The organism is Gemmiger sp., from assembly GCF_057431175.1.
Map to the genome: position 1 here is coordinate 1 of NZ_DBMDDV010000018.1, position 57,671 is coordinate 57,671.

Sequence of the window (57,671 nt, forward strand, 5' to 3'; positions counted from 1 at the left end):
AAATGCTCGATAATACACAAAGTATTATCTGCGCTTTTGGCTTAGCAGCTGCCGCACCTCGCTCGCCGTATCGGCACTTAGAATTATGCGGTATTGCCCTAACTTATTACATCAATCAAGCAAAGCGGGTATCCAAACGGATGCCCGCTTTGTTCATTATACCGTAGGGGCGGGCTTCAAGTCCGCCCATGGGGACATTTGCCACACCTTTTCCCTGCTCTTTCCAGACCGGGTATTCTATGCCCGTGGCGTGGCGGTGTCAGGCATCGGCTTCCGGGCATTCCTCTGGTGCCTTTTTCATATCCGGTGCGGTCTCGCCGCCGGGTAGCTTCTGGCCGAAGGACGGCACAAAGAAATATTTGCGGATGATGAAAATCAGCGCGATGGCACCGACGCTGACGAGGTTCTGCACGGCGTCCTCGTGGCCGACAATCATATGGCGGGCGATGGCGTAAAGCAGCACTTCCAGCACGCTGCCGGGGCTGTGCTTTGCCAGCATCTTGATGAATTCGATGCCGATAACGATGTCCAGCGCACGTTCCAAGAACGTATGTACCTCTATGCTTTCCGCGTCGGTCAAAAGACCCGGCATCAGCTCCACCAGCGGGACGATGCTGAGCAGCAGGGCCACCAGCACAATGCCGGAGAGCACAACCTCCAAAATACCAGCGGCCTCGGCGATCTGATCGCGGAAAACGCGCTTGAACCATTCCTCCCTGCCGTGCAGGGCGCGGCGTGTCAGGCGTCGTCTGGGTTCACTCATAACTTTCTCCTTTTTGTGCTATTTTTATTATCATAGCATATTTTGCCCCGATATACCAGCATAATTATACAGGCCGTTTTAAAGTATGACAATCACCTTCAAAACTCCATCAAAAGCGACAAAAAGCACCGGTCAAAACCGGACGGCATAGTTTTTTGGCTGAAATGTCCGCCGGACGCTTGCAATTTCTTTTCCCAGAGTTTACACTGGTTTCACAGGGCATCATCTTACTTTTATATTAAAGGGGGATCTTCCGTGGCAAACGCAATGCAGCGTCTTGGTTTTCACGTGGGTGTTCTGTACCGTCATACTCTTTTCACATCAAAACCGCAGCGCAGTGTATCCTAACGGGGCACTGCGCTGTTTTGCTTCGTAAAGGAGGTTTCTAAACGCATGAAAAAAGTAGCGATCATCATGGGTTCCGACAGTGATTGGCCGGTGGTCAAATCCGCCTGCACGGTACTGAAGGATTTCGGCGTGCCTTATGAGGCACACATTCTTTCCGCCCACCGCACGCCGGAGGCTGCCGCCGCGTTTGCCAAGTCTGCCCGCGCCAACGGGTACGGCGTGATTTTGTGCGCTGCCGGTATGGCCGCACACCTGGCCGGTGCCTTTGCCGCCAACACCACCCTGCCGGTCGTCGGCATCCCGATGAAGGGCGGCGCGATGGACGGCCTGGACGCATTGCTTGCCACTGTGCAGATGCCCAGCGGTTTCCCGGTCGCCACCGTGGCGCTGAACGGTGCCAAGAACGCCGCCTACCTGGCCGTGGCGATCCTGGCTGTTGCCGACGACGAGCTGGCGGAAAAGCTCGATAAATTCCGCGCCGACACCGCCGCCGCGATTGCCAAGAAGGACGCCGCCATTGCCGCCGAGGCTGCGGCGCTGTAACACTTGCATACCAACCACAACCATATTATAATAAAGTAAAAGGAGCGTTTCTCATGAATTACGAAGTTAAAGAGCAACTGTACGAAGGCAAGGCCAAGCAGGTTTTCGCTACCAATGACCCCGAAATCGTCATGGTCCACTACAAGGACGACGCCACCGCAGGCGACGGCGAGAAGAAGGGTACCATCCGCGACAAGGGCATCGTCAATAATAAACTGTCCAACGCTCTGATGCAGAAGCTGGAGAAAGAGGGCATCCCCACCCATTACGTTAAGGAAGTCAACGACCGTGATACTTTCGTCAAGAAGGTAGACATCGTCCCGCTGGAAGTCATCATCCGCAATGTCGCCGCCGGTCATTTCAGCCTGCGCATGGGCGTACCCGAGGGCAAGGTGTTCAAGACCCCCATCCTCGAGTACAGCTACAAGAACGACGACCTGCATGACCCGTTCATCAACCACTACTACGCCCTGGCCCTCGACCTGGCTACCCAGGAAGAGCTGGACACCATCGCCAAATACGCCTTCAAGGTCAACGAAGTGCTGAAGAAGATCATGCTGGACGCCAACATCCGTCTGGTCGACTTCAAGCTCGAGTTTGGCCGCCTGTCCGACGGCACCATCATCCTGGCTGACGAAATCAGCCCTGACACCTGCCGTTTCTGGGATGCCACCACCGGCGCACACCTGGATAAGGATCTGTTCCGCCGCAACATGGGCGGCGAGGCCGATGCCTACCAGGAAGTCATGAAGCGGCTGCTGGGCTGATTTTCCGACAATTCGGGTGACGCGTAGGGCGGTATCTGCCGCGGGGCGTCGGGGACGCCGCCCTCTACAACATACAAACGGAGCAAAACATGAGCGAATTTTCCCAATACACTGAAGCCCTGCACGAGGAGTGCGGCGTGTTCGGTATGTATGACAAAACCGGCGAGACTGATATGGTCAGCGCCGTGTACAGTGCGCTGTACGCCTTGCAGCACCGCGGCCAGGAGAGCTGCGGCATTGCCCTGAACGTAGACGGCGTTTTGTCCGGCCACCGCGATCTGGGCCTTGTCAGCGAGGTTTTCACCAAGCGCGTGCTGGAAGAACTCCCCCGTGGTGCCAAGATGGCTACCGGCCATGTGCGCTATGCCACTGCCGGTCAGCGCAGCCGTTCCAACGCGCAGCCGATGGTCCTGCATCACTGCAAGGGTGCTATGGCGGTCTGCCACAACGGCAACCTGGTCAATGCGCCCAAACTGCGCCGCAAGCTGGAAATGAGCGGTTCTATCTTTCACGGCACATCGGACACCGAGGTCATTGCCTATCTGCTGACCCAGAACCGGCTGCTGACCCCCAACATTGAGATGGCTGTCAGCCGCACGATGGACGACATTGAGGGCGCGTACTCCCTCGTCATCATGACCCACACCAAGCTGATTGCGGCGCGTGACCCCAACGGTTTCCGCCCGCTCTGCATCGGTGAACTGCCTGACGGCAACGGCTGGGCCTTTGCCAGCGAGAGCTGCGCACTGGACGCTGTGGGCGCGAAGTTCGTCCGCGATGTTCAGCCCGGCGAGATCGTCATTGCCGACCACAACGGCCTGCGTTCCATCGTGGATCATTGCGGCACCGCGCCCCACACGATGTGCGTGTTTGAGTACATCTACTTTGCCCGCCCGGATTCCATCATCGAGGGCACCTGCGTCCACGAGGCCCGCCTGCAGGCTGGCCGTTTCTTGGCACAGGAGCACCCGGTCGAGGCTGATGTTGTCATCGGTGCACCGGACTCCGGCCTGGACGCCGCGCTGGGTTACGCCCAGGAGAGCGGCATCCCCTACGGCGTTGGCTTCATCAAAAACAAATACGTCGGCCGTACCTTCATTCAGGGCAGCCAAGCCCAGCGCGAGAGCAGCGTGCGCATCAAGCTGAATGCCATTTCGTCCACGGTCAAAGGCAAGCGGGTCGTCCTCGTCGATGACTCCATCGTGCGCGGCACCACCAGCGCCCGCACTATCCGCCTGCTGCGCGAAGCCGGGGCCGCCGAGGTACACTACCGCATCAGCGCCCCGCCGTTTGTCCACCCCTGCTACTTCGGCACCGACATTCCCGACGAGAAAGATTTGATTGCCACCGGCCATACCGTGGAGGAAATCAACAAGATGGTCGGTTCCGATACGCTGGGATACCTGAGCGTCGAGCATGTCCAGCAGCTGGCCATCCACAGCAAGTGCGGCTTCTGCACCGGCTGCTTTACCGGCAAATACCCGGTCACCCCGCCCACCGAGACCATGGATATCGTCTACGACAAGCCATTGAGCGTGTCGAACCCGAATAAGAAATTGTGAGGATTTCAAGATGGAAAAAAGCTATTCTGCCAGCTATGCTGCGGCCGGTGTAGATATCACCGCCGGTTACCGCTCTGTGGAGCTGATGAAACAGTACGTGGCCCGCACAATGACCGAGAACTGTATCGGCGGTTTGGGCGGCTTCGGCGGCCTGTTTGAGCTGGACTGCACCGGCATGGAGCATCCTGTTCTGATTTCCGGCACCGACGGCGTCGGCACCAAGCTGCGTATCGCCATGCTGCTGGACAAGCACGACACCATCGGCATCGACTGCGTTGCCATGTGCGTCAATGACGTGATCTGTGCAGGCGCGAAGCCACTGGTTTTCCTTGACTACATTGCCTGCGGCAAGAATATTCCCGAGAAGATTGCCGAGATCGTCAAGGGCGTGGCCGAGGGCTGCGTGCAGGCGGGCTGCTCCCTGGTGGGCGGCGAGACTGCCGAGCACCCCGGCATGATGCCCGAGGATGAGTATGACCTGGCAGGCTTCACTGTCGGCGTGGTGGACAAGGCCAAGATTTTGGACAACTCCACGATGCAGCCGGGCGACGTCATTATTGCGCTGCCCTCCACCGGTGTGCATTCTAACGGTTTCTCGCTGGTTCGCAAGATTTTCGACATTGACAACAACCCCGATGTGCTGAAAAAGACCTTTGACGGCATGGATAAGCCCCTTGGCGAGGCCCTGCTGGCCCCCACCCGCATCTATGTCAAGCCCGTTCTGGCCGTTATGGACGAAATCACGGTCAAGGGAGTTTCCCACATCACCGGTGGCGGCTTCTACGAAAACATTCCCCGCAGCCTGAAGAAGGGCTGCGCCGCCCGCATTGCCAAGGCCGATGTACGCACCCCTGCCCTGTTCGACGTGATGCAGCGTGAGGGCGGCATCTCCGAGCACGATATGTTCAACACCTTCAACATGGGCGTTGGCATGGTGCTGACCGTCGCGCCCGAGGACGCCGACAAGGCCCTCGAGATTTTAAAAGCCCACGGCGAGGACGCCTACCGTCTGGGCACCATCGTCGAGGGTGACGGGGTCGTGCTGGTATGAAGCGTGTAGCAGTTCTGGTCTCCGGCGGCGGCACAAATTTACAGGCCCTACTGGAAAGCGAGCAGCGCGGCGAGAACCCCAACGGTAAAATCGTCCTGGTCGTCGCCAGCAAGCCTGGCGTCTATGCACTGGAGCGCGCCGCGAACTTCGGCGTGGAATCCGCCGTCGTCAGCCGCAGGGACTACGCCAGCAGCGCCGATTTTGACGCCGCCCTGCTGGGCGTTTTACAGGCCCATGACATTGATGTGGTCGTGCTGGCAGGCTTCTTGAGCGTGCTGGGTGAGCGTGTCATTGCGGCCTACCGCAATAAGATCATCAATGTTCATCCGAGCCTGATTCCCAGCTTCTGCGGTCCCGGTTTCTATGGGCTGAAAGTGCATGAGGCAGCGCTGGCCCGGGGCGTCAAGCTGACCGGCGCGACTGTGCATCTGGTCAATGAGGAATGTGACGGCGGGCCGATTCTGCTGCAAAAGGCCGTGGCCGTTCAGCCCGGCGACACCCCCGAGACTTTGCAGAAGCGCGTCATGGTGGAGGCTGAGTGGCAGTTATTGCCCAAGGCACTGGCCATGGTGTGCAGCGACGAGGTATAAATTATGAAAAAGAACCTTTACAAATATCTTGCCGGGAATGAGTACCCGGGCCGCGGCATTGTGCTGGGGCAGAGTCCCGACGGCAGCAAGGTGTTCGTCGCCTACTGGATCATGGGCCGCAGCGCCAACAGCCGCAACCGCGTGTTTGAGCCCATCGAGGGCGGCATCCGCACGGTGGCCGCTGACCCTGCCAAGCTGGAAGATCCGCACCTGATTATTTACAACGCCGTGCTGACCCTGCGGGAGACCACCGTTGTGACCAACGGCGACCAGACCGACACGATTGCCCAGTTCATGAACGGCAACCTCTTCCCTGGGTACAGCTTCGAGGCGGCCCTTGCCACCCGCACCTACGAAGACGATGCGCCGAACTTCACCCCGCGCATCTCCGGTGTCGTAGATATGCGCCGCGGCGGCTACAAGCTGTCCATCGTCAAATCCAACGAGGGCAACGCTGACAGCGTACAGCGCCAGACCTATGACTACCCGCAGCCCGTCGCCGGTGAGGGCCATTTCATCAGCACCTACGTCAAGAACGGTGCCCCCATCCCGAGCTTTGCGGGCGAGCCGCTGCGCGTCGCCATCGACACGAACGACGCCGACAAGTTCGCTGAGAAGCTGTGGGGATCCTTGAACGAGGACAACAAGGTCAGCCTGTTTGTGCGCAGCATTGAGCTGGAGACCGGCACCTACGAGGATCTTATTCTGAACAAATACACCGCTGTGGAGGGTTAATATGAACGAATTTCAGCTGAAATACGGCACGAACCCCAACCAGAAGCCCGCCCGCATCTACATGGCGGACGGTTCCGACCTGCCGGTACAGATTTTGAATGGCCGCCCGGGGTACATCAACTTCCTGGATGCCTTCAACTCCTGGCAGCTCGTGCGCGATTTGAAGAAGGCGCTGGGTCAGCCCGCTGCCGCCAGCTTCAAGCATGTCTCCCCCGCCGGTGCGGCCATCGGCCTGCCGCTGGATGACACGCTGCGTGCCATGTACCACATTGCCCCCGAGACCGAGCTTTCCCCACTGGCCTGTGCCTACGCCCGCGCCCGCGGCGCGGACCGTATGTCCAGCTTTGGTGACTGGATCGCGCTGTCTGACGTCTGCGATCTGAGCACTGCAAAGCTGATTCAGCATGAAGTCTCCGACGGCATCATTGCCCCCGGCTACGACGCTGACGCGCTGGAAGTGCTGAAGGGCAAGAAGAAGGGCAACTACGCCATCGTCCAGATCGACGCTGACTACGAGCCGCAGCCACTGGAGACCCGCACCGTGTTCGGCGTGACCTTTGAACAGGGCCGCCAGGATCTGGATATCTCCAACGAGACGATGCTGCAGAATATCGTGACCGAGAACCAGTTCATCAGTGACGAGCAGCGCCGTGATCTGGTCATCAGTTTGATTGTGCTGAAATACACCCAATCCAACAGTGTTTGCTACGTGCAGGACGGCCAGACCATCGGCGTCGGCGCGGGCCAGCAGAGCCGCGTGCATTGCACCCGCCTGGCAGGCCAGAAGGCCGACAACTGGCAGCTGCGCCATATGCCGAAAGTATTGGCCCTGCCCTTCCGCGACGATGTGGCAAAGCCCAACCGCGACAATGCCATTGACGTGTACATCGGCGACACGCCGGAGGATGTCATCGGTGATGATGTCTGGGCCGAGACCTTCACCGAGCAGCCCGCCCCGCTGACTGCCGAGGAAAAGCGCACCTGGCTGGACGCCGTGACCGGCGTTTCCCTGGGCAGCGACGCGTTCTTCCCCTTCGGCGACAACATTGAGCGCGCCCGCCGCAGCGGCGTGACCGCCATTGTGCAGCCGGGCGGCTCCATCCGCGACCAGCAGGTCATCGACACCTGCAACAAGTACGGCATTGCGATGGCGTTCTGCGGCATCCGCTTGTTCCATCACTAAGCAATATTCAACGCGCCTGCGGCGTATTTTGCGTCGTGGGCAGTTGGTGTTTTACAGGAGGTTCCTCATGAAAATTCTGGTCGTTGGCGGCGGCGGGCGTGAGCACGCCATCATCCGTGCGCTGAAAAAAAGCCCCCGCTGCACTGAGATCTGGTGCGCACCCGGCAACGGCGGCATCAGCTACGATGCCACCTGCAAGGCCATCCCTGCCACCGATGTGGACGCGATGGTCAAGTTTGCGAAAGAAGAAGCCTTCGATTATGTAGTCGTCGCCCAGGATGACCCGCTGGCCCTGGGCATGGTCGATGCACTGGCTGCTGTCGGCATCCCGGCTTTCGGCCCCGACAAGGCTGCGGCCCGCATTGAGGCCAGCAAGGTGTTCAGCAAAGACCTGATGAAGAAATACGGCATTCCTACAGCGAAATATGAGACGTTCGACGATCCCGAAAAGGTCATGGACTACATCAAGGCCGAGGGCAAGTACCCGGTCGTTATCAAAGCGGATGGCCTGGCGCTGGGCAAGGGCGTTCTGATCTGCCAGAATGAGCAGGAGGCCGCCGACGGTGTCAAGGAGATCATGCTGGACAAAAAGTTCGGCGCGTCCGGCAACCATGTGGTTGTGGAAGAGTTCTTGACCGGCCCCGAGGTCAGCGTACTGTCCTTCTGTGACGGCAAGACCGTGAAGCCGATGGTGTCCAGCATGGACCACAAGCGTGCGTTGGATCACGATGAGGGCCTGAACACAGGCGGCATGGGCACGGTGGCCCCGAACCCCTACTACACGCCGGAAATCGCCGAGCGCTGCATGAAGGAGATTTTCCTGCCGACGGTCGCCGCCATGCAGGCCGAGGGCTGCCCCTTCAAGGGGTGCCTCTACTTTGGCCTGATGCTGACGCCCGACGGCCCCAAGGTCATCGAGTACAACTGCCGCTTCGGCGACCCCGAGACCCAGGTCGTGCTGCCCCTGCTGGAAAGCGACCTGCTGACCGTGATGGAATCGACGACCAACGGCACGCTGGATACGACCGAGGTCAAGTTCCGCGACGGTGCGGCGGCCTGTGTGATTCTGGCCAGCGGCGGGTATCCCCTTTCTTATGAGAAGGGCAAGGAAATTTCCGGCCTGGCTGCGGGCCAGCTTGACGCTGCGGACGTGACGGTGTATCATGCAGGTACGGCCATCAAAGACGGTAAGCTCGTCACCAACGGTGGCCGCGTGCTGGGCGTGACCGCCACGGCCAACACCCTGCCTGACGCGCTGAAAAAGGCCTATGCCGCAACCGAAAACATCCATTTTGACAAGCTGCACAAGCGCAGTGATATTGGCGCAAGAGCGCTGGCGGCGATGGAGTAACGGAGGAAATACAATGGTATATCGCATTTATGTTGAGAAAAAGCCCGGCTTCGACGGTGAAGCCCAAGGGCTGCTGCATGAGCTGGTCGATTTGGTCGGTATCCGGAACCTGACCGGCCTGCGCCTTTTGAACCGCTACGACGTCGAGGGCATCGACAATGTGCTGTTCCAGCAGGCCATCCCCACTGTGTTCAGTGAGCCGCCGGTGGATGTGACCTACGACGCACTGCCCGACGCCAAGACCGTGTTTGCCGTTGAGTACCTGCCCGGTCAGTTTGACCAGCGCGCCGACTCCGCCAGCGAGTGCATCCAGCTGTTGAGCCAGGGCGAGCGCCCCGCTGTGCGTTCTGCCCGCGTCTATCTGCTGGACGGCGAGCTGACTGCCGATGATCTGGCCGCTATTAAAAAGTACGTCATCAACCCGGTGGAGGCCCGCGAGGCCAGCCTTGACGAGCGCAGCACCTTGAAGATGGAGTTTGCCATCCCCACCGAGGTCGAGACGCTGACCAGCTTTACCGCCCTGGATGACGATGCACTGGAAGCCTTCCGCAATGAGAAGGGCCTTGCCATGGACCACGCGGATATCGTATTCTGCCAGAACTACTTTAAGTCCGAGCACCGCGACCCGACCATCACCGAGATTCGCCTCATCGACACCTATTGGTCCGACCACTGCCGCCACACGACGTTCGGCACGATTCTCGACGATGTGAAGATCGACGACGAGCTGGTACAGGCCGCGTTCGACCGTTACTTGGCTCTGCGTGCCGAGACCGGCCGCGACAAGAAGAACCGCACCCTGATGGACTGCGCGACGATTGGTGCCAAGGCCCTGAAGCAGCGCGGCATTCTGAAGAACCTCGACGAGAGCGAGGAAATCAACGCCTGCACGGTCAAAATCAAGTGCGATGTGGACGGCGAGCAGCAGGATTGGCTGTTCCTGTTCAAGAACGAGACCCACAACCACCCCACCGAAATTGAGCCTTTCGGTGGTGCGGCGACCTGCATCGGCGGTGCCATCCGCGACCCGCTGTCCGGCCGCAGTTATGTTTACCAGGCCATGCGTGTGACCGGTGCAGCTGACCCGCTGAAGCCTGTTTCCGAGACGATGCCCGGCAAGCTGCCCCAGCGCAAGCTGGTCACCACCGCTGCCGCCGGCTATTCCAGCTACGGCAACCAGATTGGCCTTGCCACCGGTCAGGTAGCCGAGCTGTACCACCCCGGCTACGCCGCCAAGCGCATGGAGATTGGCGCGGTCGTGGGCGCAACGCCCGCCAGCCATGTACGCCGTGAGGAACCCGCCCCCGGTGACGTGGTCATCCTGCTGGGCGGCCGCACGGGCCGTGACGGCGTCGGCGGCGCAACGGGTTCTTCCAAGGCGCACAAACTGACGAGCCTGGAAACCTGCGGTGCCGAGGTGCAGAAGGGCAACGCGCCCATTGAGCGCAAACTGCAGCGCCTGTTCCGCCGCGAGGATGCCTGCCGCCTCATTAAGCGCTGCAACGACTTCGGCGCGGGCGGTGTGTCTGTCGCCATCGGCGAACTGGCTGACGGTCTGCATATTGACCTGAACAAAGTCACCCGCAAGTATGAGGGCCTGGACGGCACCGAGTTGGCAATTTCCGAGAGTCAGGAGCGCATGGCCGTGGCCGTGGCTGCTGAGGATGCCGAGACCTTTATGAAGTACGCCGCCGAGGAAAACCTCGAGGCGACCATCGTTGCCACCGTCACCGAGGAAAAACGGATGCGTGAGGTATGGAACGGCAAGACCATTGTTGACCTGTCCCGCGAGTTCCTGAACTCTAACGGTGCCGAGCGCCACGCCAACGCCCACATCCTGCCCGGCCATGTCTGGCAGCCCCAGTTTGCCGGTGTGAGCTTTGAAGAAAAAATGGAGTCTATGGTCAGTGACCTGAACGTTTGCAGCCAGAAGGGCCTGGGCGAGCGCTTCGACTCCACCATCGGCGCAGCCACCGTGCTGATGCCTTACGGCGGCAAGTACCAGCTGACCCCGACCATGGCCATGGCCGCCAAGCTGCCTGTGGACGGCGAGACAACGACCTGCTCCGGCATGGCGTGGGGCTTCAACCCCTACCTGACCGAGGCCGACCCCTACCGCGGTGCCTACCTGGCCGTGGTGGAGAGCGTGACCAAGCTGGTCTGCGCGGGCTTCCACCATGAGGATATGTACCTGACCTTCCAGGAATATTTTGAGCACATGAACGACAAGCCTGAGCGCTGGGGCAAGCCGCTGGCCGCCCTGCTGGGCGCACTGGATGCCCAGATGGGCCTGGGAATTGCATCCATCGGTGGTAAGGACTCCATGTCCGGCAGCTTTGAGGGGCTGGACGTGCCCCCGACGCTGGTCAGCTTTGCAACGGCCATCGGCAACACCCGCGACGTGCAGAGCCCCGAGTTCAAGAAAGCCAACAGCTCGATCGTCATCTTGCGCCCCAACTACAAGAACGGTCTGCCCGAGATCGGCAGTCTGGTTGCCATTTACAAGACCGTCGAACAGATGATCGACGAGGGCAAGGTGCTGGCCGCTGCGACGCCGGGTTACGGCGGCGTGGCCGAGGCGCTGTTCAAAATGTGCGTCGGCAACCATGTCGGCCTGCAGCTATCCAACGATATCGACCTGAACGGCCTGTTCAAGCCTGCCTACGGCGCGGTCATCCTGGAACTGCTGGATGCCTCCGCCGGTGAGTTCCTGGGCTTTACCACCGTGGACTACACGCTGGAAGCCGAGGGCAAGCACATCGACCTGGCCCGCCTGCAGGAGCTGTGGGAGCAGAAGCTCGAGCCTGTGTTCCCCTACCGCAAGGCCGGTGAATTTGTACCCGCACTGGAGCATGACTGCCCTGCCAACAAGCGTGTGGCCCCCGCTGTGCGCCTGGCGACGCCGCGGGTCATCATCCCGGTGTTCCCCGGCACGAACTGCGAATACGACACGGCCCGCGCCTTCCGCCGTGCCGGCGGTGATCCGCACATTCTGGTTTTGAAGAACCTCTCCCCCGCTGACGTGGCCGAGAGCTGCGAGGCGCTGGTGAAGGAGCTTGACCAGGCGCAGATTTTGATGCTGCCGGGCGGTTTCTCCGGCGGCGACGAGCCGGACGGCTCCGCAAAGTTCATTGCTTCCTTCTTCCGCAACCCGGCGGTGGCCGACGCCGTCAACCGTCTGCTGAACCAGCGTGACGGCCTGGCCCTGGGCATCTGCAACGGTTTCCAGGCGCTCATCAAGCTGGGCCTGGTGCCCTACGGCGAGATCCGTCCCATCACGGCGGACGACCCGACGCTGACCTTCAACACAATTCACCGCCACCAGTCCATGCTGGTCCGCACCCGCGTTGCCAGCAACAAGAGCCCCTGGCTGAGCCGCTGCGATATCAACGACGAGCATCTGATCGCCATCAGCCACGGCGAGGGCCGCTTTGTCTGCAACGAGACGCTGCTGAACCAGCTGATCGACAACGGCCAGATTGCAACGCAGTATGTGGACCTGACCTGCCGTCCGACGATGGATATGCGCTACAATCCCAACGGTTCTGTGCTGGCCATTGAGGGCATCACCAGCCCAGACGGCCGTGTCTTTGGCAAGATGGGCCACAGTGAGCGCAGCGGCGAGCAGTTGTACAAGAACGTCACCGGCGACAAATACCAGCCAATCTTTGAGGGCGGTGTGAATTACTTTAAGCTGTAAGAAAGTAGAGGACTTTTCCCATGGCACAACATGACCGTTATATTTCCCCTTTCTCCACCCGCTATGCTTCGGACGAGATGCAGTATATCTTCTCCGACGACAACAAGTTCCGCACTTGGCGCAAGCTTTGGATCGCGCTTGCCAAGGCTGAACAGAAACAGGGCCTGGCAATCACCGATGAGCAGCTTGCCGAGTTGGAAGCCCACAAGGACGACATCAACTACGAGGATGCCATCGCCCGCGAGAAGCTGGTGCGCCACGACGTTATGAGCCATGTCTACGCCTATGGCCTGCAGTGCCCCAAAGCAAAGGGCATCATCCATCTGGGCGCGACCAGCTGCTATGTCGGCGACAACACCGATGTTATCGTCATGCGCGAGGCTTTGCAGCTGGTGCGCAAGAAGATCATCGGCGTGCTGGCAAACCTAGCTAAGTTCGCCGACGAGTACAAGTCTATGCCCTGCCTGGCCTACACCCACTGCCAGCCCGCGCAGCTGACCACCGTCGGCAAGCGTGCCACACTCTGGATGAACGAGCTGTACATGGATCTGGAAGCCATCGACTACCAGATTTCCCAGCTGGCGCTGCGCGGCGTCAAGGGCACCACCGGCACCCAGGCCAGCTTTATGGAGCTGTTCAACGGCGACTCCGCCAAGATCAAGGCCGTTGAGGCCGACGTCTGCGCCCAGATGGGCTTTACCAAGGTCGTGCCGGTCTGCGGCCAGACGTACAGCCGCAAGGTGGACTACAACGTCCTGTCCGCCGTGGCGGGTCTGGGCCAGTCTGCCATGAAGATGGCGACCGACATCCGCCTGCTGGCAAACTTCAAGGAAATGGAGGAGCCGTTCGAGAAGAATCAGATTGGTTCCTCGGCCATGCCCTACAAGCGCAACCCCATGCGCTGTGAGCGCATCTGCGCCTTAAGCCGCTACCTGATGGTGGATGTGCTGAACCCCGCCATGACCGCTGGTACCCAGTGGTTTGAGCGCACGCTGGACGACTCTGCCAACAAGCGCATTGCGATGGCGGAGGGTTTCCTGGCTGCTGACGCAATTCTGAACATTTTGCTGAATGTCTCTGACGGTCTCGTCGTCTACCCGAAGGTTGTCCGCGCCCGTGTCATGGCCGAGCTGCCCTTCATGGCCAGCGAGAACATCATGATGAAGGCTGTCAAGAAGGGCGGCGATCGTCAGGAGCTGCACGAGCGCCTGCGCGAGCACGCCGTGTCTGCTGCCGCCGTCGTCAAGCAGGAGGGCAAGCCCAACGACATGATTGCCCGCGTCGAGGCTGACCCCGCCTTCGGCCTGACCCGCGAGGAAATTGAGGCTGAGCTGTCCCCCGAGGCCTTCACCGGCCGCAGCAGCGAACAGGTCACCGAGTTCCTGCGCGACGTCATCCAGCCTGTGCTGGACGCCAATAAAGAGGACTTGGGCCAGCATGTAGAGCTGAGCGTCTGATTTATTGCATCGTAAATTGTAGGGGCGAATGTTTGCATCCGCCCGCAGGTCGATGACAAGCATCGACCCCTACAGAACAGCAAAATACCCGTATTGTCTTACTAAAGGCAATACGGGTATTTTTTATGCAATTGTATCGGCGGACGTCAGGCCGGATTCCAACACATCCGCCATAAACGCGCTGTGGTCAGCGTAATCGCCGGTGGGCACAAGGGTGATGTCGTAATAGGTGATCGGCATGTCATTGCTTTCCAGCACCTGCTTGAGGGTGTGCAGGACGGTTTGCATGTCCGCCTCGGTAGGCTTGCCATCGCACAGCACTTGTGCGCACAGGCGGCTGGGCACCTTTTGCAGCAGGGCTTTGTCAAAGGCAGCATCCAGCGGCAGATCATCCACATAGTTAGCCGGGGTCATGCCGTCCTGCTCGGTATAGCAAAGGTCGATCTCTACCGTGTTGCCCTTTGCGCCGTAGACAGATGCAAAGTTTAATTCCGGGGCCTGCACGGTCAGATACGCGGCTGCCTGCTGGGCGGCTTCATCCCCCAGGCGGTAGGCGGTGGTCCAGCGGTGGTCTACATAGAACACATGGTCTGGCTCAAGCTCCTTACCCCGGATTTCATCATCAGTCAGCAGCCAGAACCGCGTCTGCACCGCAAAGTTTGTATCACGGCTCTGGTCAGACTGAACGTATACCACATAGTGGAAGAACTGTCCATCAGCGGCGGTGCGCTGGTCCCAGTGAAATGTTTCCTCCGGATATAGCTTTTCCGCATATCGAATGGCCCGATGTATAGCCCACTGTTGGCTGAGCGGGTCACCGTTGATGGCGTCAAAGGCCAGCAGCAGCGCGAGAATCAGCAGCAGGGCTGCTGTCAGCGCAAAGCGGCGCATGGTTTTCGTTCTTTTAGCCTTTGTTTTCATGGGTACTCTCCTTTGCATAGTGCAGCAGCCAGCCGATCAGCCAGCCAACGCCGCCCAAACCGACGTACAAAATGCAGCCGGACACCAAATTTGCCAAGAAATTACCAGGTGCGAACGATTCCAGCAAGGCCATCTGCTTTATGATAGCATCCAGCACCGCCAGCCCCAGCGTGAACAGCAGCAGCGGCTTTCCCATGCCGATGTCACGGTAGGTCAGAACACTCCAGACTAGCGGCAAAAACAGAATGACCCAATTCGCGCTGCCTGTATACCCCAGGGCTATGCCCACTGCAATGCCTACAAAGGCCAGCAGCAACAGGTGGATGCTGTAACGGCGGCGCAGCCGCTTGAGTATTTTGGTATCGTCGGGGGTTTGCAGTTCCGGCGCTGCGGGCGGCTCTGTCCCCTGCCACAGGGCCTGACAGGCCGGACAGACGGCAATGTGGGCGCGGACAAGCTGCTCACTTTCCGGACTGGCGATTCCGTCCTGCACCAATGGCATCAAGTCCCGGCAGACCGCACAGGGGATTTTTGCGTTTTCAGCAAGTTTCTTCACAGGTCATAACCCTCCTTCGTCAAAATTTCCTTCAGCCAGCTGCGGGTGCGGTGTTCGATGACGCGGGCCGAGCTTTCACTGATATGCAGCTGTACCGCGATTTCCGCATAGGTATAGCCCTCCGCGCGCAGCTGCATAATGCGGCGAGCGCGGTCGTCTTTCTGCTGCAGCAGTTCACAGACCCGCTGCCATTGCAGGCGTGTGTCGGTATGCTCGGTCAGGGTATCCTCGACCAGGTAGTTTTCCAGCAGGTCATCTGCGCTGACGTCGGGGCGGCGCTTACGCAGACTTTCCAGCCAGATGTTGCGGGCAATGCCGAACAGCCATGTTTTGACAGCGCAGTCGCCGCGGTAGGTGGGTAGCCGCCGCATGGCACGCAGGAAGGTCTCGCTCAGTATGTCCTCAGCCTCGGTTGGGTCGTGTGTCAAGTGGCAGAGGTATCGGTACAGGTCCGTACGGTATAGCGTATACAGTTCTTCCAGTTCCGGCAGCGGCATGGCCTGCTCTCCTTTCCTCTGTGCTCTCACTCTATAAGTGATGATTTTGCCCCAAACGTTACAGCAACTACAAAAAAGCCCCGACTTTTGTCGGGGCGCTGGTTTATTCTGCTGTGTTAGCCAGGGTTTCCTCTTCCTCCGGTTCCGGCGTGGTGGTAGGTCCGGGGGTGGGGGTCGGGGCGGGTTCGTCGGGGGCAAAGTAGGCGCGGATGTCGCCGTTGGACTGCTGGGTCGAGATATCCAGCACACCCTTATCGCTGGCGGCCAGGCCCTTTTCGGGGTCGGCCAGTGCGGCAGCAGCCAGGCGCAGTTTATAGGCAAGATTCGTCTCGCTGCCCAACTTGACCTGCACACGGTTCTGGTAGGTGAACTCGATATCGCTCAAATCCTGCACACTAATGGCTGTGGTGCCGTCAAACAGGTTGTACGTCTGCAAGCCGTCCAGTATTTCGGTCAAGGTCTGCATGGCCGACGCCTGCAATCCTGCCGTCTCGGCGGTGGCCTGTTCGCCCCCAAGCAACGAGTTATAGCTTTCCGGCGTGATGTTCTGGCCGACAGTTGGGGCAAAATCTGTGGGCAGCGCGATGGAGAGCAAAATCAGGCCGTCGGGCTGGTTGACGTCGGTGCGCAGGATCTTGAGGGAATCGCTCAGCACCATCCAGCCGCCGGAGTACATACAGGCGAATCGCTCCACGGCGGGCTGCACCTTGACCACGACAGTAGCAGGCATCTGGACCTCAACCTGCACCTGCTCAAGGTACGGAAACTGCTGGGCCAGCTGGCGGGTCTTTTCTGCGGTGGAGAAGCCGAAAAGATTCGAGTTCTTCTCGATATTCAGCGCGTTGATAAGCTCGTCCGAGGTGTAGATGCCGGTGTCGGCGGGGGTGGTGCGGTCGAAGTTTTCGACCCGGAAAAAGGCCACTTTAAACAGCAGGTTAAGCGAGACGAAAGCCCCTACGGCCAGTACGGCCAGCACCGCCATGATACTCATGGCACGGCGGCGGTTGCGTTTTCGGATGATTTCTGCCTGGGTTACGCGGCGCTGGCGTTTGGGCGCGGCGGGGTCGTACCCGGCTTTTTGCGGGTTGATCTGCTGGGTGGGGCGCTGGCTGCGCGGCGAGGATTTTTTCGGCGGCTGTTGGCGTGGGGTGCCCGGTTTTTCCAGCCCCATACGGCTGCCCATGCTGCGTTTGGGAGCTTGCGAATAGGAGCCGCTCACGGATTTTTGCCTGCGGCTGCGCTGGTTTCGATCCATGGGCGGCTCCTTTCCAATACATTTTTATAGGTGCGTGCCGGCTGCCCTATGGGGCAGTGGCGGCTACGGGGCGTCGAGGATGCCGCCCCCTGCGGCTGTTATGATTTTACCAGCTCCAGCAATTTTTCCGTAATCATATCCAGGCTGTGGGGGTTGCCTAATGTCTTGGCGTTGGCTCCCATTTCGGCCAGCTTGCCTGGGGTGGTCAGCAGTTCTTCCACGGTCTTTACCAGGCCGTCACCGGTCAGGTTCTTTTCCTCAATGACCACGGCTGCCCCAGCCTTTTGCAGTTCAAGGGCGTTGTAATACTGGTGGTTTTCGGCCACGTTAGGGCTGGGGATCAACACCGACGCGCGGCCCACGGCTTCCAGTTCGGCCAGCGTCAGCGCACCGGAACGCGCAATGACGAGATCCGCCGCCGCCAGCAGCTGGGGCATATTGTTGATGTACTCGGTCACAACAAGGTTCTCGCCAGGAGCAAAGCCCTTTTCTTTTTCGAGATTTTCAAACAGCTTGACACCGCGGCTGCCGGTGGCGTGCAGGTGTAATGTGTGTTGGTTCGTCTGCTTTTCCCAGGCACAGAGGTCGGCCACGACCTGGTTGATGCGGTCTGCACCCAGGCTGCCGCCAAAGCTCAAAATGACCGTGCGGTCGCCTGCGTTCAGTTTTGCGCGGGCTGTGGCGCGGTCGGCGGTCAGGACCTCGGGGCGAACCGGGTTGCCCACAACGGTGGTTTTCTCGGGTGCGCCCAGCTTTTCTACGGCATCGGCGCTGGCAGCCAGAACGATGTTGACCTCCTTCGCCAGCAGCTTGTTTGTCACGCCGGGGAAGGCGTTCTGCTCATGGATGGCAGTCTTGATGCTGCGTTTGGCCGCCGCGCGCACAATAGGGCCGCTGACGTAACCGCCGCAGCCGATGACAAGGTCGGGATTGACCTCGTTCAGGATTTTCCGGGTGCGGGGGCCGGACAGCGCCAGATGCCAGATGGCGACGATGTTGCGGCCGATGTTTTCCAGGCTGAGGTGGCGCTGGAAGCCGTTGATTTCGATATGGTGGAAGGGGTAACCCGCCTTGGTGACAAGTCCGTACTCCATCCCCTCCCGGCGGCCCGCAAAGTGAATTTCCGCCGTCGGGTCTGCGGCTTTCAAGGCACCGGCGATTGCCAACGCGGGGTTGATATGACCGGCTGTACCGCCGGCAGCAATGAGAACACGCATGATTCGGCCTCCCTAAAATTATAAGTTTATGCTAACGGCAAGCGGGCAAAGCTTCACTGGTCATCGCTGGCACTCGACCACCTCCCCTGTAAGGGGAAGGCTTACGGGGCGTCGAGGACGCCGCCCCCTACAGCACGGTCTTACACCGTACCTCTGCGGTAGCGGGTGCGGTGGAGCATACGGTCGGTCTCGGCGCGGTGCTGTTCGGCCATGCGTTCCTCCCGCGCGTTGCCCGCACGGGATATACTCAATAGCACGCCCATCTCACCCAGCAGCAGCAACAAACTGGTGCCGCCGTAGGAGAAGAACGGCAAACTGATACCCGTGTTGGGCAGCAACGCCGTACCGACGCCGATGTGCAGAAAAACCTGCCACGCCACCTGGGACACAATGCCGATGCCCAGCAGCGTACCGTACAAATCGGGCGCACGCAGCGCAATGAAGATTCCTTGGATGACCAGCGCCGCAAACAGGGCAATCAGGGCAATCGCCCCGACGAAGCCCAGTTCCTCCCCGATGACGGCAAAGACGAAGTCGTTCTCCGCGTAGGGCAGCCATTGGTGTTTCTGGACGCTGTTGCCGATGCCCACACCGAACAGTCCTCCGGTACAGATAGCATAGATGCTCTGGCGGGTCTGCCACTGCATACCCGCCGTGTTCGTGGGGGTCAGGCCCCACACGCCGCCCAGGCGGCCCGCGGCGTAGCCCTCGCCCGAGGCAAGGTGCTTCACGTAGGCAATGGCGCCCGCCACGGTACCCGCACCAGCCAGCGGCCACCACCGCATGGCGGAGCCGTTGCAGGCAATCATGGTAACAAAAATCAGGCACAAAAGCATCATGGCCGAGTTGTGCGGTTCCATTTTCAGCAGCACGAGAATCGGCACCAGCGGCAGCGCGGGTTTGAGCAGACCGTACCACAGCGACTTTTTCTTATCGTTGTCGCGGTCGAGCATATCGGCAGTCCAGAGCATGACCGAAAATTTTGCCAGCTCAGACGGCTGCAGCGAGAACGCACCGCCCGCAAAGTAGACCCAGCGGTAGGTAGCGTTGGTGTCCACCGGGCTGAACAGCGCCGCCACCAGCAGCACGAGCGTGATGATATAAAAACTCTCGTTCATGTAGCGCAGGGCACGGTAGTTGATGTTGGACACCAGCCACATAACGCCCAGGCCCGCCACTGCAATGATGCTTTGCGGGCGGATGAAGTGGTAGACATCACCGTAGTTGGCGTACCCGCTGGAATAGCTAGCTGAAAACAGCATGACCAGCCCATATCCCATAATGACGATCAGGGTCGCCACGAAACCTCGGGAGACCCTGCCGCGTTCGAGTTTTGGTAGGCGGATGACCGCCAGCATACGCAGAATATTACCGATGGTGTGGTCAAACAGCACCCCTAACAGGCTTGACGGCGTATTCACAGGCAGTCACCTCCTTAGCAGATTTTGCGCGGTGTTACGCCACGCAGATGTAGAAAATACCCATAGCCACACCAATAATGGCAATCAGGGCAAAGAAAGCGTCAATTTTGACTTCGCGCCAGCCGCGCATTTCAAAGGCGTGGTGGATCGGCGTCATGCGGAAGATGCGCTTGCCGTGGGTCGCCTTGAAGTAGACGCGCTGGATAACAACGGTCATGGCGTCCCAGATGTACACGATACCGAAGAAGAGCACCAGTTCGGGGCGCTGCATTACAAAGGCCAGCGCCGTGACGATGCCGCCGAAGAACATACTGCCAGTATCGCCCATGAACACCTTGGCCGGGTAGAAGTTCCAGACCAGGAACCCGGCGCAGGCACCCGCCGTGGCGGCGGCGATAAGCGAGACATGGACAAAGCCCAGCAGGCTGCCCGCCAGCAGGTAGCCGATCATCGACACAAAGGTCACGCCGGTGCAAAGGCCGTCAAGGCCGTCCGTCAGGTTGACGGCATTGACCAAAAAGATGATGCCGAAAAACGCGATGGGATAGTAGACAAGACCCATATCCACCAAACCGAAAATCGGCAGCTGCACCTGGGTGGTGAGCAGGCCCAGGCTGTTGAGGCCGAACATAAAGCCAAAGGTCAGGGCAATCTGCAAGATCATCTTTTGGGCTTCGGTAAGGCCGAGGTTGCGGTGCTTGATGACCTTGATAAAGTCATCAAGGAAGCCGATCAGCCCCGAGCCAAACGCCAGAAACAGCACCATCATGCCAGCCTTCATCTGGGGCAGGCCCAGGACTTCCGGCAGCTGGTTGTGGAACATCCCCCACACCAGGCCCAGCGTGACCAGGATGCCGAAGATGAAGCACAGGCCGCCCATGGTGGGGGTGCCGTTTTTCTTGTTGTGCCAGGTGGGGCCTTCCTCGCGGACGGTCTGGCCGAAGTGCAGCCGATGCAGCGCCGGGATCATAAACTTGCCTGACACCGCCGTGATAACAAAGCCGCCGATGGCCGCCGACGCCAACAGATAGGATATTTCCTCCATGCAGTGATTCCTCCAAAATGATGTGGTGCAGGGGGATTTGGGAATTTACGCTGTTTACAGGCAACTATGGGCAGACCAGCCCCTCATCAGTCCGCTGCGCGGACAGCTTCCCCCGAAGGGGAAAGCCCTTTACCCCTGCGGCAATTCTTTATAGAAATCCTGAAGCAGCTGTTCCAGCCCCATGGCGTGGCTGGCCTTGGCCAGGACTGCGTCACCGGGGCGCACGAATTGCCGTAGATATTGTAACACTTCTTCGGCGTTTTTGCAATGCACAGTTACAACACCGTGCGCTTTTGCGGCGTCTGCCATGGCAGCGCTGCGCGGGCCGTAGGCAATCAGCTGGTCAACACCCGCGTCGGCAGCCCACTCACCGGTGTGGCGGTGGCCGTCCTCGCTGGCGTCACCCAGTTCCAGCATATCGCCCAGCAGGGCAATTTTGCGGGTGTTGGGCAGGGCTTTCAGCACCGAGAGCGCGGCTCTCATGCTGTCGGGGCTGGCGTTGTAGCAGTCCTCAATGAACGTCACACCGCCCTTTTTTACAATATGCTGGCGCATACCAGTCGTCTGGTATGTGGCAAGGGCCGCTGCACAGCGGGCCGCATCCAGCCCCAGGCGAGTGGCAGCGGCGTAGGCAGCCAGCGCGTCATAGACGGTGTGAACGCCTGCAGTGGGAATGGCGGCATCGAAAGTGCCGTATTCTTTATCAATGATCTTGAACGTTGTACCGTTCGTTCCGGTCTCAACATCCACGGCGCGGACATCAGCGTTCTCAGCGTCGATACCGAACCAGACGGCTTTCAGCCTGGTAGGCACATCGGCGGTGGGCAGCAGGTCGTTGTCAGCGTTGAGCACCAGCGGCGCACCATCGGGCAGGCCGGTACAAATCTCCATCTTTGCTTTCAGTATATTCTCCCGAGTGCCGAGATTTTCCAGGTGGGAGACGCCTATCATCGTGATGATGCCCGCCGATGGCCGTGCACAGCGGGTCAGGCGCTCGATCTCACCCGCATGGTCCATGCCCATTTCGACGACGGCGTACTCGGTATCGTTGTCCAGGCGGAACAGCGTATTGGGCACACCGATATCGTTGTTCTGGTTGCCCTCGGTTTTCAGCGTCTTGCCAAAGGCGGACAGCACGGCGTAACAAAACTCTTTCGTCGTGGTCTTTCCGACGCTGCCGGTGACGCCGATCATCTTGGGGCTGAACAGCATACGGTAGTTGGACGCCATTCGGATCATGGCTTTGGCGCTGTCCGGCACAATGACGGTACGGTCTGCAGGGACGCCCTCGATCGGGTGGTTGGCGATGATATAGGCTGCGCCATTCTGGTACGCACCTGCAGCAAAGTCGTGGCCATCAACGCGTTCGCCGGGAAAGCAGACAAAGACGCAGCCCGGCTTGACCTCACGGCTGTCGGTCACAACGGCGTGGATGGAGACAGGCTCGGCCAGCGTCAGCCCGGCCAGCAGTTCATTGGCAGGAATCTTTTGCATGAAAAGGACCTCCTTGGGATAGTAAGTTAAGACGTAGGGGCCGCACATATGCGGCCCGGCCGTGAATGACAAACGATTGCTTATGGGAAAGTTGCGGGCCGGGCATACCCGGCCCCTATAAATTGCGGATTTCTGTATCACCCTTCCACATTTGCCGGGTCGATGGTTTCTTCCTCGGCGGCGGGGGTAGTTTCGGCGGGGGTGTCTTCCCCGCTGTCCATGGTCAGGGTGATGATTGTGCCGTAGGCGGCGCTGGTGCCGGCCTCCACGCTCTGGCTGACAACCTTACCGCCGCTGTCGCCGTTGAACTGCACGTTCAGGTTGGCGGCTTTCAGCATCTGCTCGGCAAAGGTGCCGGTCTTGCCCGCCACATCGGGCACGGTGGTCATCGAGTTCTGGTCGGTGGCGGTGTACAGGTAGACGGTGGAGCCTGCGGGGACATCGCTGCCGCCCACCGGGTACTGGTAGACGATATTGCCGCTGCTGGGGCCGATGAGCTTGTGCTTGAGGCCCTGGCGGTTCAGTGTAACCTGGGCGTTGGTCCAGGTATAATCCAGGCAGGTTTGCACCTTGACGGTGCCGCTGGGGTTGTAGCCGGGGTCCTGCTCAACGCCCAGGTAGGGCGCGACCTCGCTGATGATGTTGCCCACGACCGGGGCCACGACCTGGCTGGCGTAGTCCTTGACCCAGCGCGGGTCGTCCAGCAGGACGAACACCTCGATTTCGGGGTCGTCGATGGGCAGCACAGCGGCAAAGCTCATGGCCTTGTAGTAGTCGCCGTCGCCGCGCAGGTGGCGGTCGGTGCGCTCGGCCGTGCCGGACTTGCCGCCGATGCGGTAGCCCGCCACATAGGCGTTGATGCAGGAATGGTAGTTCCCTTCCCCGTAGACGTTATTTTCCATCATGGCAAGCAGCTGGCGGCTGACGTCCTCTGAAATGACCTGGCGGCGGATGTTTGTCTCGGTCTGGGAGACAACGTTGCCGTCGTTGTCTGTGATGGAGTCCACCACATAGGGCGTGACAAGGTAACCGCCGTTGGCGATGGCCGCCACAGCGGTTGCCATCTGCATGGGGGTGATGGATTCGTTCTGGCCGAAAGCGGCGGTGTAGAGGTTCGTATCGACCTCGGCCATCTGCTCGGCATTGTAGACGCTGGTCCAGCGGGTCTCGTTGGGCAGGTCGATACCGGTGGGCTGCGTGAAGCCAAACGCCTGGATATAGTCGTAGAAAATCTGCGGTTTCAGTGTCTCGGCAGCCTGGATGAACCAGAGGTTGCAGCTGTTGTTCAGCGCACCCGCCATGTCCTGCATACGGTGAACCTCGCCGTTGGCGCAGCGGTAGGTGTGCTCCCACAGTTCGCTGCCCTCATTGACGGTCAGGCTGCCGCCGCAGTAGAAGGTCTGGCTCGTGCTCATGACGCCGGAGTCCAGTCCCGCCGATGCGGTGATGAGCTTAAAGACAGAGCCGGGCATATACAGCTCGGTGATGTTTTTATTCTTCCACTGGGCCTCGCGCATCATACCCTGTAATTGGGTGTACTCGCTGGCGACCTCCTTGCCGTCCTCGCCGATGGTTTTTTCGCGGCTGATCTTGCCGTCGGCCACGATATCGGCCACGGCTTTTTCGCCCAGGCGGCCTTCCAGCCAATCAATATCGTTGGCGTCGATTTCCTCTTTTTCCAAAATGTCGGTCATTTTGGTGTCGGTGATTTTATACGGATCGTTGGGGTCAAACTGCTCGATGGACGCCATAGCCAAAATCGCGCCGGTCTTGACGTTCATGACGATAGCGCTGCCGCGGCCATGCACCGTGAAGGTGTTCATTGCCTCTGTCAGGTATTCTTCAACGATGGACTGCACATTTTCGTCGATGGTCAGGAACAGGTTGTTGCCGTCGATAGCCTCGTGCACGTCGGCCTGCCCGGAGGCCAGGGCGTTTCCGTAGACATCCGTCTCGGCCACACTGCGGCCCGGCGTGCCTGCCAGGGTTTCATCGTAGTATTTTTCCAGGCCGTAAGCGCCCTCGCCATCGCTGTTGCAGAAGCCCAGCACCGAGGAGAGGAACTCGCCGTAGGGGTAGCTGCGGGTCGTGGCCTGTTCGGTCGAAAAGTACAAAATGCGTTTGCCGGTCGCGGCGCCGTCCTCGGGATCCATGCGGTACTCATCGGCATAGTTCAGGATGGAGTCCACCACCGGCTTATCCACGCCCTTGGCGAGCATACGGTACTGATACGGCTCGCCGCTGCTGTTTTTAGCGGTCAGAACCTCATAGACGGTATCCGCAGTGGTGTCCCCGCCCAGCAGTGCAGCAATGTTTTCCGCCGCCGTGCGCAGCTGGCCCTCCGACGCGCCGCTCTTGGCGATAGAGGAAGGGTCTGCAACGATATTCCATACCGTGCTGCTCTTGGCAAGCAGCTTGCCGTTGACGCTGTAAATCGAGCCGCGCAGCGCGGGCAGCGTCGTATCCTTCAGCTGCTGGGTCACGGCCTCGGTGCGGTAGAGTTCGGCATCACGCAGCTGCAGGGCGTAGAGCTGATAAATCAGCAGACCGAATGCGCCGACGATAAAGAGCGTCACGCAGAAGAGCGTGCGGGTTTTCATCGCTGCGTTGGCGCGGGTGCGGTGCTTTTTTGGTTGGTTGTTTGGTTGTGGCATAAGGCGTTCCTTATTTCAAAAAGCCTTTTCGCCGTCGGCCATCGCGCCGCGCAGCAAAAAGGCTCGTAGCTGCATAATTTTATTGTTACGGATTCAATCCATCCAGCAGGTTCAGGGCGGCGGTGCGGACCTTGTCCAGCAGGCGGACGGCGGAACTGCTGCTTTTTTCGATTATGCTCTGATCTTCCAACTGGACATAGGTGATTTGGCTCGGGTCGAGCTTGACCAGTCCCAGCTGGCCCTCGGCCACCTCCTGCAGGCTGGCGCGGCTTGTGATATCGCTCATTTTGGTGCTCAGGTAGTCGTACTCGCTCTGGGCGGCGGTCAGCTGGGTGTTGACCTCATTGATCTGACCGCTCAACTCGGTGAGCTTGGCGTGGCTGTACAGCACGCTGACAACCAGCCCCAGCACAATGGCAAGGGCCAGCGTACGCAGCGTGGCTTGCGCAAAACGGCGTGCGCGGTTCAGCCCGCGGTTACCGCCGCGCACCACTTTTACCTGCGGGCGCGGGGTCTCTAATTTAGGTGCAGCCGCACCGCTGTGCAGCAAAACGGTCGTCATGGTTTGCCTCTTATACTTTCTCCAACACTCTCAGTTTGGCGCTGCGGCTGCGGCGGTTGGTTTCCAGCTCCGCAGCGTCAGCTTCGATGGGTTTGCGGGTAATGAGCTTTGCCTTTGCCACACCCCCGCAGGTGCAGATGGGCTGTTCCGGCGGACAGGTGCAGCGCTGTGCCCAGCGACGGAACTTGTTCTTGACTAAGCGGTCCTCCAGGCTGTGGAAGGTGATGACGCAGAGCCGTCCGCCCGGGGCCAGGCAGTTGAAAATCGCATCCAGGCCCTCGTTCAGGGCGTCCAGTTCGGAGTTGACCGCAATACGGATGGCCTGGAAAGTGCGGCGCGCCGGGTTCTTGGCCTTGCGGCGCTCAGCCGGGGGCACTGCGGCGGCCACGATATCCGCCAACTGCATGGTGGTGGTGATGGGCTGCGTTTCCCGCGCGGCGATGATTTTGCCCGCGATTTGCCAGGCGTAGGGCTCCTCGCCATAGTCGCGCAGGATGCGGGTCAGTTCCTCACGATCCAGAGTGTTGACCAGGTCCGCGGCGGTGGGGCCCTGCTGGCTCATGCGCATATCCAGCGGCGCGTCGGCATGGTAGGAAAAACCGCGCGCTGCATCGTCCAGCTGGTGGCTGGACACGCCGAGATCAAGCAGGGCCCCGTTCACCGCCGGGATACCCAGCTCCGCGAGGACTCGCGCTGCCTCGCGGAAGTTGACCTGCACCACCTGCGCCGGGAGACCCTTGAGCCTTTCGGTGGCTACTGCCACCGCATCCGGGTCCTGGTCGAGTGAAATCAGGCGGCCTGTGGTCAGTCGTTTTGCAATTTCTCTGCTGTGGCCCGCGCCGCCGGCCGTGCCATCCAGGTAGATGCCGGCGGGGTCGATGTTCAGCCCATCCAGGCAGGGCTGCAGCAGTACGGGGATATGTGAAAATTCCATGTTGTATCGTCCTGTTTATTAAAAGTCAAGGTTTTCCATCTCAGCGGTGAAGTCCTCATCGCTGGTTTCCTGGCTGGCGTTCCATGCCTCGGTGTTCCAAATCTCGGCAAAACTGCGGCTGCCGATAATGGTGACATCGTGGTCAAGACCCGCGTACTCCCGCAGTTTGGCGGGGAGCTGGATGCGGCCTTGCTTGTCCGGGGTAACCTCCACCGCAGAGGCGTACAGCATACGGCTGACCTTGCGGCCCTTGACGAGGCCCTTTTCCTCGATTTTGGCGGCAACCTTTTCGAACTCTTCTGCCGGGAAAGCGGCCAAGCAATGGTCAAGCCAGCGGGTTACAATGAAAGTTTCCCCCATCGCGTCGCGGAAACGGGCGGGGAAATTCAGACGGCCCTTGGCATCGATGGCGTAATCATACTGACCAACGAGCATCTGTGTTTCCCTCCCTTCGTCAAACTGTACAAACTTGCAGCAAGATTTTTTACGTCGCAGCGTCCTCTTTGTGGAAAACTCTGTGGAGAACGTGGAAAACTACCCACCATTCACCACTTTTGTTGTTAAGCTCACCACAATTACCCACTCGTGGTAAAATTATAGTACCATTTTCCCCGGCAAAAAGCAAGGGCGAACTGGAAAAAACTGCGCCGCGAATGGATTTTTCACACTTTGTACAAAGGCCCCCACCCCAGGGACAGCGGTTTGCATCAAAACAGCACGGCGGCAAAATTTTTGCCGCAGACAAAAATATCGCCGCACCGTATTACACGATGCGACGATATTTTTAGAGCTTATAAAGATTTTTAGGGAAATGTGCCGTGGATAACAACGTTTTTCAAGGCCTTCCTTACTTCTGCCCACGGTTGGGGCGGGCGGCATTGCGCAGGTTCATCCGGGTATTCTTGATATCCGCCACGCTGCGAGCCAGCACTTCCTCAGAGTTTTTCAGGATGCCCTCGCAGTAGACCGTAGCGTTGCGGCTCAGCTCCTTGGCCTGGGTCTGGGCGGCGGTCAGAATTTCCACTGCACGCTGCTGGCTGCGCTTGACGATCTCCTGCTCACTGGTCAGGGTGCGGGCGCGCTCCTCGGCCTGCTGAATGATATTTTCCGACTCGATGCGGGCATTTTTCATAATTTGCTCGCGGTCATTCACGATTTTCTTGCTCTCGCGCACTTCATCGGGGAGATTGTTGCGCACCTCATCAATGATATCGCGCATACGATCCACGTCGACCACGCGCTTGGAGGCGGCAAACGGTACAGCCGTACCCGCTTCCAGTGTTTCTTCCATCAGTTCCAGCAATTCTTCAACGTTCATGCCTCTTCCCCTCTCTCATAGCGGCTGACCTTGATCTTGCCGTAGTTGTATTGTTTTACCAGTGTCAGGCTGCCTGCCTGCTCAGGCAGGTCGGCCTCACGCTCCGTCTCGCAGAGGACCACACCGCCCGGAGCCATCTTGGCGGCCAGCAGCGGCAGCACCGCCGCCACCGTGTCATGGTGGAACGGCGGATCCAGCAGGGCCAGGTCAAACGGCCCGCGGATGTTGGCAAGGAAACTCTCGGCCTCGCCCTGGCGGATATCACTCTGGCGGTCAACGCCCGCCGTCTTGCAGTTAGCCCTTACGATGACCAATGCTTCGGCAGAGTGGTCGACAAAGAGGCAGCTTTTCGCCCCGCGTGACAGAGCCTCGATGCCCAGCTGACCGCTGCCTGCAAACAGATCCAGCACGCGTGCTCCCGGCACAAGAAACTGTACACTGGAGAACATGGCCTCCTTCACGCGGTTGATGGTCGGGCGGGTGATATCCTCGCCCGGCAGGGCCTGCAGGTTTTTACCGCGGGCTGTTCCGGCAATGACGCGCATGGTGCCGCACCTCTTTCCTCTCAAAATTTCTTTTACACAGATTCAGTATTTATTATGGGGCTTTCGCGGGCCGTTGTCAAGGGTGCAAAATGTAAAATAAAATGGCAAATGGGTTACAGCGCCGTAAAATCTGCAGGGAAAGTCCACCGCCGGGCTTGACAAATGCCCCCTTGGGTGGGTATAATAGGTACTGTTGTTATGCGGCTGTCGTACAACGGCTAGTACATCAGCCTTCCAAGCTGAGGACGTGGGTTCGACTCCCATCAGCCGCTCCAAAAAGAGACCCCTGTGTCGTGTCCAGACGCAGGGGTCTCTTTTTGGGATTCGGGGATGAGAAGTCGAACAGGGCGACGGCACCGCAGTGCCGGGGCGAACAGTCCTGCGGACTGTTCGCCAGCCCGCGGGAGGCGGACATCAGCTGCTCTGGAAAACTCTCTATGTCATATTCCGGCATGGGGAGTTTTGCTTATTATGCCAGCAAAAAATTCTGAAATCTGCTTGACAGTATCTTCACCTGCCGGGGTGGCGGTTCTTGCTTTTTACGACCAACCTTAGCGTAACGGTCTTGAGACCGATATGGAAAGTCAATGTAAAACGCATTGCCTCACCCTCTTTCGGGAAGTGTGGCTGACCGCCTGCCGTTTTGTGCAGCGCCTTACCGGCGAAGCGGTATGTTTAGAATATCATATTCCGACACACCACGCAAGTTATTCATGCAAAAAGTTCCCGACGCTTTTTGCATTTTATTGTACGGTGCTCCCGTCAAATTCCTGATAGGGTTCAGGTATCCAACCGTATACGTTAAAGTCGTAGTCTGCGACAAAGACCCAGTCACCGTCGCCATAATGACCGTACAGTTTATCACCCGCGCTGACCCACACTACGTCATCACTATTGACGCTGGGCGCGGATTTTAACACATAGTCCGTATTCACGACAATGGGCCATCCATCCGCACTATACGGAATCACAACTCCTACTACCGCAAGGCGGCGGGGCTGTCGCAAATTCAGCTGGCGGATAAGATCGACATAAGCCGCACCCATATGTCCCGCATCGAGAACAGTGACTGTGCGGTCTCGCTGGATGTGGTCTTTCGCATTGCACGGGTGCTGGATGTCCCTGTGTGCAAACTGTTTGAGTTCCGATAAATACAGCAAAACGCCCATCGGCACAAAACCGATGGGCATTTTCGTTGTAAATATGCAGTTATGGGGAAGTTGCGGGCCGGGCATGCCCGGCCCCTACGGGGCGGCGACATAGACGTGGTATTGTCTGCCTTACAGCTTCACCAACTCCGCCTTCATGTTTTTCAGTTCCTTTTCCAGGCGGTCTTTCTCTTTGTTGTAGTCCTGGTAGGCTTGCAGTTCAGCCTCGACAGCGGGGTCCTCGGCGGTCAGGTAGCCGCTGTTCATCGAGGCCGTGTAGCTGAACTTTTTCAGCGTGCCGTTAAAGTCGATGACCATGAACTGGCCTTCGGCGGGCCGAACCGTACCTGCGCCGAACATCTTATGGCTGATCTTACAGTCAGTCAGGTCGGGCAGTTTGGCGGGGTTGGCTTGCATCTCCTGCAATTTCTGTTCGCATTCGCCGATGCGGATGCACAGCTCGGCGCGGGTTGCTTTCTCCTTAGCGGCCTTGGCGCGTTCCTTTGTAGTGGCGCTGCGGGCATAGCCGCACGGGTAGAACTGCTGGGTGTAGGCCGTGTGCAGGATATCGTACACCAACAGATGTAGCTGGTCATTGATGCCGCCAAGTTCCTGCGCCACATAGGCCTTGTGCAGGGCAATAAGTTCCGGGTAGCTTTCCAGCTCGGCCAACAGGTCGTTGCACATAGTATAGTAACGTGGCAGGTCCAGTGCCGTGCCGCCGCCGAAATCAGCCTCGTAGTCAAAATATTCTGCCCAGGCCCTGGCCTCGGCCGCATTATAAAAATAGTTGTCGTGAGGTTCCCTCAGGTTCAGGAAAAACACCGCGTTGGCCGTGTTCATCGTGTACTTGGGCATCCGCGGGAACACGCGACGGAACCGGCCGTTGATCTGGTCGGCAAACAGCTCGGCGCGGCCGCGGCGCTTGGCGATATCGCCGTCATCCTCTTTGAACAGCCAGCGGAAACACTCCCGCACCAACTCTACTTCTGTCTCCCGCAGCATCAGAGTCTGCACGCCGCCGATGGGCTGCAAGGCCGGGTTGTCCAGCGCCAGCTGTGCCTGCTGCATGGCGTCCGCAAACATACCGGGGAAGTCGCTGTCCTCGATATCCCAGTTCACGCCGAAGCAGTCGGCCGCACGCCAGACCGTTCCCTCTTCGGCGGCGGTGCGGGTCTTGCAATATTGAATGTACTGTGCCAAAATCCCATTCAGATTTTCCGTGTTCAAGTGAACTCCTCCTCGTAAAAATCAGCCTTCCTATTATAAAAGGTTGAACAGGATGCGTCAACCTGTAAAAACGACAAAAAAGCCCCCTTGGGTAAGGGGGCAAAATGTATAGAATTGTAAGGCTCGGGGCCGGGCAAAGTCCGCCCTCATCCGGCCTGCGGCCACCTTCTCCTTCAGGGGAAGGCTTTACAGGCTCGAATAGCCGAAGCTGTTGACGAGGGCATCGATTTTTTTGCCCTGTTTGCACCAGGGGCAGCTGTGGGAATCGTGCGTCTCATAGTCGGGCAGGTCGTGGGTGTTGAAGATGCTGGCCACCGGGTAGCCCGCGCACTCATTCACCGAGGCGAAGATCGCCGCAATGCCGACCGCCTCGCCGCCGTAGTAGCGGATGGCCTCGATCGCGCCTTGTACAGTGTAGCCGGTGGTGACGGACGCCGCCAGCACCAGGATATGCTTGCCGGAGATCATGGGGGCCGTGTTCTCGCGGAACAACAGCTGGCTGCCGGTGGTATGCTCCGGCGTGACAACGTAGATGGTTTGGTGGGCGTTCATGTTGACGTAGCCGGACTTGGTCAGCTCACTGGCCATGCAGGCACCGATGACTTCAGTGCCGTCCAGACAGAGGATGGTGTCCACGATGGTCGTCGCCTTGTAGGCGCGGATCAACTCTGCGGCGGCGGCACGGGCCTCAGACAGGCGGAACTTGGTCAGCGTGACGTCTATGTAATAGTTGATATGGCTATGGCTGGTAGCATAGTGCCCCTTGCTGACGCGCAGCTGCAGGTTCGGTTTGCCGGTGGGCAGTTTAACAAGATTCATCGCCATGGTGGAGTCCTCCCTTTAACTCTTTATAGGTATATTGTACAAATTTTCACAGTGAAAAACAAGGAACGCTTTACCCAAAATCCAAGGGTGATTTTTGGGCAGTTTTGCGGGGAAAACTGGACACGGCGGCGGAAAAATGGTATACTGGACACAAGTTTAAAGTGGGGAGGTTTGCGGACATGGGTTACAAGCTGGTGCCGTACAACGGCGATACGGTGGCGGTGCCGCAGCTGGTGTTCACCCACCTTGCCCAGGCCGGCGGCGACACGATCCGCGCGGCGCTGTACATTTTGCAGACCGGCGACACCGACCCCCGCACGATGGCTCGGACGCTGGGGCTTCCCAGCATAGAAGCCGCCAAGCGTGCCCTGCAATACTGGGCTGGTGCCGGATTGCTGGAAAACGAGCGCGGCGGCTCCCCTGCCCCGGCGGCAGAGCCGCGTCACGCCGATTTGGCCAGCATGGCAAACGACCCCTATGTGGCGGTGCTCAGCCAGGAATCCCAGACCATCTTTGGCAAGGGCATCAGCCGCAATGAGTTACAGCGGCTGGTGGACCTGTACCAGATCGACGGCTGGAAACCCGACGTAATTTTGCTCTGCTGCGCCGAGGTCGCCCGCCTGGGACGGCGCACCGTGGGCGCGGTAGCCCACCTGCTGTCCCGCTGGCGGGAGGACGGCGTTGAGACCGGAGAGGACGCCGAGCGTTGGCTGAAACGCGCAAAACAGCGGGAGGACTGGTGCAGTGATGCCGCCGCCCAGTTTGGCATTGCGCCGCGCGATTTGACGAACTGGGAGCGCCGCGCCATCGCCCGCTGGCACGAGGAAATGGGCGTTGGGCATGAGATGATTGACGAGGCGTTGCTGCATGCCAACGGAAAAAACACCGTGCGGTATGTGGACGGCATCCTGCGGGCCTGGCGTGCCCAGGGCATCACCACCGTGGAGGCTGCCCGCAAGCAGGGCCAGCTGGAAGGCAGCAACATTGTGATGACCGAGCGCCCCGGCACCCAGCAGCCGGCCGCCAGCGCCCAGAAAGACCTGTTCAACCGCAACTGGGCCGCTATGTTTGACGAGGAGGGCTAACCCATGCGCACAAAAGATGAACTATTCCGCGCCGCCCAGCGGGAGGTTGCCGGGTACCGCCAGCAGGCTGTAATGCAGGCCGAGACGACCCGCCGCGCCGCCTACGCCGCGCACCCCGCCCTGGCCGAAGCGGACGCTGCCCACATACGGGCGGGCCTAGGCCTGGCAAAGGCCGCCGCACTGGGCAGTAGCATGGACGCCGCCCGTGCCGCGCTGGCCCGCGCCGATGAAACGCTGGCCGCCGCTGTGAAAGAGGCCGGGTACGACGAGAGCGCCTTTAAACCCGCTTACCGCTGCCCCCTGTGCGAGGACACCGGGATGCGGGGCGGCATCCCCTGCCGCTGTGTGGCCGATGTGGCCCGCCGCCTGCGCCGGGAGGAGATCAACGCCGCCAGTCCGCTGGGGCTATGCCAGTTTTCCAGCTTTGAGGTGGAGCGGTACGGCACCAATGTGGAGCCGGAGCTGGGCATTTCCCCGCGGGAATACATGGGCAAGCTGCTGAATTACTGTAAGAACTACGCGGCCCGATTCAGCGCCAACAGCCCGAATCTGCTGTTCATGGGCCACAGCGGCCTGGGCAAGACACATCTGGCGCTGGCGATTGCAGATGCCGTGCTGGAAGGCGGGCATGATGTACTGTACACCAGTGCTGCCGCGCTGGCCGCCCAGCTGGGCAAGGAGCACTTTGACTACACCAACAATGAGGAATGGCTGGCCGCCTGCCAGGAGGCTGACCTGCTGATTCTGGACGACCTGGGCACCGAGTACATCACGCCGCTGACCATCAGTGTGCTGTATGAGCTGATCAACACCCGGATGCTGACCCACCGCCCAACAATCTATACCACAAATATTATTGACCAGAATATTTTTGTAGCCCGCTACACCGAGAAAGTTGCCAGCCGTATGCTGGGCGGCTGCAAGATGTTCAAGTTCTTTGGGGAAGATCAGAGATTAAAATAAAAATGGGATAGGAACCGCACAGGTTCTTATCCCACCTTTTTATTACCGCTATTGTAGAGGCCTGGTATGCTCGGCCTGCGCGTACAAGGCAGATGCGCAATTATGGGGCGAGGCTGCGGGCCGCACATATGCAACCCCTCAACCATCAGGTCAATAGCGTGCGTAGAGGAAGCTGCCGCCGCCAAGGAACCGCCCCATAAAGAGGAATGCGAAGATGCAGACCTCGTATACAGCCCAGCGGGCCGGGGTGGGCAGGGCGGCAATTTTTCCGCGCAGGCTGACGCCGCGCTCGTGGGCGGCATCCACGCCCAGCAGAATGGCAATGCCTGCAAAGAGCATAAGCTGCTCCAGCCTGCTGGTCAGGCCCAGCTCCCAATAATTGCTGAACACCGCATGGCCGCCATTGAGTAGGATGCCTTTGAATACATCTGCTGCATTGCCCAGGCTGCTGGCCCGGAAAATCATAAACAGTCCAGCCAGAATGCAGAACGTGCCCAGCACCCGCAGTGCGTGACGCAGTTTGCCGCTGCGGCGGTGCGGCAGGTGGTTTTCCACCGCCTGGCAGACGCCATGCAGGCCGCCCCAGACGAGGTACGTCAGCCCTGCGCCGTGCCACAAGCCGCTGACAAGGAAGGTCAGAATCAGGTTGCGGTCCTTTTTTGCGGTGCTGCACCGGCTGCCGCCCAGCGGGATATAGACGTAATCCCGCAGCCATTGGGACAGGCTGATATGCCACCGCGCCCAGATATCCCTGACGGAATCCGCAAAGAAGGGCTGGCGGAAGTTTTCGGGCAGCTCCAGCCCCAGCACCTCGCCGAGGCCAAGGACAATGTCCGTGTAGCCGGAGAAGTCCGCGTAGAGCTGCACGGTGAACAGCACACCACCCAGCAAAAGCTGGGTGCGGTCAAAGGCGGCGGGGTTGGCGAACACGGCGTCCACCACCACGGCGGCGCGATCCGCCACCGCAAACTTTTTAAAGTAGCCCCACGCGCTGCGCTGCGCGCCGCGCCACGCCCGGGCGGTATCCCATTTTGTGGGGCGGTCCAGCTGGGGCATGAGCTTGTTGTAGCGGTTGAAAGGTCCCTGGGTGATAGACAAAAAGAACGACGCATAGCACAAAAGCCGCAGGTATTTTTCTTCCGGCAGCATACGTCCCCGGCGCACATCGCAGAGGTAGCCCGCCAGCTGCAGGGTGAAGTACCCAAGCCCCAGCGCCCCCGCCAAGGTACCATGCCAGCCCAGGGCGGCGGGCAGGTACTTGAGCAAGGCCAGCGGCAGCAGCGCGGCGGCCAGCCCCGCGTAAAAGATGCCTTTTTCCGCCGCGCGACGGGCGCACCACCAAACCAGAAACGCGCTTGCCAGCAGCACCGGCAGCGTCCGCCAGGAGAGCACGGCGTAAAATACCAGGCTGGCCCCCAGCATCAACTGCCAGCGGCGCGGCGGCGGGCAGGCAAACCAAAGCCCCGCCAGCACCGCTGCGAACAGCACAAAACCGGGTGATGTCACAGCGAGCATAGTGGGGCCTCCTTGTATAGATTATTGTTGCGATTACATTTTTGCCATAAGGATGGAATCATCCGGCGTTAGGGTCAGTTTTTCTTCCACCGTGGGGTAGAAAATTTCGTCCACGGCCTTCCCTGCCGCGCGTTCCTGAATCGTTTGGCAGAGGATGGCAGTGAACTTTTCCGCGCCTGCACCGTTCAGGTGGTGCGCATCGGAGAAGTCCTCAATTTTCAAATTGAGATCGCGCTGCAGGCGGTAGAGGGAGAAATCCCAGTATTCCAGGCCCGCGTGCGCGGTGCAAAAATCCTGCAGGGCATCCACATAGGCTTGGTAGTTTTGCGTGTTGTACAGATAGCCGCTGGGCAGCGGAGCCGTGAACAGCACGAGTTGGATGCCGTTTTCTTGACAAAAATCGGTAATTTTGTTCAGGTATTCCCAGCCAAAGTCAGAGAGCGGCGCGTCAGGGTCGACATTCAGCAGCGTGGCAAAGCCGTCCTGCGGGATACCCGCGGTGTAGACGAAGCCCCGGCCGCGGTAGGCCTCACCGCTGTCCTCGTAGGTTACATAGCGGTAGCTGTCCGTCGTGTAGCCGTCGGCCAGCTTGGCCTGCCACAGCGCAGGCATCCCGGACAGCGACGCTATGCCATGGCGGGCGGGCAGCAGCAGATCGGCAAAAGCCGCCAAGCCGCCCATCTCCCACAGGTACTCATAACGGTTGGGCGAAAGGGCGTTCATGTGGTCGACCAGCAAGTAGCAGGCCAGCGGCACATTGCTGGATGCACTTTCGTTGTAACCGGTGTAGAACATTTCAAGATATACGGTCTTTAGGTCGTTCTGCGCAGCGGCTTCTTTGAGCATATAGTAGGAGCCGTCCGGCAGCTGCTGGGACGACCCGGCGTTAAAGCTGTGGGTGCCCAGCGCGGCGTCCACGGCGGCGGGATCCACGCTGCGGTAACAGTGGGACGAACCAAGGAACAGTGTATCGATATTGCCCGCATCCCGGTACAATTCTTGCAGCATCACACGGGAGTAGGAGTGTACGTCATCCACCAGCAGAAAATCCGCAGCCGCCAGCAGTGCCGCCGTAAGCAGCACAAACAGCGCGGCGGCCGCCGCTTTTTGCAGGAAGGAGTGTTTCATAGCGTTTTTCCTATCAGCGTTCAATTTTCATGTGGGGGTGCTTCGGCGCGTAGGCGGCCACATCCAGCGTCCAGGTCGTATTGCCGTCAGCATCCTCGGCGGTCTTGGCAAAGCCGAATTGAGCGTAAAATTCACGCACCATAGCGTTTTTAGCCGTGGGATAGTAGTAGCCCACAATGGTCTTGATGCCGCGGGCGGCGGCCTCGGCTACGAGAGTGTCCATCATAGCATCCTCCATGCCGCGCTTGAGCACGCGGCAGCTCATGAGCCACAGGCGTATATGCAGTGCGCCGCCCTGCTGCTGGCCCGCCACAACGGTGACGATGCCGTTATCGCCGAACTTATCCACGAGCTTACCGCACAGGCTGATATAGGCAGCATTCTCGGCCATAGCGTGGATATCATCCTCGGAACAACGCAGCGTCGTCAAATTGAACTGGTTGGACTTGTTGGTGAGCTGGGCAATGCGCTGGATGTACAGTGGTTCAAAGCCCTTGACCGTGGCGGTCATTTCCAGGCTGTCGAGATACTGGCCGTAGTCGGTGAAAGCCGCCTGGGCCTTGGCGCGCTCGGCGTTCTGGTGGTAGAGTTCGGTCTTTTTCAAATCCTCTTTCGAGAGGGCCGTGACCTCAAAGTAGCCGCCGTGATCCAGCGTTTTGATGTAGTTTTCGGCGCCGTCCAGCGCGGGCACTGCCACGCCGGGCACCTGGGCGGCCACGATGGCGCGCTCTGCCGGGTTGTCATCGGCAAAAACAAAGCTATCCGCGCCGAGGTTCAGCTCGGACGCGATGGCCTTGAGGTTCAAGTCCTTTGGCTCCCAGTTGGCCTTGATGGCGACAAAATCGTCGGGGCGCAGCACGCCGTCCGGGTGGTTCAGGCCCGCCAGCGCGTTGGCCTCGTCGTTTTTGGAGTCGACAGCCAGGATAACGCCGATGGATTTCAGCGCCTTGCAGTAGCTTTGGAACTCGGCGTAGACCTGGCCTTCGGGCACTTCGGGGCCGATGGCAAGGCCGTCCACACCGTCGTCGCCGACGATGCCGCCCCAGAGCGTATTGTCCAGGTCGAGCACAAGCGCTTTTTTGTTGCGGCCGTACAAGGACTTGATGATATTGGCCACGCTGTTGGCCAGCGAAGGGATAGCGTCCAGGCACATGGCATATTTGTACATATGCCAGAAGAAGGCGTCGCCCCAGGCGGTCAGGCCGTAGTCAGCGGAAAGATAGTCGATATCGTTGATATAGAAATGTTCATGCGATGCGGCGTAGGCGTAGAATTTCTGGTTCAGACGGCTGATGAAATTGGAGCGGCCGTGGGGATCCCAGATATCGCGGTTGCCCATGAGTCGATAATTAGGCCTATCAAAGTTATTCTGGATGACCGGGCAGGCGAATTTTCGTTCCAGCGCCTGCCACATTGTCTCAAAATGGGCATACTGCGCGTCCAGCATGGCATCAATATCGGCTTCGCTGTCGGCGGTGGTGGGCAAGGCGGTCAGGTTGCGCCAGTTGGTGTGGATGTATATGACATCCGGGTGGAAGTCGTCCAGCTCGGGCGTACCGAACATGGCGTCCTGCCAGTACTGGGCGTACTCGCTCTGGTAAAACTCTGCCTCGATGCCGTATTGCAACAGAAACAGCCCCAGCTGGTCGGCCACTTCGTTGGTGGTCGAACCGCCGAGGATGGCGATTTTTTTGTGCAGCGGGTGGGGGTTCTGGGCCAGCAGCTCACGCCGCAGCTTGCGCTTTTTCCGCAGCAGGGTCTCGGTATCGAGAGGGTAATGGAAGCAGTCCATGGGAAGCTCCTTTCAACGTCAAAAGGCTTCCCCATCGGGGGAAGCTGTCTGCGAAGCAGACTGATGAGGGCAAAGCCTGCCGGCACCACCTGTCTGCGGGGGATGCCACTGAAAAGCCTGCCCTCATCCGGCCTCGCCAGCTCGGCCACCTTCAGTCTTCGCGCTAAGAGCCGCCTGCGGCGGTTGCGCTCCGACACGCACCTGCGGGTGCAGCCCCGCGGGGAAAAGGCTTTTTACTGCATCTCCGCCAGTGCGCCCTTCAATGCCTGGGCGATCTGGTCGGGGCAGCTGGTGGGCTTGCGGCCGCAGGTCGTGCCTTCCATGCGGGCGATGGCGTCCTCGGCCTTCATGCCGGGCAGCAGCTTGGCGATGCCCTTCAGGTTGCCGTCGCAGCCGCCAAGAACCTGCACGCTCTTGATGGTGTGGTCGTCGTTCAGTTCCACAACGGTGCGGACGGAACAGGTGCCTTTGTTGTTGTACGTGTAAGTCATGATGTATTGCTCCTTAAATTTTATTGCTCTTTTATTTTGCCTTTTTCCAGGTTGCCTTGCGCGCCTTGGCAATGTCGCCGATGCGTGCAATCATTTCGTCACTGGTGGAGAATGCCCCCACCGGGCGCGGGGTCACGGTGTTGATGCCGTGGTAGTCCGTGCCGCCGGTAACGATCAATCCGTTTTCTTTTGCCAGGCGGGCAAGCTCGGCCTTGTCCTCCGGCGTGTTGCGGGGGTGGTTGATCTCGACGCCGTCCAGCCGCCCGGCTGCGATCAGCTCCCGGGCCAGCTCCATGCTGTGGTAGACGCTGGGGTGGGCCAGCACGACCACTGCGCGGCTTGCCTTGATGACCTCCAGCACGGTGTCCACAGGCTCATACCGGGGCGTGTGCAGGATGCGCCCGCGCACAGGTTTCAGGCCGAAAAGCGATTTGTATACCGTATTATACATACCGTCGGCCAGGCCGTACTGCCACAGCACCCGCATGACCTGGGCTTTGAACAGCGTGCCGCTGTCCCTGGCGAGTTCCAGCGCTTCCTCGGTGCGGAACTGGGGGCAGATTTGTTCCAGCTCCTTGCAGCTTTGCAGCATAGCGGTCAGGCGGCGCTCGGCCATCATGGCGGCGAAATCCGCCAGCGGGGCGCAGTCGTCCGGCCAGTAGCAGAGCAGGTGGACGCGGTGGGCGCGCTCATAGTCGTAGGCGGTCAGCTCAGTGGCCGGGATGAGGTGGACGCCGTTCTGCACCGGATGGGCGTAGGCGTACCGCACGCTCTGGATGGAATCGTGGTCAGAAACCGCCAGGTGGGTCATCCCCGCGCAGGCCGCCAGAAACGGTAGCTTGTCCACCGGGGTCGAGCCATCGGAGTAGGTCGTATGGGTATGCAGATCACCGGGCATAGCGCGTCACCTCACTTGCAGATACTATGGGACATATTATTATACTACAAGTTGAGGGAGAATTGCAAGTAGGGGCGAGCAGTGCTCACCCCTACAAATTTTACGCTATTTTCTCTCTTTTTTCAGTTCCTCCAGATACGCCGTCAGCTCGTCTATGTCGGCATCGGTCAGGGTATCGGTTTCTGCCAGGGCGGCGACGAAGCTGCGGGGGCTGCCGCCGAACAGGCGGTGCCACGCGCTTTTGCTCTCGGCGGGCAGGTATTCACTGCGGGTCAGGGTTGCGGTGTAAAGGTACCCCCTCCCCTGCTTTTCGCGGGTGACACAGCCCTTTTCTTCCAGCCGGGCCAGCAGGGTCAACAGCGTGGTGCGGGCGCGGGGCGGGCCGGGCAGGGCGGTTTCCAATTCGGCGGCGGTCAGGGGTGCGGCGGCATCCCACAAAGCGTTCATGATTTCCAGCTCTGCATCGGGCAGGCGTTTGATTTTTGGCATGGGCGTCTCCTTTTAATCCAAGCTGTGGCCGCCGGCAATGACCGTGCGGGCGTCGTACGGCATCTCGGTAATAGGTGCAGTCTGCTCTCCGTTCGGGCCGACAATCACCGTGCGGGCGGCAGTGTCGCCGTTGTAGACATAGAAGATGTATTCCTGCACGCCCGCCCACGTGGCGGTCAGGTAGTCGCCGTCGCGGGTGAACGCCCATACGCCGCAGTCGTCGCCCTCGGCCACAACGTAGTCGGGGATGGCGTCGGTCTTGGGCGCGGTGAAATCCAGCGCATTCAGCTCATCGTAGGTCAAAAAGTACGGCAGGCTGTTCCAATCTCGACCCCCGGTAAAGTCGATGTTCAGCATCAGCAGGGCATCGGCAAAGGTGTGGAAATCCTGATTGCGGTAATATAGGTAGGTTTCCAGCTCGGCCTGCGGCCAGTCGGCGGGGGTGCCAAAATCCCGTGCGCCCGCCTGGGCCAGCGCGTTGCATTGGTGTACCAGGGTGCGGTACTGGCGGTTGGTCAGCCGCAATTCCCGCGCGGGGTCGATCGTGCCGAAGTGGGCCGTCTCGCCGGTGTTGTTCTGCTGCCAGCCACTGACAAGCTCGCAGGGTTCGCTCTCGTCATAGGGCACGGCGATATAAATATAAAAATCACCCTCGCCATACTGTGGGCCCAAGAAAAGTTTTTCCGGCTCGAGTTCTGCTTCAAAGTTCACCTTGGCGAACGTGCCTTTGCCTGCGTTCAGAAAGTCCTGCCAGGTCGTGCCGTCCGCGCGGGGTTCCTGCAAAATGGCGGCCAGATTTTCGTTTTCGGCACTTTCGGCGGCGGGGTCCTCGACCAGCGAGGTCATACCGCCGTTGAACTTGTAGCCCCACAGGGTCGGCAGGCACTCGTCCCAGAAGTAACTGTCCACGCGCCGTGTGGCGGTGAGCTGCTGCTCCGTGGGCAGCTGACGGTTGATGTCCTTGATCTCCGCAAGGGCTTCTTCTGTCGAGGGCGTCGCAGTGGGCGCGGGTTCGGGTGTCTCCTGTGTTGGGGTATCGGCGACTTGACAGGCCACCAGGCCGCCCGCACAGCAGGCGGTCAGAGCCAGTGCGGCCAGCAAAGTGCGGCCCCGGCGTTTGGGGGCAGTGTCCCATAGCGCGGCAAGGCGCTGCTTGAACTGGCGCTTGTTCAGCGCAAAACCGCTGGTCAGAGCCGGGCCGCGGCTGCGGCGCACGGCGGTCATCAGGGCATCGGCGTAGGCCGTGCGGTAAGCAGCGTCGCGGCCGTGCAGGGCCTCGGCGTCGCAGGCTTCCTCGATATCACGGCCCGCGCGGGCGGCCAGCATCCAGACAGCCGGGTTGTACCAGTGCAGGATGCACACCAGCGTGAGCAGCAGCTTTTTCGCGACGTCATGTCGTTTTATGTGGGTCAGTTCGTGAACCAGCATACAGTCCGCACCCTTGGGGGCTTCGCCCGCAGGGACGAGCAGGACGGGATGCAGCGCCCCCGCCACCATGGGGCTGCGCACCAGCGGCGTGGCCTGCATTTGCGGGCATTGGCCCTGCGGCAGGGCGTCACGCCAGCTTTTAGCCACCGGCTGCGCGTTGCGGCCCACGCGAATACGCCAGACGGCATAGCCGCCGAACTGGTAGAGTGCAACAGCCATGACGCCCAGTTCCCACGCGAGGGCCGCCAGGTTGCCCCAGTTTGTATCGATGGCAAGACGTTCCAGCACAGTACGCCGGCCGGTTTGCAGTTCCGCGCGGGGCACGATGTAATGCATCGTGTTGTCGTCGGCTGTGGTCGTGCGGTAGGGTACGTTGGCGGCGGGCTTCGTGGTGGTTTCCTCCGTCAGGGCGGTCATCTGGGTATAAAACGGCTGAGCGCTGACCGTCACCGCCGCCGGGGCCTGAGGCAGAAGCGCCCGAACCGGCACGAGGAACAGCACCGCCAGCGCCACCCACAGGCGGCAGAGCCACCGCGGGCCATACCGTTTTTGCAGCTTGGGGGCTGCGGCCAACAGGGCCAGCACCACAAGGCCCAGCAGCAGGCCTTGCACCAGAAAGGCGATGAAAAGCGGCAGGAACATGGTGGGCCTCCTTTTGATTCTACGGTTGTAGAAGATTTGATTTGATTTTATTCTACAAGTGTAGAATTGTATTGTCAAGTGGCATGGGTGACGAATTATTGGGGGAGTTTTTGGGGAAAGTGCGCAGTGGTGGAGATGCACGGAAGGGATGAATTTCTCCCCTACAAATAGCGGGATAGTCTACGGCAGCATTTGTGTAGTGGGCGGTGTCCTCGGCGTCCCGCGGAGGGGTCAAGGCCCCCTGCATAGGCGGTCGTCTGCCTTACACGCGCGGGCCGGGCATGCCCGGCCCCTACATGGGCGGCGACAAAAAAGCGCACCGCGTCCCAAAACAGACACGGTGCGCTTACTTACGCTATCCTAAATTTTACGCCAGCAACGGCTTGCAGGCCTCGGCCAGCTTTTCCTTCTTGGCTTCAGCCTCGGCAAGGTCCTTGCCCTTGGTGGTGAAGTAGGTCTTGATCTTCGGCTCGGTGCCGGAGGGACGCACGACGACGGTTGCGCCGCTTTCCAGCGTATAGATCAGGACATTGGCGGCAGGCAGACCGGTTTCCTCGGGCTTCTTATAGTCAACGACCTTGACGACCTTGTCACCGGCAAAGTCCTTCGGCGGGTTGTCGCGCAGATCCTGCATGATGCCCGCCATCTTGTCCATGCCGGACAGGCCCGGGAACTCGAAGCTGTCAACCTTGTTCAGGTAACGGCCATACTCGGCGTAGATGCGCTCCAGTTCTTCCTTGATGGAGGAGCCCTTGGCGCGGTAGTAGGCGGCCATCTCGCAGATCAGCATCGAGCCGATGATGGCGTCCTTGTCGCGGACATAGGGGCCAGCCAGGTAGCCGTAGCTCTCCTCAAAACCAAAGATGAAGCGGTCAACCTCACCGGCGGCTTCCAGCTTGGCGATCTGGTCGCCGATCCACTTGAAGCCGGTCAGGACGTTGCGGCACTCGACGCCGTAATGCTCGGCAACCTTGTCAGCCAGCGGGGTGGAGACGATGGACTTGCACATGACAGGGTTCTTCGGCATGGTGCCCTGCTCGATACGGCCTGCACAGATGTAGTCCAGCAGCAGAACGCCGACTTCGTTGCCGGAGAGCAGCTCATAGCTGCCATCCTTGCACTTGACGGCGATGCCCACGCGGTCTGCGTCAGGGTCGGTAGCCAGCATCAGATCAGCGCCGGACTTCTCGGCCAGTTCCAGACCCAGGCGCAGAGCCTCAAAAATTTCGGGGTTGGGGTACGGGCAGGTCGGGAAGTTGCCGTCGGGTTCCTTCTGCTCGGGCACAATGGTGATATCGGTGATGCCGATGTCGCCCAGGACATGAGTGACGGGCACAAGGCCGGAGCCGTTCAGCGGGCTGTAGACCAGCTTGAGACCGGCAGTCTTGCAGATGCCCGGGCGGATGGAGCGGGCCTCGATGGCGGCATAGAGGGCATTGATGCAGTCCTCGCCGACATACTCGATCAGCCCCTGGGCCAGACCATCCTCAAAGGAAATGAGCTTGGCCCCGGTCAGGATATCCGTCTTTTGGATCTCGGCGTAGACAATGTCGGCGGCCTCATCGGTCATCTGGCAGCCGTCCGGGCCGTAGGCCTTGTAGCCGTTGTACTTGGCGGGGTTGTGGCTGGCCGTGACCATGATGCCCGCGTTGCAGTTGTAGTAGCGGGTGGCAAAGCTCAGCGCGGGAACCGGCATAAGGGCCTTATAGATGCGGACCTTGATACCGTTGGCGGCCAGCACCTCGGCAGCGGTCTTGGCGAACAGGTTGCTCTTGATGCGGCTGTCATAGCTGATGGCAACGGTCTGGCTGCCGCCCTGGGTCTTGACCCAGTTGGCAAGGCCCTGGGTGGCCTGGCGGACAACGTAAATATTCATGCGGTTGGTGCCTGCACCGATGACGCCGCGCAGACCGGCGGTGCCGAATTTCAGGGCCACGGCAAAGCGGTCCTGGATGGCGGCATCGTCGCCCTTGACGCTTTCCAACTCAGGTTTCAGGTCGGCGTCGTCCAGCTCTGCGGCGAGCCAGCGCTCATACATATCTTGATACATAAGTAAAACACCTTCACTTTCCATAGGAAATACTAACTTAGGTATACTCTAAATATACCAACTTTGCCGTACTCTGTCAATCGAATTTTGTTTATTTTTGCCTGATTTTTACAGTTTCTTTCGCCTTTCGCCCTTGCCAAACGGCGTTTTCCAGTGTATAGTGAAGGTATCTGCTCTGCGCATCGATGATTATATCCAAGGAAAGCCGTGGACCCATATGAAACATACGCCTGAACTCATCGTCATGCTGACTCACAACGACGTCACTGTGCCCGATGCCGCCGCAGTCTTTGCCCGGTGTCAGCACACCCGCGCCCGGTATTGGGGCTTTAAAGAGGAAGGGCTTCCCTTCGCCGAGATGCAGGCCCTGTTTGCCCAGATGAAAGCCTGCGGCAAGACGACCTGTTTGGAGGTCGTCGCCTACACTGAGCCAGAATGCCTGCGCGGGGCCGAAATGGCCGCTGCCTGCGGGTGTGATATCCTGATGGGTACGGTCTACTCTGACGCCGTTCATGCCTATTGCCGCGCCCATGGGCTGCGGTATATGCCCTTCGTCGGGCAAATTTCTGGCCGTCCCTCTATCCTGCACGGCACCCCGGCGGGGATGATCTGCGAGGCCGAGGGCTATTTAGCCAAGGGCGTGGACGGCATTGATCTGCTGGGCTACCGCTATACCGGCGACGCGGCGGCGCTGAACCGTGCGTTCATCGCGGCGGTCCATGCGCCGATCTGCCTGGCGGGCAGTGTGAACAGCTTTGCCCGGTTGGATGAAATCAAAGCTGCCGGGGCCGCGTATTTCACCATCGGCAGCGCCTTTTTTGCGCACGCTTTTGGCGGGGATATCGCCGACCAGATCAACACCGTCTGCGACTATATGGAGGCCCCGTATGCTTGAGCGTTGGTACCCCACGGCCCATGTTCCCAGTGTATTTGCCATCGACTATGAAAAGCTGGCCGCGCTGGGCTACAGAGGCATTTTGTTTGACATTGACAACACGCTTGTCCACCACGGCAACGATTCCACGCCCGAGGTGGATGCGCTGTTCCGCCATATCCACAGCCTGGGGCTGAAAACACTGCTGCTCTCCGACAATTCTGCCGCGCGCATCGAGCGATTCAACCGCAATATCCGCACGCTTCTTATTGCCGAGGCGGGCAAGCCCGACCCCGCTGCCTACCGCCGGGCCTGCGCCATGCTGGGCCTGCCGCCCGAGCAGGTCGTCTGCGTCGGCGACCAGCTGTTCCGGGATATCCGCGGCGCAAACCGCGCCGGGCTGGACAGCATCCTGGTGGATTTCATCCGGCTGCCCGGCGAGACGCACTATGGCAAAAAGCGTGTGCTGGAAAAAGCCATCCTCTGGTTTTACCACCGTGACCCGCGCCGCCGGGGCCGTCTGGACGGCATAGGAAAGTGAGGCAGTTTCATGTTCTGCGATATCAGCCCGACCTGTTACAAAATTGCGCTGCAAAAGGAAATCTGCAAGCGCCATATCAAGAATTTTTTCGCGCAGGAAAACTATGCCGACACGCAGGATACCGCGCCTCTGCCCTGCATAGTGGCGCAGTACAGTTCGCACCTCATCAAGCGCGGCAAGGGCATCGACCCAGTCTTGCAGGAGAACAAGGCCGTCAACATCCGCCTTGCCAATGAAAGGCTCAACGGCATTCTCATCCGCCCGGGTGAGACGTTTTCCTTCTGGCATCGGGTGGGCAAGACGACCAAGCGCAAAGGCTACCGGGATGGGCGGATTTTGGTGCGTAATCATATTCTGCCGGGCATCGGCGGCGGGCTGTGCAACCTGGCAAACACGATTCACCGCGTTGTGCTGGTAAGCCCTCTGACCGTGACCGAGTTCCACAAGCACTCCGACGCGCTGGCCCCCGACGAGGGGCCGCGGGTGCCGTTCAGTTCCGGCACGTCGGTGTTTTACAATAACGGCGACTACCGTTTTAAAAATGAGACGGACCAGACGTTCCAGCTGCTGTTGTGGTGCGATGAGGACAATCTCTACGCCGAGCTGCGCTGTGAGCGCCCCCTGCCCTGCCGCTACCGCATTGTGGAGGAAGGGCACCACTTCCAAAAAGAGGGCGGCAAATATTACCGTGTGTCGAAGATTTACAAGGAGACACTGGACGCACAGACCGGGCAGCTGCTGCACCGGGAGCTTGTGCTGGACAACCATTCCGAAGTCATGTATGACCCCGCGCTGATTCCCGGCGTGGAAAAACTGTAAAGGGAGCCGCCTATGTATGCAAAAGTGACAAGCCTCGGCGTGACCGGGTTAGCCGGGTACATCGTGCAGGTGGAGGCCGATCTGTCCGGCGGGCTGCCGCAGTTCAATCTGGTGGGCCTGCCGGATTCGGCGGTGAAGGAGAGCAGCGAGCGGGTGCGCAGCGCCATCAAGAACCTGCACTACGAGTGGCCCGCCAGCCGTATTACCATCAACCTGGCCCCCGCCGACGTGCGCAAGACCGGGCCGGTATATGACCTGCCGGTGTTCGTGGGCATTCTGGCCGCGCAGGGCAAGCTGCCCGTCCCCGGCGGCGAACGGGCGTTTTTAGGGGAGCTGGGCCTGGACGGCACATTGCGCCCCGTGACCGGCGTTCTGCCCATGGCGATGGCTGCTGTGCAGAACGGCGTGAAGGAGCTGTTTCTGCCCGCCGAGAACGCTGCCGAAGCCGCTGTGGCCGAAGGGCTGACCGTCTACCCTGCCCGCAGTGCCCAGGATGTTGTGCTGCACCTGTGCGGCGCGGATCCCATCACTCCGGCCACGCCCGAAGGGTACGATGAGAACGGCGTCTGGCTGGGGCCGGATATGGCCGATGTGCGCGGGCAGAGCGAAGCCCGCCGCGCCATGGAGGTTGCCGCCGCAGGCGGGCACAACCTGCTGTTGGTCGGCCCGCCGGGTACCGGTAAGTCCATGCTGGCAAAGCGGCTGCCGGGCATTCTGCCGCCGCTGACCTATGAGGAAGCGTTGGAAACGAGCGCGATTTATTCGGTGGCCGGGCTTTTGCGCGGCGGCGCGGGACTGGTCAGGGAAAGGCCGTTCCGCAGCCCGCACCACAGTGTCAGTTCCACCGCCATCGTGGGCGGCGGGTCTGTGCCCCGCCCCGGCGAGGTGAGCCTGGCCCACAACGGTGTGCTGTTTTTGGATGAGTTGCCGGAGTTTGCCCGCGACACACTGGAGGTGCTGCGCCAGCCGTTGGAGGATGGCAAAGTCACGGTCAGCCGCGTGCATGGGTCGGCGTCCTACCCCTGTAAGTTTATGCTGGTGGCAGCCATGAACCCCTGCAAGTGCGGCTACTTAGGCCACCCGACGCGGGAGTGTACCTGCACGCCCAGTGCCGTGGATGCCTACCGGCGGCGCATTTCGGGGCCGCTGCTGGACCGTATCGACCTGCACGTTGAAGCGCTTCCGGTGGAATATGACGATTTGGCGTCGGAGTTAGGCGGCGAGCCGAGTGCCGACATCCGCGCCCGGGTCATGGCCGCCCGCGCCTTGCAGCGGGAGCGGTACAAGGCCCTGCGCGGCGTGCGCTGCAACGCGCAGCTGCCTTCCAGTGCGCTGCGCCGCTACTGCCGCATGACCCCCGCCGCCGAGAAAATTTTGCGCGGCGCATTTGAACGGCTGGGATACAGCGCCCGCGCCTATGACCGCATTTTGCGGGTAGCCCGCACCGTGGCCGATTTGGACGGAAGTGAAGTTTTGGACGCAGCGCATCTGTCCGAGGCGCTGCAATACAGGAGTCTGGACAGGAAATATGGAATGAGGTAAAAACTCATCTTAACTTATAAATGTAGTCGAGGCTCCTGTGTACGAACATTGTTTGCCTCTACATTCTCTACGACGGTGGAAAGCATTTTTTGACATACTGAGGGGCACAACTCATTTCCGAGCTGTGCCCCCTTTTTTAGTTCTGTTGCACCTTTACAAGGAGCTTTTTCTCCCAGATTTTCAGATCCAAAACCGCCTTTATCACCTGTTCACGGACTTCTGTCTGCAAATCATTTTCGGTATCAATCCCATATTTTTTTGAATAAACACGCTTGTACCGATAACCTTCCCGCTTTTTGTCGTTTGGTTTTGCGATGTCTATAATTTTATTTTGAATTTTCTTTCTGTCCTCTGGCAAATTCCAGCCGCCGAGTTCAAAGACAAGCGAAAGGGATTCATCCGTTCTGCCAAACCAATAGTTATAGATGTTGCTGTTGCCCCATGACCCATTGTTTGCAGACAGCGGCGGCAGTACTGCGTCCATTTCTTTTGTGTGGAAGCACAGCCAGGAATCCGTTGAATTTTCGTCAAAAACGATACTGCCCTCATCGCTCATCTGCTGTAGGGTTTCTCTGACCGCCGCTGCGATTTGCCCGCGGTTATTCACGCGGTGTTCAAATATGAGGTCCAGTGCTTTTTGATGTTTTTTGTATATTTTATCGCATATCTCTATCAACTGTTGGTCGTCCACAATATCTCTCCTGATAATCGCTATATAGTTGTCAATCATCAACCGCACATCCGGAATCAAGTCGATACCGCCTGAAACACTTTCCAGTGTTTCAACAATATCCAGATAGGTCATCACATCCCAGTACTCTTCATCACTCGGCAATTCCCCGTCTGGTGTCAGATACAGATAGATTCTGCAATAGTCCGGGTACGCTTTTTCAAGGATTTTTCGATACCGGTTCAGTTGGTCACTGTGCTCATGCGCACCAACCTTATTTTCAAATGCTATCAGTGTTTTTTCTTCGCTGGAGGTGAGCAAAATATCTATATCGCTCCACTCCCTCTGTACTGTAAAGCTGCAAAAATCCATCAATGCCAGTTGGAACACATCGTACCGCCCAGCACTATCATTCGCCACCAGTTTTTGCACCAGCGCTTTTACATACGCATCACCCATGCCATGGTTTTCATTTGCATTCAAAAGCCACGCCAGCATATTGCTGTGGCGAATTTCGGCCCGCGAAATTTTCAGCACATCAAACAGATTAAATTTTCCTGTCCACGGCAGCAGTTCATTTAGGCAATCAATATCCAGCAAAAATTTTTTCAATGCTTCTTCGTCTGTCACTGCTTACACCCTACCTTTCCAGAATTTCCAGCAGTTTCGCCGCGCTTTTGTCCCAGCTGTATTTTTCCAGCAGGGCGGCAGGGGCGGCGGCGGGCGGGGTGACGGCAGAAACATCGCCGGGGTTGGTGCACAAATCAATATAGGCGGCGCAGTCGCCGTAGACTTCGCGCATACAGGGGGTATCGCTGACGATGATCTCAGGCGCACCGCAGGCGACGGCCTCCAATGGAGGGATACCGAACCCCTCGTAGAGCGTCGGGAAAAGGAACGCTTTGCAGTGGGCCATCAGCGCTTTGGCCTCACCGTCGGCGACATAGCCGAGGTAGAGCACGTTGGGCAGGTCGGCCAGCCCCAGGCGCTCGGCCTCGGCGGCCAGGCTACCGCCACCCGCAATGGCAAATACCGCGTCGGGCTTTGCCTTGGCCGCGCGCAGCACCCAGGGGAAGTTTTTGTTTTTCAGCAGGTTCGCCATGCTGAAATAGTACGCACCCCTTTGCAGCTGCGGATGCTTGGCAAAAATGCCGTCATCGGGTGTCAGGCGCTGCATCTGCTGCCAGGCGTTGTAGACGATGTTCATTTTTTCCAGCGGCACACCGTAATATTTGTGAATTTCAGATTTGGAAAACTCCGACACCGTGATGATGCGCTCGGCCTTTTGGGCAATGCGGCGGTATTGCAGGCAGTGCCAGGCGGCGCTCAGGCGGTCGCGGACGGACGTATAAAAATCGCGCCGGGCACGGTAGCAGACATCGTGAACGACTGCAATGCCGCGGAAGCCGAACCATGGAATAATGTTGCACGTAGCAAGGCCCTTGGCTCCGCGCCGCTTTAAATATTCAGGGTAATCCAGCTGCTGCCAGGCAAGGCCCCGGCGGGTGCCGAAGGGCACGGCCCGGATGTTCTGGTAGGCCGGGGTGGTCACGCCCTGCGGGGTGACGATCTCCACAAAATCGGGCGGCACAATGCGATCCAGGGCGGCCAGCAACTCAATGGAATAGCGCTGGATGCCCGAGACGCGCTGAGCGAAAAAAGAGCCATCGACGGCCCAGATGGTGTTGGACATAGGGTACCTCGTTTATACATTATAGCGTGCGTCAGATGCGGGCGGAGCAGAGCCCCGCCCCTACACTGCAAATTGTTGTTTATAATGCAGGATTTTGTTGACGCTTTGGTCAAGGCGGGCTTCGGATATCGTGCCGTTTTGCACAGCGGCAAGGACAGCATCGTAGGCTTCCTGCAGGGAGTTTGGCATCAAAAGTACATCACACCCCGCTTGGATGGCCTGGACGGCAGCCTCTCCGGGAGTGTAGGCTTTTGTGATGGCGTCCATCGAAAGTGAGTCGGTGACGATCAGCGTGTTCTCTGCGTCGGGAATCATCGCAATCAGCTCCGCCGAGAGGGTCGCAGGGGTGTCGCTGCCGATCACGTTCGGCGCGGCGATGTGCCCCACCATGACAGCGTGCAGGCCGGTATCCGCCGCAAAGGGCAGCAGTTCGCAGTTTTCCAGTTCTTCGCGGGTCTTGTAGGTCACAGCCAGGTCGGTGTGGCTGTCCTCGGCAGTATCGCCGTGGCCGGGGAAATGCTTGAGCGTGGGCAGGATGCCGTTTTGCCGCAGGCCCTCCGCCGCAGCGGCGGCCATTTGGGCAGCGGTGGCGGCATCCGACGAGAAAGCACGCTCTCCGATGATGGGGTTATCGGGGTTGGTGTTCACGTCAGCATCGGGCGCAAAGTCCATATTGAAGCCGTAGGTTTTCAGGTACCCGCCGATGGTCTGCCCCATAGCGCGGGCGTTCTCAGGATCGCCCGATGCACCCACTGCGGCGGCACTGGCATAGCGGGGCAGGTCAAAGGCGTCGTTGTTCGCCAGCCGCGCGACCATGCCGCCCTCCTCATCCACCGTGATGAACAGCGGCGTGGCGCTGGCGGCCTGCAAGTCTTTATTGAAGTGCGCCAGCTGGGACGGTGACTCGATATTTTTGCCAAACTGGCAGATGCCGCCCACCGGGTATTGCTGCAGTGTCTCCCGCATGGCGTCGGTCACTTGGGTCACACCGTCGGCCCTGGGATCGTCAATGGTCTCCTGGGAGAGGGTCAAATCGAGGGCATCCGGCCGGACAATGAAAAGCTGACCGACTTTTTGTTCGAGGGTCAGGGTTGCGGCCGTGGAGGCGGGGGTTTCTGTTGGCGCGGGGGTGGCCGTGGAGGCCGAGGCGGAGGCACAAGCGGTAAGGAGAAGAGCAGCAAGGATAGGAAGGAGGGTTTTCATGGGCAGAGTTCTCCTTTCGGTTTTCGAGGGGGCGGCTGTGGGAAGGCGCGGCGGGGCGAGGCGTCCCACCCTGCAAATCAACGGATAAATGGGCATCTTCCTTACACGTGCGGGCCGGGCATACCCGGCCCCTGCAATGGCACTACCTTATATGTATAGTAGCATATTTCTCCTGCCGGGGCAAGAAAAAAGAGAGGGACAGCATCTCCCTCTCTTTTGTATCTGTTAGTCCGGCAGGCTGGCGGCGTAGTCGTTCTCGCCGCCTACCGGGTACTGGGCTACCACGTCGGTGGTCGCTGCCGTCTCGGCGGTGGCGGTGGCATCATGCAGCGTCTCCTTCGTCACGGCAAAAGCCGCCTTGTGGTCGGCGTTCACCTCATACACCACGGTAGGCGCGGCGTCGCTGGCAAGGTAGCACAGGCTGTCGGTGGTGTCGGTGGCCTCCGTGCCAAACCGCACCGTCAGGCTTGTGCCGTCGGTGAAGGTCAGCGTTGTGGTCACGTCCGGGTCATCCAAGCCGTAGGCGCTGTCTGCGTCTGGCGTCGTGATGGTCCATGCCGTCTGCATCTGTAAGATCGTGTTGGCTATCTTTTTGACGCTGCTTTGGTTCAGGGCGTAGCCCGCATCGTCGGTCAGCGTCCAGCTGCCGTCAGTCTGGGTGAAGTCCAGGTCATTCATCTGCATCGACACCACATCATCCAGCGTCTTGTCGGTCAGTGTCTGGGCCTTGTACAGGTCACGGGCAGATTTGCTCAAGGTAGCCAAATCGCTGCGTTTGACCGTGTAGGCCGCGCCGGTGTCGTCGTAGACGTAATAGACATCGGCCACACTGTTCAGCTGATCCACGGTCAGGCTGACGCTCTCCTCTCCCGCGCCGATGGCAATGGTCATCTGGGGGGTAGCGCTCTTTTCGGGCAGGTCGGTCAGGTCACTGCCCTCCAGCTTGCGCTGGGCGGTCAGGTTGGCGTAACTCTCTACAAGGCTGGCGGTTTTCGTCTGGTCCAGCGGCAATGTTGGGTCGGATTCCAGCATCCAGTCGCCGGAGCTGTTTTTGACCAACGTCACATCCTGGTTGTTGCCCGCGTAGGACAGGCGGTCGATATCTTCCACCGCAAAGCTGCACAGCGGCAGCGTCGCGTCGGTGGTATCGTCCCCGCGCTGCAATACGGCCAGCAGCACGACCAGCACCGCCATGACAATGATCAGCACCACCAGCGGCAGCATCTTTTTTGTGTTTTTCATGGCGGCTCCTTATCTGCGGCGGCGCACGACGCAAACCACCGCACCCGCAATCAGGCAGATGATAGGCAGCACCAGCGTAAACAGCACGCCCAGCGGCAGTGCGGCCGAGGTCGGCACGCTCAGCGAGGCCGCGCTCATGCTCTTAGCGCTGATGACGGCGGTCGTCTGTTCGCCATTCATCCAGTTGACGACGCTGCCCAGAAACTGCGCGTTGCCGCCGGAGACGGCCTGGTTGATGTTGGACAGCAACAGGTTCGGGCAGTTGACCCAGACGACCCGTGCGCCGGTGGTGACGTTCTCCGCCGCCACGGCCACAGCAAAGGTGCCCTCAGGGTCGGTGTCGGCTTTCTGGGCGGTCTCGGCGGTGGCGTAGTTCTCCATCGAGTAGGCTGCGTCGCCGGTGGTCAGCAGATCGGTAAAGCTGAACTCGCTGTCCTCATCGGTGGTGATGCCCTGGGCGATGGGGGTGTAGACCATCATATTCTGGGACACACCCGCCGTAATTTCGTTGCTGGCCAGCGTGGGCAGCAGGTAGGTCTGAGGGTAGCCATAGGGGTAGTGGTCGGTGTCCGTCTCGATCAAAAGACCCGGCTGGCGGGCCATGCCGCAGGCGGCCAGCAACGTGTCCAGGTTGGGCGTGTCGGTGGTAAAGTCGGTGGCCACAAACAGCTTGCCGCCGTTTGCAACGTAGTCAGTCAAAATCGTTGTTTCTGCGTCGGTCAGGTCGGCCCCGGGCGCATTGATGAGCACCGCAGCGGCATCCGCCGGGATACTGCCCGCCGTGGTCAGGTTCAACTCGGCAGTGGTGACGCCCGCGTTGTTCAGCGTGTCGGTAAAGTCGCTGGACAGCGCCGCCTCACCGTGGCCGGTCAGCTCATACAGCTGGTAGGACGTCTCCCGCGTGACCTTGGCAATGCCGGAGGTAATGGCGTTTTCCGCCTGGAAGCTGTAATTGGCGCTGCCGGTGGAGTAGTAGCTCTCCAGATCCAACTCGTACATATCGTTATAGGACAGCACATCGCTGTTGTCGCCGCTGACGAGGACGACACTGCCGGTGGAGGCCCCGTCGTACTGCTGGGCGAAGGTTGGGTAGAGCACCGGGTCGCGCTGCTGCCAGCTGAAATGGCTGCTCTCGCCCGCATAGCGGTCCAGCAGGCGGGTGATGTTGTCGTCCTCCTGCCCGCTCTCGGCCAGGTAGTAGGCCGTCACGTCGGCGTTCAGCTCATGCAGCAGGTTCTCGGTCGTCTCACTCAAGGTAAACAGCGAGGTCGTGGAAATATCGTACTGGGTGTATTTGGTGGGCAGGGCGCGGATAACCAGGTTGAGCAGAATGACCACGACCAGCGCCACGGCGGCCAGCACGCTTGCGTACAGGCCGCTGTGCAGGGCGCGTTTGCTGCCGCCCTGCGGGAGTTTCAAGTTCAATTTTTTCATAGCAATCGCCCCCTTAGTTCCAGCGGCGGCGTTCCAGCGCCTGCCCGGTCAAAAAGAGGAACAGCCCAATCACGGACAGATAGTAGGCAATGGCCGGGATGCTGAACATACCGCCCACGATGTCCGCAAAGGGTTCAAACAGGGCCAGCGCCGACAGTACGGCGTTGAAGGCCGCCAGCAGCCACGCTGGGCGCAGCTGGAACAGGATGAACAGCACGACCGCGCCGACGCAGAACACCGCAGCGCCTGCCGTCAGCCGCTTGCAGATGACGCCCACGAGGATGGCCGCAATCAGCAGCACCACGGTGAACACGATGAACGCCAGCAGGTTGCCGGTGGTGAACATCGTTTTGATACCGTTCATCAGATAAGCGACGAGCAGCGCACCGAAGGTGGCAAGGTAGGCGAGAATCTGGTTCTCGGTCAAAGCCGAGATCCAAGTACCCACGGCCAGGCAGGCTGCGCCCAGCAGGACATAGCCCAGCAGGGCGCTGTACGCTGCCACCAGTGATACCGTACCGAAGGCTTTTAAAATCAGCGGCATGAGCACCGCCGCCGCCAGCGGGATGGCGAACACGGCGACCTCGGCCAGAAATTTGCCCGCCACGATGGCCGGGATACTGACCGGGCTGGTCAGAAGCAGCTGGTCGGTCTTATTCTTGCGTTCCTCGGCAAAGCTGCGCATGCTGATGGCCGGCAGCAGGAAGAGCAAGATCATCGTCATGGTGTAGAGCACCGACGCGAAATCCGACGAGGCGTAGAGCAGGTTGCGGTTCGTGTAGTACAGTCCCAAAAAGAACAGACTGACCGCCGCTATGACCCAGCCGATCATACCGGTAAAGTAACTTTTGACCTCACGCTTAAAGATTGCTGTCATCGCCGTTCGCCTCCTTTTCCTCGGTTTGCGTCTCGGGTGCGGGGGTCGTCTCCCCTGCCGCGTCCGGGGCTTCGGTCAGCTGCAGGAACACATCCTCCAGGCTCATGGTTTCGGCGCTCAGGCTCAGCACCGGGCAACCCGCCTGGGCCAGCGCCAGGCTGAGTGCACCGCGCAGGTCTGTTCCCGCAGTGCTGACGGCGGTAAAGCTGACCTCGCCGCCCTTTTCGTCGGTGACTTGTACATCGGTCAGGCCGGGCACAGCGGATGCAGCGGCCACAACGGCATCGCGGCTGCCCTGAGCCGTGGCGGTGATGGTTCCCTTCGCGGTCAGCTGGGCGGCCAGTTCCTCCGGCGTCCCCTGGGCCACCAGCTTGCCGTGGGCAATGATGAGAACCCGGTCACAGACGGACTGGACCTCGCTCAAAATATGGCTGGACAAAATGACCGTGTGGGTCTTGCCCAGGTCGCGGATGAGGGAGCGGATCTCGATCATCTGCGCCGGATCCAGACCGACGGTTGGCTCGTCAAGGATGATGACTTTCGGCGTGCCCAGCAGCGCGGCGGCAATGCCCACGCGCTGGCGGTAGCCCTTGGACAGGTTGCGGATGAGGCGGCGCTCCATCCCCTGCAAGCCCGCGCGGGCGGCGGACTTTTCCACCGCGGCGGCGCGGTCGGCTTTCTTGCGGGTACCTTTCAGCTCGGCCACAAACAGCAGATATTCCTGCACGGTCATATCCTGGTACAGCGGCGGCAGCTCCGGCAGGTAGCCGATGCAGGCTTTCGCGGCGGCAGGTTCATCGGCAATGTCGTGGCCGTCGATTTTCACCGTGCCGTCGGTGGCGGAAATGTAGCCGGTGATGATATTCATGGTGGTAGACTTGCCCGCGCCGTTGGGGCCGAGCAAGCCGTAGATGCAGCCATCCTCGACGGTGAAACTGATATCATCCACCGCTGTGTGGCCGCCGTAGCGCTTTGTCAGATGCTCTACTTCGATCAAAGTGCACACACTCCCTTTTTACATTGGTTGCCTCTATTATACTTTTAAAATGTGATAATTTTGCGATAATGGTTTGAAGATGTGTGAAACCTTGCGCCCCTTTCCGACAAAAAGCGCCGCAGAAACGGTTTTTCGGCCCGTTCCTGCGGCGGTATAGCATAGTTCTATTTAAAAGGTATCATGGCGCACAAAGCCGCCCAGTTCATCGGTGGTGGACATACCCGTGGCAAGGGCCTTGCTGCGCATGGCGGCATAAAACTCGGCGTAGGTGGCCTGCATATACGGCTCCAGGAAGAAACCGCCAATGCCGAGGGTGAACGCGCAGAGCAGCAGCCAGCCAAAGAAGGACAGCTGCAGGACGAAGTAGTTCCACTTTTCGCCTTCCATCATTTCCTTGCTCAGCTCCATGGCGCGGGTGGCGGTCATGTAGGGATTTTCAGCCAGCAGGTAAGGCACAAGCGCATAGCAGTACGACCAGTAGACGCCCGGCACGATGAGCAGGATGTAGCCCAGCGTGACTTTTAAATTGGTGAGCAGCTGCACCACGATAGGGTTGCCGTAGGGGCGGCGGAAGGTGCTGACGACAGTGGAGGCCGGGGTCAGGGATTGGCGGCTCTCCATAAAATAGCGGCAGCGGCCCACGTTGAGCGGGTAGACGACAAAGAGTGCCCAGCAAAGCGCGGCAATAGAGCCGATGAGCATACCGACGAGGATCGCCCCCAGCATACTGTCGGGGATACTGTTGACAATGTCATAGGCCGTCGTGTCATCCGTAACAGTGCTGACAGCCTGATGCGCTGCACTGCCGCTGTTGGCCCCTGCCCCGCCCAGTCCTGCAATGCTGAGGGCCAGGCAGATCCAAAAGCTGCGCCAGTAGCGCCCCCTGAGTGCCTGCTTGGCGTTATTTTTTAAAAGTGTACGTGTCCACATAAGTGTCGCACCTCCCTAGTCATTGCTAATATTATAACAGGTTATGGCGCAAAAGCAAGCGGCAGCACGTTTTGTTTTGACGATTTTACGTTAATTTTGCAGTTGTTCACAAAAATATAAAAAAGTTTTGATTTTTTTGCCGAAAATGCTTGACATTTACGTGGCATTTGGCTATAATAATACACGTCGCCGGAACACGGTGGTCAACAGAATATGCGGATGTGGCGGAACTGGCAGACGCGCTAGATTCAGGTTCTAGTTCCCTTAAAAGAGTGTGGGTTCAAATCCCTTCATCCGCACCAAACGGAAGCCCCGAACTTAGGTTCGGGGCTTTTCGTTTGGTCTTGCGGTGAAGAGGATTTGAACAGGGCGACGGCGCTGCAGCGCCGGGGCAAACTGTCCTGCGGACAGTTCGCCAGCCTGCGGGAAAATCCCTTCATCCGCACCAAAGAAAAAGACCTAAGAACGTTTGTTCTTAGGTCTTTTCTTTTTGCCGTACCGAACTTTTACCGCACCGCGATACAAAAGATGCTGGTCATTCAGAGCGTTCCCCCAAGCACCCCGCAGATATTATACTGATTACCGCTCCACGTACATAGAACAAAATCTACTGTTGATTATTGAATTTTATTTTTCCCAAAAAGGGCGGCACAAATTTCGAATAACAAAGTAGGGGCAGCAGGCGGCGGTAATCCT

50 protein-coding genes and 2 tRNA genes are annotated in these 57,671 nt (G+C 59.5%); 18 read left to right on the top strand and 34 right to left on the bottom strand.

The annotated features are described in order from the left end of the window. Positions 1-259: 259 nt before the first annotated feature. Positions 260-763 carry a transporter gene (locus tag ACZO0A_RS07730; RefSeq protein WP_302376862.1) on the bottom strand — a complete coding sequence of 168 codons (504 nt, stop codon included), beginning with the start codon at positions 761-763 and terminating at the stop codon, positions 260-262. Between the two features lie 393 nt (positions 764-1,156). Between ACZO0A_RS07730 and purE the strand changes: the two genes are divergently transcribed. The 10 genes from purE (at position 1,157) to purB (ending at position 14,050) form a co-directional block, all read left to right on the top strand. Next, entirely contained in the window at positions 1,157-1,654 is a 498-nt protein-coding gene (gene purE / locus ACZO0A_RS07735; protein WP_215694201.1) for a 5-(carboxyamino)imidazole ribonucleotide mutase, read from the top strand. A gap of 53 nt (positions 1,655-1,707) precedes the next feature. Then, entirely contained in the window at positions 1,708-2,421 is a 714-nt protein-coding gene (purC, locus tag ACZO0A_RS07740; RefSeq protein ID WP_215694199.1) for a phosphoribosylaminoimidazolesuccinocarboxamide synthase, read from the top strand. Between the two features lie 89 nt (positions 2,422-2,510). Continuing rightward, positions 2,511-3,983: an amidophosphoribosyltransferase gene (gene purF, locus ACZO0A_RS07745; protein WP_302376861.1), complete on the top strand. Its 1,473-nt coding sequence runs from the start codon at positions 2,511-2,513 to the stop codon at positions 3,981-3,983. A 10-nt stretch (positions 3,984-3,993) separates the two neighbouring features. After that, positions 3,994-5,034 (top strand): phosphoribosylformylglycinamidine cyclo-ligase, encoded by a 1,041-nt coding sequence (gene purM, locus ACZO0A_RS07750; protein WP_215694196.1) that lies wholly within the window; start codon positions 3,994-3,996, stop codon positions 5,032-5,034. After that, a complete protein-coding gene (purN, locus tag ACZO0A_RS07755) occupies positions 5,031-5,624 on the top strand; it encodes a phosphoribosylglycinamide formyltransferase (RefSeq protein WP_215694194.1) in 594 nt (197 codons plus the stop codon). The genes purM and purN overlap by 4 nt, the downstream gene beginning before the upstream one ends. A gap of 3 nt (positions 5,625-5,627) precedes the next feature. After that, the gene (locus ACZO0A_RS07760) at positions 5,628-6,359 is read left to right on the top strand and encodes an IMP cyclohydrolase (RefSeq protein ID WP_215694192.1); all 732 of its coding nucleotides are present in this window, start codon (positions 5,628-5,630) and stop codon (positions 6,357-6,359) included. A gap of 1 nt (position 6,360) precedes the next feature. Continuing rightward, positions 6,361-7,542, top strand: coding sequence for a phosphoribosylaminoimidazolecarboxamide formyltransferase (locus ACZO0A_RS07765; protein WP_291209484.1), 1,182 nt, complete (start codon positions 6,361-6,363; stop codon positions 7,540-7,542). Between the two features lie 67 nt (positions 7,543-7,609). Further along, complete coding sequence (gene purD, locus ACZO0A_RS07770; RefSeq protein ID WP_215694188.1) at positions 7,610-8,893, top strand: phosphoribosylamine--glycine ligase; 1,284 nt, start codon at positions 7,610-7,612, stop codon at positions 8,891-8,893. Between the two features lie 13 nt (positions 8,894-8,906). Further along, positions 8,907-12,593, top strand: coding sequence for a phosphoribosylformylglycinamidine synthase (locus tag ACZO0A_RS07775; RefSeq protein WP_302376859.1), 3,687 nt, complete (start codon positions 8,907-8,909; stop codon positions 12,591-12,593). Between the two features lie 20 nt (positions 12,594-12,613). After that, a complete protein-coding gene (purB, locus tag ACZO0A_RS07780) occupies positions 12,614-14,050 on the top strand; it encodes an adenylosuccinate lyase (RefSeq protein ID WP_302150423.1) in 1,437 nt (478 codons plus the stop codon). A 123-nt stretch (positions 14,051-14,173) separates the two neighbouring features. Here purB and ACZO0A_RS07785 read toward each other — a convergent pair whose 3' ends face one another. The 14 genes from ACZO0A_RS07785 to rsmD all read right to left on the bottom strand — a co-directional run bounded on the left by ACZO0A_RS07785 (position 14,174) and on the right by rsmD (position 28,469). Then, entirely contained in the window at positions 14,174-14,971 is a 798-nt protein-coding gene (locus tag ACZO0A_RS07785) for a YfjL-like protein (RefSeq protein ID WP_302150421.1), read from the bottom strand. Further along, positions 14,955-15,527, bottom strand: coding sequence for a zf-HC2 domain-containing protein (locus ACZO0A_RS07790; RefSeq protein WP_302150419.1), 573 nt, complete (start codon positions 15,525-15,527; stop codon positions 14,955-14,957). The genes ACZO0A_RS07785 and ACZO0A_RS07790 overlap by 17 nt, the downstream gene beginning before the upstream one ends. Continuing rightward, on the bottom strand, positions 15,524-16,024 hold the full coding sequence (locus ACZO0A_RS07795) for an RNA polymerase sigma factor (RefSeq protein ID WP_302150417.1): 501 nt from the start codon (positions 16,022-16,024) through the stop codon (positions 15,524-15,526). Before ACZO0A_RS07795 ends, ACZO0A_RS07790 begins: the two co-directional genes overlap by 4 nt. 103 nt (positions 16,025-16,127) lie before the next feature. Further along, entirely contained in the window at positions 16,128-17,279 is a 1,152-nt protein-coding gene (locus ACZO0A_RS07800) for a cell division protein FtsQ/DivIB (RefSeq protein WP_302376858.1), read from the bottom strand. Positions 17,280-17,377: 98 nt separating this feature from the next. After that, entirely contained in the window at positions 17,378-18,496 is a 1,119-nt protein-coding gene (gene murG, locus ACZO0A_RS07805) for an undecaprenyldiphospho-muramoylpentapeptide beta-N-acetylglucosaminyltransferase (RefSeq protein ID WP_215692536.1), read from the bottom strand. 140 nt (positions 18,497-18,636) lie between these two features. Beyond that, positions 18,637-19,917, bottom strand: a complete 1,281-nt coding sequence (locus ACZO0A_RS07810) for an FtsW/RodA/SpoVE family cell cycle protein (RefSeq protein ID WP_486846195.1) — start codon at positions 19,915-19,917, stop codon at positions 18,637-18,639. 34 nt (positions 19,918-19,951) lie between these two features. Further along, positions 19,952-20,962 carry a phospho-N-acetylmuramoyl-pentapeptide-transferase gene (mraY, locus tag ACZO0A_RS07815; RefSeq protein ID WP_215692534.1) on the bottom strand — a complete coding sequence of 337 codons (1,011 nt, stop codon included), beginning with the start codon at positions 20,960-20,962 and terminating at the stop codon, positions 19,952-19,954. Positions 20,963-21,091: 129 nt separating this feature from the next. After that, on the bottom strand, positions 21,092-22,456 hold the full coding sequence (locus tag ACZO0A_RS07820) for a UDP-N-acetylmuramoyl-tripeptide--D-alanyl-D-alanine ligase (protein WP_302376856.1): 1,365 nt from the start codon (positions 22,454-22,456) through the stop codon (positions 21,092-21,094). A gap of 137 nt (positions 22,457-22,593) precedes the next feature. Further along, positions 22,594-25,110 carry a penicillin-binding transpeptidase domain-containing protein gene (locus tag ACZO0A_RS07825; protein ID WP_302376854.1) on the bottom strand — a complete coding sequence of 839 codons (2,517 nt, stop codon included), beginning with the start codon at positions 25,108-25,110 and terminating at the stop codon, positions 22,594-22,596. 85 nt (positions 25,111-25,195) lie between these two features. Then, entirely contained in the window at positions 25,196-25,672 is a 477-nt protein-coding gene (locus ACZO0A_RS07830; RefSeq protein WP_302376853.1) for an FtsB/FtsL family cell division protein, read from the bottom strand. Positions 25,673-25,682: 10 nt separating this feature from the next. Continuing rightward, a complete protein-coding gene (rsmH, locus tag ACZO0A_RS07835) occupies positions 25,683-26,606 on the bottom strand; it encodes a 16S rRNA (cytosine(1402)-N(4))-methyltransferase RsmH (protein WP_302376852.1) in 924 nt (307 codons plus the stop codon). 18 nt (positions 26,607-26,624) lie between these two features. Next, the gene (mraZ, locus tag ACZO0A_RS07840; RefSeq protein WP_215692529.1) at positions 26,625-27,041 is read right to left on the bottom strand and encodes a division/cell wall cluster transcriptional repressor MraZ; all 417 of its coding nucleotides are present in this window, start codon (positions 27,039-27,041) and stop codon (positions 26,625-26,627) included. A 412-nt stretch (positions 27,042-27,453) separates the two neighbouring features. Continuing rightward, on the bottom strand, positions 27,454-27,924 hold the full coding sequence (locus tag ACZO0A_RS07845; RefSeq protein WP_215692528.1) for an HrpE/YscL family type III secretion apparatus protein: 471 nt from the start codon (positions 27,922-27,924) through the stop codon (positions 27,454-27,456). Further along, positions 27,921-28,469 (bottom strand): 16S rRNA (guanine(966)-N(2))-methyltransferase RsmD, encoded by a 549-nt coding sequence (gene rsmD / locus ACZO0A_RS07850; protein ID WP_302376846.1) that lies wholly within the window; start codon positions 28,467-28,469, stop codon positions 27,921-27,923. Before rsmD ends, ACZO0A_RS07845 begins: the two co-directional genes overlap by 4 nt. A 200-nt stretch (positions 28,470-28,669) precedes the next feature. On the opposite strand from rsmD, the gene ACZO0A_RS07855 reads away from it, so the two are divergent. Further along, positions 28,670-28,744: transfer RNA gene (locus tag ACZO0A_RS07855), tRNA-Gly, on the top strand. Between the two features lie 468 nt (positions 28,745-29,212). Here ACZO0A_RS07855 and ACZO0A_RS07860 read toward each other — a convergent pair. The 3 genes from ACZO0A_RS07860 to ACZO0A_RS07870 all read right to left on the bottom strand — a co-directional run bounded on the left by ACZO0A_RS07860 (position 29,213) and on the right by ACZO0A_RS07870 (position 31,672). Then, the gene (locus tag ACZO0A_RS07860) at positions 29,213-29,704 is read right to left on the bottom strand and encodes an SH3 domain-containing protein (RefSeq protein ID WP_481804486.1); all 492 of its coding nucleotides are present in this window, start codon (positions 29,702-29,704) and stop codon (positions 29,213-29,215) included. A 45-nt stretch (positions 29,705-29,749) separates the two neighbouring features. After that, positions 29,750-30,847, bottom strand: coding sequence for a hypothetical protein (locus ACZO0A_RS07865; protein WP_302376844.1), 1,098 nt, complete (start codon positions 30,845-30,847; stop codon positions 29,750-29,752). 186 nt (positions 30,848-31,033) lie between these two features. Next, positions 31,034-31,672: a phosphoribosyltransferase gene (locus ACZO0A_RS07870; protein ID WP_302376842.1), complete on the bottom strand. Its 639-nt coding sequence runs from the start codon at positions 31,670-31,672 to the stop codon at positions 31,034-31,036. Between the two features lie 179 nt (positions 31,673-31,851). Here ACZO0A_RS07870 and ACZO0A_RS07875 point away from each other — a divergent pair, with 179 nt between their 5' ends. Together ACZO0A_RS07875 and ACZO0A_RS07880 are read left to right on the top strand one after the other, a co-directional pair. Beyond that, entirely contained in the window at positions 31,852-32,757 is a 906-nt protein-coding gene (locus tag ACZO0A_RS07875; RefSeq protein WP_302376841.1) for a DnaD domain-containing protein, read from the top strand. A gap of 3 nt (positions 32,758-32,760) precedes the next feature. Then, positions 32,761-33,720: an ATP-binding protein gene (locus ACZO0A_RS07880; RefSeq protein WP_302376840.1), complete on the top strand. Its 960-nt coding sequence runs from the start codon at positions 32,761-32,763 to the stop codon at positions 33,718-33,720. 150 nt (positions 33,721-33,870) lie between these two features. Here the strand turns inward: ACZO0A_RS07880 and ACZO0A_RS07885 are convergent, their stop codons facing one another. The 8 genes from ACZO0A_RS07885 to ACZO0A_RS07920 all read right to left on the bottom strand — a co-directional run bounded on the left by ACZO0A_RS07885 (position 33,871) and on the right by ACZO0A_RS07920 (position 44,153). Continuing rightward, the gene (locus ACZO0A_RS07885; protein ID WP_302376839.1) at positions 33,871-35,235 is read right to left on the bottom strand and encodes an MBOAT family O-acyltransferase; all 1,365 of its coding nucleotides are present in this window, start codon (positions 35,233-35,235) and stop codon (positions 33,871-33,873) included. 33 nt (positions 35,236-35,268) lie between these two features. Next, entirely contained in the window at positions 35,269-36,363 is a 1,095-nt protein-coding gene (locus tag ACZO0A_RS07890) for a hypothetical protein (protein ID WP_291231354.1), read from the bottom strand. A gap of 13 nt (positions 36,364-36,376) precedes the next feature. After that, positions 36,377-38,155: an HAD-IIIC family phosphatase gene (locus ACZO0A_RS07895; protein WP_302376838.1), complete on the bottom strand. Its 1,779-nt coding sequence runs from the start codon at positions 38,153-38,155 to the stop codon at positions 36,377-36,379. Between the two features lie 233 nt (positions 38,156-38,388). Beyond that, positions 38,389-38,646 (bottom strand): TIGR03905 family TSCPD domain-containing protein, encoded by a 258-nt coding sequence (locus ACZO0A_RS07900; protein WP_215692519.1) that lies wholly within the window; start codon positions 38,644-38,646, stop codon positions 38,389-38,391. 31 nt (positions 38,647-38,677) lie between these two features. Then, complete coding sequence (locus ACZO0A_RS07905) at positions 38,678-39,544, bottom strand: PHP domain-containing protein (RefSeq protein ID WP_215692518.1); 867 nt, start codon at positions 39,542-39,544, stop codon at positions 38,678-38,680. Between the two features lie 105 nt (positions 39,545-39,649). Beyond that, positions 39,650-40,033 (bottom strand): BlaI/MecI/CopY family transcriptional regulator, encoded by a 384-nt coding sequence (locus ACZO0A_RS07910; protein ID WP_302376837.1) that lies wholly within the window; start codon positions 40,031-40,033, stop codon positions 39,650-39,652. Positions 40,034-40,045: 12 nt separating this feature from the next. Further along, entirely contained in the window at positions 40,046-42,103 is a 2,058-nt protein-coding gene (locus ACZO0A_RS07915) for a M56 family metallopeptidase (protein WP_302376836.1), read from the bottom strand. Between the two features lie 367 nt (positions 42,104-42,470). After that, positions 42,471-44,153 carry a phospho-sugar mutase gene (locus ACZO0A_RS07920; RefSeq protein WP_302376835.1) on the bottom strand — a complete coding sequence of 561 codons (1,683 nt, stop codon included), beginning with the start codon at positions 44,151-44,153 and terminating at the stop codon, positions 42,471-42,473. Positions 44,154-44,370: 217 nt separating this feature from the next. Here ACZO0A_RS07920 and ACZO0A_RS07925 point away from each other — a divergent pair, with 217 nt between their 5' ends. Genes ACZO0A_RS07925 through ACZO0A_RS07940 form a run of 4 tightly spaced genes read left to right on the top strand, consistent with a single transcriptional unit; the run spans position 44,371 to position 47,929 of the window. Continuing rightward, positions 44,371-45,048: a hypothetical protein gene (locus tag ACZO0A_RS07925; RefSeq protein WP_302376834.1), complete on the top strand. Its 678-nt coding sequence runs from the start codon at positions 44,371-44,373 to the stop codon at positions 45,046-45,048. Then, positions 45,041-45,568, top strand: coding sequence for a YqeG family HAD IIIA-type phosphatase (locus tag ACZO0A_RS07930; RefSeq protein WP_294842018.1), 528 nt, complete (start codon positions 45,041-45,043; stop codon positions 45,566-45,568). The genes ACZO0A_RS07925 and ACZO0A_RS07930 overlap by 8 nt, the downstream gene beginning before the upstream one ends. A gap of 9 nt (positions 45,569-45,577) precedes the next feature. Continuing rightward, positions 45,578-46,387: a VanW family protein gene (locus tag ACZO0A_RS07935; protein ID WP_294842021.1), complete on the top strand. Its 810-nt coding sequence runs from the start codon at positions 45,578-45,580 to the stop codon at positions 46,385-46,387. A gap of 12 nt (positions 46,388-46,399) precedes the next feature. Further along, entirely contained in the window at positions 46,400-47,929 is a 1,530-nt protein-coding gene (locus ACZO0A_RS07940) for a YifB family Mg chelatase-like AAA ATPase (protein WP_302492927.1), read from the top strand. 136 nt (positions 47,930-48,065) lie between these two features. Here ACZO0A_RS07940 and ACZO0A_RS07945 read toward each other — a convergent pair whose 3' ends face one another. From ACZO0A_RS07945 to ACZO0A_RS07980, 8 genes are all read right to left on the bottom strand, one after another. Then, positions 48,066-49,229 (bottom strand): PDDEXK-like family protein, encoded by a 1,164-nt coding sequence (locus ACZO0A_RS07945; RefSeq protein ID WP_302376832.1) that lies wholly within the window; start codon positions 49,227-49,229, stop codon positions 48,066-48,068. 10 nt (positions 49,230-49,239) lie between these two features. Next, positions 49,240-50,292, bottom strand: coding sequence for a glycosyltransferase family 4 protein (locus tag ACZO0A_RS07950; RefSeq protein WP_302376831.1), 1,053 nt, complete (start codon positions 50,290-50,292; stop codon positions 49,240-49,242). A 60-nt stretch (positions 50,293-50,352) separates the two neighbouring features. Continuing rightward, positions 50,353-51,495, bottom strand: a complete 1,143-nt coding sequence (locus tag ACZO0A_RS07955; protein ID WP_302376830.1) for a glycoside hydrolase family 3 N-terminal domain-containing protein — start codon at positions 51,493-51,495, stop codon at positions 50,353-50,355. Between the two features lie 225 nt (positions 51,496-51,720). Further along, entirely contained in the window at positions 51,721-52,737 is a 1,017-nt protein-coding gene (locus tag ACZO0A_RS07960) for a DUF4340 domain-containing protein (protein ID WP_486846196.1), read from the bottom strand. Positions 52,738-52,746: 9 nt separating this feature from the next. After that, a complete protein-coding gene (locus ACZO0A_RS07965; RefSeq protein ID WP_294781086.1) occupies positions 52,747-54,171 on the bottom strand; it encodes a Gldg family protein in 1,425 nt (474 codons plus the stop codon). A 13-nt stretch (positions 54,172-54,184) separates the two neighbouring features. Further along, positions 54,185-55,048 carry an ABC transporter permease gene (locus tag ACZO0A_RS07970; protein WP_294717985.1) on the bottom strand — a complete coding sequence of 288 codons (864 nt, stop codon included), beginning with the start codon at positions 55,046-55,048 and terminating at the stop codon, positions 54,185-54,187. Next, on the bottom strand, positions 55,032-56,045 hold the full coding sequence (locus tag ACZO0A_RS07975) for an ABC transporter ATP-binding protein (protein ID WP_294717984.1): 1,014 nt from the start codon (positions 56,043-56,045) through the stop codon (positions 55,032-55,034). The genes ACZO0A_RS07970 and ACZO0A_RS07975 overlap by 17 nt, the downstream gene beginning before the upstream one ends. A gap of 168 nt (positions 56,046-56,213) precedes the next feature. Next, positions 56,214-56,975 carry a DUF975 family protein gene (locus ACZO0A_RS07980; RefSeq protein ID WP_294781090.1) on the bottom strand — a complete coding sequence of 254 codons (762 nt, stop codon included), beginning with the start codon at positions 56,973-56,975 and terminating at the stop codon, positions 56,214-56,216. 215 nt (positions 56,976-57,190) lie between these two features. Here ACZO0A_RS07980 and ACZO0A_RS07985 point away from each other — a divergent pair. Continuing rightward, a tRNA-Leu gene (locus tag ACZO0A_RS07985) sits at positions 57,191-57,277 on the top strand. Positions 57,278-57,671 lie beyond the last annotated feature (394 nt).

Coding starts and splice junctions, on each gene's coding strand:
- ACZO0A_RS07970 (WP_294717985.1), bottom strand. CDS start 55,048: ATGACAGCAATCTTTAAGCGTGAGGTCAAAAGTTACTTTACCGGTATG.
- purM (WP_215694196.1), top strand. CDS start 3,994: ATGGAAAAAAGCTATTCTGCCAGCTATGCTGCGGCCGGTGTAGATATC.
- ACZO0A_RS07980 (WP_294781090.1), bottom strand. CDS start 56,975: ATGTGGACACGTACACTTTTAAAAAATAACGCCAAGCAGGCACTCAGG.
- purB (WP_302150423.1), top strand. CDS start 12,614: ATGGCACAACATGACCGTTATATTTCCCCTTTCTCCACCCGCTATGCT.
- ACZO0A_RS07875 (WP_302376841.1), top strand. CDS start 31,852: ATGGGTTACAAGCTGGTGCCGTACAACGGCGATACGGTGGCGGTGCCG.
- ACZO0A_RS07910 (WP_302376837.1), bottom strand. CDS start 40,033: ATGCCAAAAATCAAACGCCTGCCCGATGCAGAGCTGGAAATCATGAAC.
- ACZO0A_RS07900 (WP_215692519.1), bottom strand. CDS start 38,646: ATGACTTACACGTACAACAACAAAGGCACCTGTTCCGTCCGCACCGTT.
- purE (WP_215694201.1), top strand. CDS start 1,157: ATGAAAAAAGTAGCGATCATCATGGGTTCCGACAGTGATTGGCCGGTG.
- ACZO0A_RS07915 (WP_302376836.1), bottom strand. CDS start 42,103: ATGTTCCTGCCGCTTTTCATCGCCTTTCTGGTGCAAGGCCTGCTGCTG.
- ACZO0A_RS07950 (WP_302376831.1), bottom strand. CDS start 50,292: ATGTCCAACACCATCTGGGCCGTCGATGGCTCTTTTTTCGCTCAGCGC.
- ACZO0A_RS07885 (WP_302376839.1), bottom strand. CDS start 35,235: ATGCTCGCTGTGACATCACCCGGTTTTGTGCTGTTCGCAGCGGTGCTG.
- ACZO0A_RS07935 (WP_294842021.1), top strand. CDS start 45,578: ATGTTCTGCGATATCAGCCCGACCTGTTACAAAATTGCGCTGCAAAAG.
- ACZO0A_RS07830 (WP_302376853.1), bottom strand. CDS start 25,672: ATGACGACCGTTTTGCTGCACAGCGGTGCGGCTGCACCTAAATTAGAG.
- mraY (WP_215692534.1), bottom strand. CDS start 20,962: ATGGAGGAAATATCCTATCTGTTGGCGTCGGCGGCCATCGGCGGCTTT.
- ACZO0A_RS07930 (WP_294842018.1), top strand. CDS start 45,041: ATGCTTGAGCGTTGGTACCCCACGGCCCATGTTCCCAGTGTATTTGCC.
- purF (WP_302376861.1), top strand. CDS start 2,511: ATGAGCGAATTTTCCCAATACACTGAAGCCCTGCACGAGGAGTGCGGC.
- ACZO0A_RS07775 (WP_302376859.1), top strand. CDS start 8,907: ATGGTATATCGCATTTATGTTGAGAAAAAGCCCGGCTTCGACGGTGAA.
- purN (WP_215694194.1), top strand. CDS start 5,031: ATGAAGCGTGTAGCAGTTCTGGTCTCCGGCGGCGGCACAAATTTACAG.
- purC (WP_215694199.1), top strand. CDS start 1,708: ATGAATTACGAAGTTAAAGAGCAACTGTACGAAGGCAAGGCCAAGCAG.
- ACZO0A_RS07870 (WP_302376842.1), bottom strand. CDS start 31,672: ATGGCGATGAATCTTGTTAAACTGCCCACCGGCAAACCGAACCTGCAG.
- ACZO0A_RS07795 (WP_302150417.1), bottom strand. CDS start 16,024: ATGCCGCTGCCGGAACTGGAAGAACTGTATACGCTATACCGTACGGAC.
- ACZO0A_RS07820 (WP_302376856.1), bottom strand. CDS start 22,456: ATGCAAAAGATTCCTGCCAATGAACTGCTGGCCGGGCTGACGCTGGCC.
- ACZO0A_RS07965 (WP_294781086.1), bottom strand. CDS start 54,171: ATGAAAAAATTGAACTTGAAACTCCCGCAGGGCGGCAGCAAACGCGCC.
- ACZO0A_RS07955 (WP_302376830.1), bottom strand. CDS start 51,495: ATGAAAACCCTCCTTCCTATCCTTGCTGCTCTTCTCCTTACCGCTTGT.
- ACZO0A_RS07765 (WP_291209484.1), top strand. CDS start 6,361: ATGAACGAATTTCAGCTGAAATACGGCACGAACCCCAACCAGAAGCCC.
- ACZO0A_RS07730 (WP_302376862.1), bottom strand. CDS start 763: ATGAGTGAACCCAGACGACGCCTGACACGCCGCGCCCTGCACGGCAGG.
- ACZO0A_RS07960 (WP_486846196.1), bottom strand. CDS start 52,737: ATGAAAAACACAAAAAAGATGCTGCCGCTGGTGGTGCTGATCATTGTC.
- purD (WP_215694188.1), top strand. CDS start 7,610: ATGAAAATTCTGGTCGTTGGCGGCGGCGGGCGTGAGCACGCCATCATC.
- ACZO0A_RS07890 (WP_291231354.1), bottom strand. CDS start 36,363: ATGAAACACTCCTTCCTGCAAAAAGCGGCGGCCGCCGCGCTGTTTGTG.
- ACZO0A_RS07785 (WP_302150421.1), bottom strand. CDS start 14,971: ATGAAAACAAAGGCTAAAAGAACGAAAACCATGCGCCGCTTTGCGCTG.
- mraZ (WP_215692529.1), bottom strand. CDS start 27,041: ATGCTCGTTGGTCAGTATGATTACGCCATCGATGCCAAGGGCCGTCTG.
- ACZO0A_RS07905 (WP_215692518.1), bottom strand. CDS start 39,544: ATGCCCGGTGATCTGCATACCCATACGACCTACTCCGATGGCTCGACC.
- ACZO0A_RS07845 (WP_215692528.1), bottom strand. CDS start 27,924: ATGAACGTTGAAGAATTGCTGGAACTGATGGAAGAAACACTGGAAGCG.
- rsmH (WP_302376852.1), bottom strand. CDS start 26,606: ATGGAATTTTCACATATCCCCGTACTGCTGCAGCCCTGCCTGGATGGG.
- ACZO0A_RS07800 (WP_302376858.1), bottom strand. CDS start 17,279: ATGGATCGAAACCAGCGCAGCCGCAGGCAAAAATCCGTGAGCGGCTCC.
- murG (WP_215692536.1), bottom strand. CDS start 18,496: ATGCGTGTTCTCATTGCTGCCGGCGGTACAGCCGGTCATATCAACCCC.
- ACZO0A_RS07920 (WP_302376835.1), bottom strand. CDS start 44,153: ATGTATCAAGATATGTATGAGCGCTGGCTCGCCGCAGAGCTGGACGAC.
- ACZO0A_RS07825 (WP_302376854.1), bottom strand. CDS start 25,110: ATGCCACAACCAAACAACCAACCAAAAAAGCACCGCACCCGCGCCAAC.
- ACZO0A_RS07925 (WP_302376834.1), top strand. CDS start 44,371: ATGAAACATACGCCTGAACTCATCGTCATGCTGACTCACAACGACGTC.
- ACZO0A_RS07940 (WP_302492927.1), top strand. CDS start 46,400: ATGTATGCAAAAGTGACAAGCCTCGGCGTGACCGGGTTAGCCGGGTAC.
- rsmD (WP_302376846.1), bottom strand. CDS start 28,469: ATGCGCGTCATTGCCGGAACAGCCCGCGGTAAAAACCTGCAGGCCCTG.
- ACZO0A_RS07760 (WP_215694192.1), top strand. CDS start 5,628: ATGAAAAAGAACCTTTACAAATATCTTGCCGGGAATGAGTACCCGGGC.
- ACZO0A_RS07860 (WP_481804486.1), bottom strand. CDS start 29,704: ATGCCCGGCCCGCAACTTCCCCATAACTGCATATTTACAACGAAAATG.
- ACZO0A_RS07880 (WP_302376840.1), top strand. CDS start 32,761: ATGCGCACAAAAGATGAACTATTCCGCGCCGCCCAGCGGGAGGTTGCC.
- ACZO0A_RS07895 (WP_302376838.1), bottom strand. CDS start 38,155: ATGGACTGCTTCCATTACCCTCTCGATACCGAGACCCTGCTGCGGAAA.